Source organism: Maritalea sp. (assembly GCF_047634455.1).
In the GTDB taxonomy this organism is placed as follows: Bacteria; Pseudomonadota; Alphaproteobacteria; order Rhizobiales; family Devosiaceae; genus Maritalea.
Genome location: NZ_JBLIAI010000022.1, coordinates 1 through 41,537, shown reverse-complemented (window position 1 = coordinate 41,537; position 41,537 = coordinate 1). Strand labels below are relative to the sequence as shown.

The 41,537-nt window shown below is 50.1% G+C and carries 41 protein-coding genes and 1 pseudogene; 20 read left to right on the top strand and 22 right to left on the bottom strand.

What is annotated here, in order from left to right; all coding sequences use genetic code 11:
* The 3 genes and pseudogenes from ACJAZW_RS07850 to ACJAZW_RS07840 all read left to right on the top strand — a co-directional run.
* A pseudogene (locus ACJAZW_RS07850) lies at positions 1 to 1,572 on the top strand (vitamin B12-dependent ribonucleotide reductase); the annotation flags it as partial.
* Positions 1,573 to 1,661: 89 nt separating this feature from the next.
* Positions 1,662 to 1,964 (top strand): hypothetical protein, encoded by a 303-nt coding sequence (locus tag ACJAZW_RS07845; RefSeq protein WP_415156783.1) that lies wholly within the window; start codon positions 1,662 to 1,664, stop codon positions 1,962 to 1,964.
* A complete protein-coding gene (locus tag ACJAZW_RS07840; protein ID WP_415156781.1) occupies positions 1,945 to 2,514 on the top strand; it encodes a putative phage abortive infection protein in 570 nt (189 codons plus the stop codon). The genes ACJAZW_RS07845 and ACJAZW_RS07840 overlap by 20 nt, the downstream gene beginning before the upstream one ends.
* Before the next feature lie 251 nt (positions 2,515 to 2,765).
* On the opposite strand, the gene ACJAZW_RS07835 is transcribed toward ACJAZW_RS07840, so the two are convergent.
* From ACJAZW_RS07835 to ACJAZW_RS07820, 4 genes are all read right to left on the bottom strand, one after another.
* Entirely contained in the window at positions 2,766 to 3,050 is a 285-nt protein-coding gene (locus tag ACJAZW_RS07835; RefSeq protein ID WP_415156779.1) for a GIY-YIG nuclease family protein, read from the bottom strand.
* A gap of 709 nt (positions 3,051 to 3,759) precedes the next feature.
* Positions 3,760 to 4,128 carry a DUF4342 domain-containing protein gene (locus ACJAZW_RS07830; protein ID WP_415156777.1) on the bottom strand — a complete coding sequence of 123 codons (369 nt, stop codon included), beginning with the start codon at positions 4,126 to 4,128 and terminating at the stop codon, positions 3,760 to 3,762.
* A gap of 143 nt (positions 4,129 to 4,271) precedes the next feature.
* A complete protein-coding gene (locus ACJAZW_RS07825; RefSeq protein WP_415156775.1) occupies positions 4,272 to 5,021 on the bottom strand; it encodes a glycosyltransferase family 2 protein in 750 nt (249 codons plus the stop codon).
* 137 nt (positions 5,022 to 5,158) lie between these two features.
* On the bottom strand, positions 5,159 to 6,088 hold the full coding sequence (locus ACJAZW_RS07820; protein WP_415156773.1) for a hypothetical protein: 930 nt from the start codon (positions 6,086 to 6,088) through the stop codon (positions 5,159 to 5,161).
* Positions 6,089 to 6,322: 234 nt separating this feature from the next.
* Between ACJAZW_RS07820 and ACJAZW_RS07815 the strand changes: the two genes are divergently transcribed.
* From ACJAZW_RS07815 to ACJAZW_RS07805, 3 genes are all read left to right on the top strand, one after another.
* Positions 6,323 to 6,748 (top strand): DUF1801 domain-containing protein, encoded by a 426-nt coding sequence (locus ACJAZW_RS07815; RefSeq protein WP_415156771.1) that lies wholly within the window; start codon positions 6,323 to 6,325, stop codon positions 6,746 to 6,748.
* Between the two features lie 10 nt (positions 6,749 to 6,758).
* Entirely contained in the window at positions 6,759 to 7,214 is a 456-nt protein-coding gene (locus tag ACJAZW_RS07810; RefSeq protein ID WP_415156769.1) for an SRPBCC family protein, read from the top strand.
* A gap of 354 nt (positions 7,215 to 7,568) precedes the next feature.
* Positions 7,569 to 9,044: an AMP nucleosidase gene (locus tag ACJAZW_RS07805; protein WP_415156767.1), complete on the top strand. Its 1,476-nt coding sequence runs from the start codon at positions 7,569 to 7,571 to the stop codon at positions 9,042 to 9,044.
* A 22-nt stretch (positions 9,045 to 9,066) separates the two neighbouring features.
* On the opposite strand, the gene ACJAZW_RS07800 is transcribed toward ACJAZW_RS07805, so the two are convergent.
* The 3 genes from ACJAZW_RS07800 to aspS form a co-directional block, all read right to left on the bottom strand.
* Positions 9,067 to 11,355, bottom strand: coding sequence for an NADP-dependent malic enzyme (locus ACJAZW_RS07800; protein ID WP_415156765.1), 2,289 nt, complete (start codon positions 11,353 to 11,355; stop codon positions 9,067 to 9,069).
* A 121-nt stretch (positions 11,356 to 11,476) separates the two neighbouring features.
* The gene (locus ACJAZW_RS07795; RefSeq protein ID WP_415156763.1) at positions 11,477 to 13,303 is read right to left on the bottom strand and encodes an EAL domain-containing protein; all 1,827 of its coding nucleotides are present in this window, start codon (positions 13,301 to 13,303) and stop codon (positions 11,477 to 11,479) included.
* Positions 13,304 to 13,427: 124 nt separating this feature from the next.
* Positions 13,428 to 15,200, bottom strand: coding sequence for an aspartate--tRNA ligase (gene aspS / locus ACJAZW_RS07790; RefSeq protein ID WP_415156761.1), 1,773 nt, complete (start codon positions 15,198 to 15,200; stop codon positions 13,428 to 13,430).
* 217 nt (positions 15,201 to 15,417) lie between these two features.
* Between aspS and rnd the strand changes: the two genes are divergently transcribed.
* On the top strand, positions 15,418 to 16,581 hold the full coding sequence (gene rnd / locus ACJAZW_RS07785; protein WP_415156759.1) for a ribonuclease D: 1,164 nt from the start codon (positions 15,418 to 15,420) through the stop codon (positions 16,579 to 16,581).
* A 16-nt stretch (positions 16,582 to 16,597) separates the two neighbouring features.
* Here rnd and ACJAZW_RS07780 read toward each other — a convergent pair whose 3' ends face one another.
* The 4 genes from ACJAZW_RS07780 to ACJAZW_RS07765 form a co-directional block, all read right to left on the bottom strand.
* Positions 16,598 to 18,142 (bottom strand): exopolyphosphatase, encoded by a 1,545-nt coding sequence (locus ACJAZW_RS07780; protein ID WP_415156757.1) that lies wholly within the window; start codon positions 18,140 to 18,142, stop codon positions 16,598 to 16,600.
* Positions 18,139 to 20,307: an RNA degradosome polyphosphate kinase gene (locus ACJAZW_RS07775; RefSeq protein WP_415156755.1), complete on the bottom strand. Its 2,169-nt coding sequence runs from the start codon at positions 20,305 to 20,307 to the stop codon at positions 18,139 to 18,141. The genes ACJAZW_RS07780 and ACJAZW_RS07775 overlap by 4 nt, the downstream gene beginning before the upstream one ends.
* Positions 20,308 to 20,406: 99 nt before the next feature.
* Positions 20,407 to 21,090: a hypothetical protein gene (locus tag ACJAZW_RS07770; protein ID WP_415156753.1), complete on the bottom strand. Its 684-nt coding sequence runs from the start codon at positions 21,088 to 21,090 to the stop codon at positions 20,407 to 20,409.
* Between the two features lie 11 nt (positions 21,091 to 21,101).
* The gene (locus ACJAZW_RS07765) at positions 21,102 to 22,226 is read right to left on the bottom strand and encodes an AI-2E family transporter (RefSeq protein WP_415156751.1); all 1,125 of its coding nucleotides are present in this window, start codon (positions 22,224 to 22,226) and stop codon (positions 21,102 to 21,104) included.
* Here ACJAZW_RS07765 and ACJAZW_RS07760 point away from each other — a divergent pair, their 5' ends adjacent.
* The 5 genes from ACJAZW_RS07760 to ACJAZW_RS07740 all read left to right on the top strand — a co-directional run bounded on the left by ACJAZW_RS07760 (position 22,227) and on the right by ACJAZW_RS07740 (position 25,778).
* A complete protein-coding gene (locus ACJAZW_RS07760) occupies positions 22,227 to 22,355 on the top strand; it encodes a hypothetical protein (RefSeq protein ID WP_415156749.1) in 129 nt (42 codons plus the stop codon).
* Between the two features lie 20 nt (positions 22,356 to 22,375).
* Positions 22,376 to 23,452, top strand: coding sequence for a phosphoribosylformylglycinamidine cyclo-ligase (gene purM, locus ACJAZW_RS07755; protein ID WP_415156747.1), 1,077 nt, complete (start codon positions 22,376 to 22,378; stop codon positions 23,450 to 23,452).
* The gene (gene purN / locus ACJAZW_RS07750) at positions 23,449 to 24,078 is read left to right on the top strand and encodes a phosphoribosylglycinamide formyltransferase (protein WP_415156745.1); all 630 of its coding nucleotides are present in this window, start codon (positions 23,449 to 23,451) and stop codon (positions 24,076 to 24,078) included. Before purM ends, purN begins: the two co-directional genes overlap by 4 nt.
* 9 nt (positions 24,079 to 24,087) lie before the next feature.
* On the top strand, positions 24,088 to 24,783 hold the full coding sequence (locus tag ACJAZW_RS07745) for an SDR family oxidoreductase (RefSeq protein WP_415156743.1): 696 nt from the start codon (positions 24,088 to 24,090) through the stop codon (positions 24,781 to 24,783).
* Between the two features lie 98 nt (positions 24,784 to 24,881).
* Positions 24,882 to 25,778, top strand: a complete 897-nt coding sequence (locus tag ACJAZW_RS07740; RefSeq protein ID WP_415156741.1) for a DMT family transporter — start codon at positions 24,882 to 24,884, stop codon at positions 25,776 to 25,778.
* A gap of 57 nt (positions 25,779 to 25,835) precedes the next feature.
* Here ACJAZW_RS07740 and ACJAZW_RS07735 read toward each other — a convergent pair whose 3' ends face one another.
* On the bottom strand, positions 25,836 to 26,543 hold the full coding sequence (locus ACJAZW_RS07735; RefSeq protein WP_415156739.1) for a helix-turn-helix transcriptional regulator: 708 nt from the start codon (positions 26,541 to 26,543) through the stop codon (positions 25,836 to 25,838).
* 82 nt (positions 26,544 to 26,625) lie between these two features.
* On the opposite strand from ACJAZW_RS07735, the gene ACJAZW_RS07730 reads away from it, so the two are divergent.
* Positions 26,626 to 27,354, top strand: coding sequence for a glutathione S-transferase family protein (locus ACJAZW_RS07730; RefSeq protein WP_415156737.1), 729 nt, complete (start codon positions 26,626 to 26,628; stop codon positions 27,352 to 27,354).
* Between the two features lie 34 nt (positions 27,355 to 27,388).
* On the opposite strand, the gene ACJAZW_RS07725 is transcribed toward ACJAZW_RS07730, so the two are convergent.
* The 9 genes from ACJAZW_RS07725 to gatC are packed head-to-tail and all read right to left on the bottom strand — an operon-like array spanning position 27,389 to position 33,517.
* On the bottom strand, positions 27,389 to 27,892 hold the full coding sequence (locus ACJAZW_RS07725) for a GNAT family N-acetyltransferase (RefSeq protein ID WP_415156735.1): 504 nt from the start codon (positions 27,890 to 27,892) through the stop codon (positions 27,389 to 27,391).
* A complete protein-coding gene (locus ACJAZW_RS07720) occupies positions 27,892 to 28,383 on the bottom strand; it encodes a GNAT family N-acetyltransferase (protein ID WP_415156733.1) in 492 nt (163 codons plus the stop codon). Before ACJAZW_RS07720 ends, ACJAZW_RS07725 begins: the two co-directional genes overlap by 1 nt.
* Positions 28,380 to 28,892 carry a GNAT family N-acetyltransferase gene (locus ACJAZW_RS07715; RefSeq protein ID WP_415156731.1) on the bottom strand — a complete coding sequence of 171 codons (513 nt, stop codon included), beginning with the start codon at positions 28,890 to 28,892 and terminating at the stop codon, positions 28,380 to 28,382. Before ACJAZW_RS07715 ends, ACJAZW_RS07720 begins: the two co-directional genes overlap by 4 nt.
* 12 nt (positions 28,893 to 28,904) lie before the next feature.
* Positions 28,905 to 29,402: a GNAT family N-acetyltransferase gene (locus tag ACJAZW_RS07710; RefSeq protein WP_415156729.1), complete on the bottom strand. Its 498-nt coding sequence runs from the start codon at positions 29,400 to 29,402 to the stop codon at positions 28,905 to 28,907.
* 4 nt (positions 29,403 to 29,406) lie between these two features.
* Complete coding sequence (gene gatB, locus ACJAZW_RS07705; RefSeq protein WP_415156727.1) at positions 29,407 to 30,891, bottom strand: Asp-tRNA(Asn)/Glu-tRNA(Gln) amidotransferase subunit GatB; 1,485 nt, start codon at positions 30,889 to 30,891, stop codon at positions 29,407 to 29,409.
* A gap of 24 nt (positions 30,892 to 30,915) precedes the next feature.
* Entirely contained in the window at positions 30,916 to 31,233 is a 318-nt protein-coding gene (locus tag ACJAZW_RS07700; RefSeq protein WP_415156725.1) for a chorismate mutase, read from the bottom strand.
* Between the two features lie 15 nt (positions 31,234 to 31,248).
* Complete coding sequence (gene gatA / locus ACJAZW_RS07695; RefSeq protein ID WP_415156723.1) at positions 31,249 to 32,733, bottom strand: Asp-tRNA(Asn)/Glu-tRNA(Gln) amidotransferase subunit GatA; 1,485 nt, start codon at positions 32,731 to 32,733, stop codon at positions 31,249 to 31,251.
* Positions 32,730 to 33,224 (bottom strand): GNAT family N-acetyltransferase, encoded by a 495-nt coding sequence (locus ACJAZW_RS07690; protein WP_415156721.1) that lies wholly within the window; start codon positions 33,222 to 33,224, stop codon positions 32,730 to 32,732. The genes gatA and ACJAZW_RS07690 overlap by 4 nt, the downstream gene beginning before the upstream one ends.
* Positions 33,225 to 33,229: 5 nt before the next feature.
* Entirely contained in the window at positions 33,230 to 33,517 is a 288-nt protein-coding gene (gatC, locus tag ACJAZW_RS07685) for an Asp-tRNA(Asn)/Glu-tRNA(Gln) amidotransferase subunit GatC (RefSeq protein WP_415156719.1), read from the bottom strand.
* 229 nt (positions 33,518 to 33,746) lie between these two features.
* Here gatC and ACJAZW_RS07680 point away from each other — a divergent pair, with 229 nt between their 5' ends.
* Positions 33,747 to 34,112 carry a DUF1304 domain-containing protein gene (locus tag ACJAZW_RS07680; protein ID WP_415156717.1) on the top strand — a complete coding sequence of 122 codons (366 nt, stop codon included), beginning with the start codon at positions 33,747 to 33,749 and terminating at the stop codon, positions 34,110 to 34,112.
* Positions 34,113 to 34,122: 10 nt separating this feature from the next.
* Here ACJAZW_RS07680 and ACJAZW_RS07675 read toward each other — a convergent pair whose 3' ends face one another.
* The gene (locus ACJAZW_RS07675) at positions 34,123 to 34,647 is read right to left on the bottom strand and encodes a hypothetical protein (protein ID WP_415156715.1); all 525 of its coding nucleotides are present in this window, start codon (positions 34,645 to 34,647) and stop codon (positions 34,123 to 34,125) included.
* Between the two features lie 79 nt (positions 34,648 to 34,726).
* Here ACJAZW_RS07675 and ruvX point away from each other — a divergent pair, with 79 nt between their 5' ends.
* The 6 genes from ruvX to topA all read left to right on the top strand — a co-directional run.
* Positions 34,727 to 35,182 carry a Holliday junction resolvase RuvX gene (gene ruvX, locus ACJAZW_RS07670; RefSeq protein WP_415156713.1) on the top strand — a complete coding sequence of 152 codons (456 nt, stop codon included), beginning with the start codon at positions 34,727 to 34,729 and terminating at the stop codon, positions 35,180 to 35,182.
* Positions 35,183 to 35,276: 94 nt separating this feature from the next.
* Positions 35,277 to 36,233 (top strand): aspartate carbamoyltransferase catalytic subunit, encoded by a 957-nt coding sequence (locus ACJAZW_RS07665; protein ID WP_415156711.1) that lies wholly within the window; start codon positions 35,277 to 35,279, stop codon positions 36,231 to 36,233.
* On the top strand, positions 36,230 to 37,522 hold the full coding sequence (gene pyrC, locus ACJAZW_RS07660) for a dihydroorotase (protein ID WP_415156709.1): 1,293 nt from the start codon (positions 36,230 to 36,232) through the stop codon (positions 37,520 to 37,522). Before ACJAZW_RS07665 ends, pyrC begins: the two co-directional genes overlap by 4 nt.
* Entirely contained in the window at positions 37,523 to 38,131 is a 609-nt protein-coding gene (gene plsY, locus ACJAZW_RS07655) for a glycerol-3-phosphate 1-O-acyltransferase PlsY (protein ID WP_415156707.1), read from the top strand.
* The gene (gene dprA, locus ACJAZW_RS07650) at positions 38,131 to 39,276 is read left to right on the top strand and encodes a DNA-processing protein DprA (protein ID WP_415156705.1); all 1,146 of its coding nucleotides are present in this window, start codon (positions 38,131 to 38,133) and stop codon (positions 39,274 to 39,276) included. The genes plsY and dprA overlap by 1 nt, the downstream gene beginning before the upstream one ends.
* 135 nt (positions 39,277 to 39,411) lie before the next feature.
* The coding region (topA, locus tag ACJAZW_RS07645) for a type I DNA topoisomerase (RefSeq protein ID WP_415156703.1) at positions 39,412 to 41,537 on the top strand (2,126 nt) is incomplete at its 3' end.

Below are 41,537 nucleotides of genomic sequence, written 5' to 3'. Positions count from 1 at the left end.
TACTTTAAAATCATCAACCGCGCCGTGCCAGAAGCTTTGCGCACCCTTGGTTATGCCGAGGATCAGCTCGCTGAAATCGAAGTCTATGCGGTGGGTCACGGCAATCTAAACCAAGCGCCGGGCGTCAACCCAACAACGCTACGCGCCAAAGGCTTCACCGAAGAAAAAATCGAAGCCATCAATTCCGGTTTGACAAGCGCATTTGATATCAAATTCGCCTTCAACAAATGGAGCCTTGGCGAAGAGTTCTGTCGTGACACGCTTGGTTTGTCTTCCGAACAATTGGACGATTTAAACTTTGATTTGTTGGCAGCAATTGGCTTCACCAAAGCTGAAATTGATGCAGCAAACATCCATGTTTGCGGGGCGATGACGCTGGAAAAAGCGCCTCACCTTAAAGAAGAGCACTATAATGTGTTCGATTGCGCCAACCCTTGTGGTCGGATCGGCAAACGTTTCCTCAGCGTTGAAAGCCACATCCGCATGATGGCCGCCGCGCAACCGTTCATCTCTGGTGCAATTTCTAAAACCATCAACATGCCAAACAATGCAACGGTTGAAGAGTGCAAAGAAAGCTACATGCTGTCTTGGAAACTCGCTTTGAAAGCCAATGCCTTGTATCGCGATGGTTCAAAACTCAGCCAACCATTGAATTCTCAGCTATTGGCCGACGATGATGATGACGCCATTGATGCAGCCGAAGAATTTGCGGCAAAATCCGCAGTGGATCGCACCGCAGCTGTGTCTGAACGCATCGTCGAGCGGATTGTTGAACGGGTTCGTGAGCGCGAAAAAATGCCTGACCGCCGCAAAGGCTACACGCAAAAATCTCGTGTTGGTGGCCACACCATCTTCTTGCGCAGTGGCGAATATGATGATGGTCGTTTAGGCGAAATCTTCATCGATATGCACAAAGAAGGCGCCGCCTTCCGCGCCATGATGAACAATTTCGCGATTGCGATTTCCCTTGGCCTTCAATATGGCGTGCCGCTGGAAGAATATGTGGATGCGTTCACCTTCACCAAATTCGAACCAGCTGGCATGGTGCAAGGCAACGAGGCGATTAAATCTGCCACGTCAATTCTGGACTATGTGTTCCGCGAACTCGCGATTTCCTATCTTGATCGCGACGACTTGGCCCACGTCACCCCAGACCATATGAGCACCACCTCCTTGTCGTCCAACGCGGGGCAAGACCAAACTTCAGGCAATGGCGCAAAACCAGTTGGTGCATCGCAATATGTGTCAAAAGGCCTGACCCGCGGTCGCGTAAAAGACAAGAACTTGATGCTTGTCTCTTCCGAGCCAACCGCATCTGGTGGCAACGCCGTGCAAGCCATGCAAACCAGTGCGGCAACCATGTTGCATACCTCTGGCCAAACAGCCCTAAAAGCCGAACCCACCGTCGCCCCCGGCACTGCCCCCATGGCAGACACCAACATCCAACGCGCCCAAGCACGGATGAAAGGCTACGAAGGCGAAAGCTGCCCTGAATGCGCCAACTTCACTTTGGTGCGCAATGGAACGTGCTTGAAATGTGACACTTGTGGAAGCACGACAGGTTGTAGTTAAGCCGTTGGTGCGGAACAGCATATTGAAGTGATATTCACCCCGGTCGGCGCAAGCTGGCCGGGGTTTTGATTTTTTTGGAGATTTTGAAAGTGAAAAAAGAAACTGGTGGGAACACCACAAACATTTGGATTTGGACAATTTTCGCTACGTTGTTTGTCCTGGTAGCATGGGGGATGACGTGGATCTTCATTGGAAATGTTCAGCCAAGTTTTTCAGAAAACACAGTTGTGTTGATCCCGATTGATGACAACGGTGGGGCATTCGGAGACAAATTTGGGTTCATAACTTCTCTATTTTCTGGCCTTGCTTTTGTTGGATTGGTTGCCGCCATCTTTCTCCAGCAGGAAGAACTTAAAAACACTCAAAAAAATAATGGAAGAGCAAAAAGGTGAGTTCGAGACTCAAAACGAAGCACTCAGACTGCAGATATTCGAGAACACGTTTTTTCAATTGTTGACAACGCTAAACTCGTCAATCAATGACATCGACTTGGTGGTTTCCACCAGGATAACCAAAGGAAAAGACGCCATAAAGGTTTTCTATGATCGGTTTCGCGAAGTATCCCCACAGGTAGACTACGCAAGTGCGTATCAGGCTTCATACGAGCAGCACTCCCACGAATTCGCCCACTACTTCCGACTTCTTTACCGGATTTTTCGGTACATCGACGAAAGCGCACCAAATGGAAAGCAACATTTTTATGCTAAAATAGTTAGGGCGCAAATGTCAGAATATGAAGTGAACTTTCTTTTCTACAATTCGTTGTCTCATCATGGTCAAAAATTTTTAATACTCGTGAACAAGTTTGGGTTGCTCAAATTTACAAATATCTCAAAACTAAGAACAATGAGCGATATGGCAATCCACCAAACCGAAGCTTTCGATGGAGGCGAAGCCCTTAGAATTTGGACAAGCCAAATAAATGAACCGAAGGCACCATAGGGTCCAATTTGGCCGTCATTCCGCCAAAAACGGGCACGTTCACCACAAGCCAAACCCACCACCCCTCACCCTGAGCTTGTCGAAGGGCGAGCTAATAAGAAAGACCCCATGCAAGATTGCACGCGCCATTTACTGAACGCCATCCTTCGACAAGCTCAGGATGAGGAACGGTAAATCAGGCTCACCGCCCAACAAGCTCAGATCGGAAATATTTTAGAATAAACTTGTTTCCCCACAAGGTCGCAACGGGTTTACTTTTTGGCCCTCGACAGTTCAGCAAGCTTTTCAAAATCTCCCGCAATAAGGGCTTCCTTCTTCGCCCGCGTCCACCCTTTTAGTTGCAGTTCCCGCGCAATAGCTTGGGTAACCACCGCAAATTCCTCGGAATGCGCCAGCTTTACGGGTAAACGTGATTTCGTGTAGCCATCAATTTGCCCAGAATTGTGCTCGCTTATCCGCTCTTCGAGCGAACGGCGTGTGATTCCAACGTAATAAGAGTTATCCGCACATTCTAAGATGTACACAATCGCTTGCATTTGGCTGTTCCGCCCTCGTGGTTCGACAAGCTCACCATGAGGGCTCGCTAAAGGCAATACAAAAAGCGCTCTACGCGTATGACTGTCTACGCCACCTACTCTTCCTCACCCTGAGCCTGTCGAAGGGCCAAACAAAAAACTTATCCCCGCCTCGCCCACTTACCCCATAATCATCCCCATCTTCGCTCCAGCGGCCATCGACGGATGGTGGAGTATTTTGAGCAACCTCCATTGGCGCATGCTAGCGCGCACCAATCGGCGGGGGGGCCGGGGTAGCAGGCACAGCCTGCGACGGCGGCATGCAATAACCCTTCCGGGGGTGCCGGGGTAGCAGGCACAGCCTGCGACGGCGGCGCGTAAAAAGAGCCGGGGGTGTGCCGGTGTCGGGAGCGCAAGCGACCAACGGCGGCACGTAAAATTAACCGTAGGGGTAGGATGTTACCTCAAACGGGGCATTCCCGGCCACGGAGCCGGGATCTTCTCACGAGATAGCAACCGCCTGCCCCCCACCCTTAATCCCTCCCCACCAAGGGGAAGAAAACAGAAGCTGTGGATTGTGTGAACAATCACAGATTATGGAAACAATCGGCGGCGCAGATTAACCGGCACGCGCCGCGTGAGGTCAAAAGACACAAAAAAACCCCGGTTAAAAACCGGGGCAATATTTGGGAGGTCATCTTAAGTTGTACTCATGCTAGAGCGGCAAACGTTAAGACTTTGCCTTCTTCTTCTTTTTCTTTTTAGGCGTATCTTGATGATCGCCGTCACCGGCTTCTTTGCTCGGGTCTCTTACGACCTCAATTTTGACTTTTGCCAGCACGCCAGCAAGCCCACCAAGGATCGCCAACCAAGGCGCGGCCAGCATCACGACGCCGCCAACAACCACGCTGCCGGTTAATGGGACTTCGATCACCAAATCATCGTTTGCTGACCGGATACGGAGTTTTCGCACATTGCCTTCAGAAACCAATTTGGTGATTTCTTCAACAAGTTTGCTGCCCGCAACTTCAATTTCTTCGGTAAAGCTTTCCCAGCCGCCTTTGGGCTCGTCAGATTCTTTGCGCTTATCATCAACCATTGTGGTCTCCTTTGCTGCACTATGACCTGAAATGTGGGGATTGGGCCGCAAAGAACAAGGCGCCCCTTCGCATTTTATTTGCAAAGAAGCGCCTTGAAAAACCAGAAAAACTGCCCTAGCAGGCGAAAACGCGTTGAGTTTGCTTATTTTTTATCGCCGGGGCGAACGTCTGTGTAGGTCTTGGTTGCAGGTTTTCCGCGAAACGTGACCCAAAAGAAGTTCAAAACATAAACCCCAGCGGTCTGAAACACCCCTTCTTCGGTCAAGCGACGGCCAGAGGTGCGCATGGGCAAGTTGAACGTCCATTTGACCGGACCAACCTTAGAAAGCCGCACAGCGATGTCTGTGTCTTCCCCGTAGAACGATATCGACGTGTCATAGCCGCCCGCCTTGTTCCAAGCCGAACGGCGGATAACAAAGTTGCCCCCTTGGATCATCGATCCAACCTTGAGCACAAAACGATTGAGCAGATAAACTACAAAGGAGATGTAATAAAAGAACCGCACCAAAATCTGGTTCCACAGCGACAGGTCGTAATAAATATAGGGGCCGCTTAAACCCACCAGTTCGGGCCGCTTCTCAAAGGTCGACATAACGGTTTCAATCCAACCGTCAGGCAACTCGGTGTCGGCATCAATGTTGGCAACCAACTCAGCTGTCGACGCGTTAAAACCGGCGCGACGCGCATAAACCAAGCCCTTGTCGAACTCGTCAACAACGGTGACGCCCTCAAAGCCCTCAGCGATTTCTTTTGTGCGGTCTGTCGAGGCGTTGTTGACCACGATGATCTCGCACTTAACCCCGGATTGCTTGACCCGTTTCGTAACAGATTCAAGACAACGCCCGATAAGACCCTCTTCATTGAAGGCCGGAATAACAAATGCCAGTTGCATGTGAGCTCCTTAAAATGGCATTTCACATCCGATGAAATGCCCCGCCGCTTCGCCCAAAACTTTCTCGCTACCCGATTACAACATATAATGGGCGCAAATAGCGATGCTGCGGGCGGGTTATGCCTAAAAATTGGAGATTATTCAACCCCGAAGTGCTTAAATACCCGCAATGCAAATAGTGTGACCCATCTGCTGGGTTGCCCTGCCCGTTCCATATCAAAGTGGGTTTGCCCGGGATGTTTGGCCTGCACATTCCAGCGACCATCAGCGCGGCGCTTCTTTTTGAGCACTTCAGTAGCGGGTTGCAACCGATCGTCCCACGTCCGATTTGCAGCGCGGAAATAGTCGAGCCCGCGCAAAATACTGTATCGCCAGCGATAGGGGTAAGACAGTTTAAGGAACCCTTTTTCGATCAACAGCCCCGTACGGTCAGAAATAAACAATTGATGCAAAAGCAAAAAATCTTCGGCATCGCGCATCTGGCTACGCACCTCGTCGGCCCGATAGGTATAACCCGCGTTAAGATAAGTCAAAAAACCTTCAAGAACTGAACAGGTTGAATGCAGCGACGAATGATGTGGCTTGGCGCGATTGGATCGGCAGTTAAAACCGCCATCGCCCATATGCTGGGCAAGTAGAAAATCTAAGATGGATTTCAGATCTTTTTCGGGCAGATCAAAATAGCTCGCATAATGGAGAAACATACCATTGACACAGACATCGCTATTGCCCTTGAGCCCAAACGGGCCAATACCGCCATCGGTTGGGGATTTCTCGTTTGCTATGATCATAGAAATTTCTGCACGAATTTCTAGGATGTCGGGTGCAATCTCTAAGTTGCGCAGATCAAGTAAGGTGTAATGGCTCGATGTCCACTTCATCTGATAAAACGCGCGCCCCCAACTACCGTCTGGATTGCGCGCATCCAAGAATTGTTTTCCCCAGCCTTGCGATGCAATGCGATCCCGCAAATCAAACCGATTTTCTCCCAGCAAATCCCGCCGGGTCTGATATTGAACAGCAACATCGCCTGCCATCAGCCAGTCGATTATCTCAGAATTTTCCATGCGTGCACGCTCCAAGCTGCAACCAGCTTACAGAAACGGCCCAACCAGTGCGTTGACCAATATCAACCACCAAAGGTCCTTGCCCAACCGAGCAATGGAAACATTCGCCCGTTCTCGAGGCAATAATTGAGCGCGCGGTGACTGGTTTTGCCATCCGTTATGAGGCGGCCAGCCAAATCACAAACTAGCCAAAACCCGGCAAAATGTGATTTGATCACATAAGGGGAAGAGGCTATGGCGAAAAATCAGAACAAAACCCAAAAGACAGATGCGAGTGTCGACGAATACCTCATGCAAATTGAGGATGCGGAAAAACGCGCAGATTGTTTCAAAATAAAAGATATGATGGAGCGCATTGTGGATGCGCCTGCTAGAATGTGGGGCACTTCGATCATCGGGTTTGGCGATTATCACTACAAATATGAAAGTGGACGCGAAGGCGATTTTATGCGCTCGGGCTTTGCAGCGCGCAAAGCCAATATTGTCTTATACATTATGGCTGGGTTCTCGGAATATAATGCCTTATTGGAAAAAATGGGCAAACACAAGCACGGCAAAGGCTGCCTATATATCAAACGCTTAAGCGATCTTGATGAATCAGCTCTTGAGGAAATCATCACACGATCTGTCGCCTCTATGGCTCAAAAATATCCTGAATAGGAACCGCATCATGCCAACAATTACTGTTTCAAGATTGTTCGAATCTTCACCAGAAATCGCTTTCGACGTGGTTTCAGATTTCCCAAATGCCGCAAACTTCGTTGATGGCATTATCAAAGTTGAAATGCTCACACCCGGCCCGGTAGCGCTGGGCACCAGAGTGAGAGAGACCAGAATTATGATGGGACGAGAGGCAACCGAAGAAATGGAAGTCTCCATTATGGACCGCCCAAACCAATTTGTAGTGGAAGCATTTAGCCATGGCACTGAATATGTGACCAGCTATTTAATGGAACCAAATGAGAACGGCACCAACGTAACATTAGTGTTCAAGGCAACGCCAAAAACATTCATGTCAAAAATATTGGCGGCGCTGTTCTCCAAAATGATCTCAACCGTTGCCGACCTGATGGAAAAGGACCTCATTCAAGCCAGCATTGAAGCCAAGCGGCGCGCCATGGATTAAAAGATAGCGGCCAGTGCGCTTCTGCAATTAAAAAAGGCCAATGCAACTAATGCACTGGCCAATTGAAGGTCAATATTTGGGTCGCCATCGAACATGGTTTGAGGGCTGCAAAGGGGGACATGTCCGACAGCGACCATTGCAGTCGACAAAGGGCATTCAGCCAACCGCATAAATAGGATATAGGGATCACCGAAATGGTTTAAAGGCCCGTCACATTCTTGTGATCAAAAAAACTTCTAGCGCCACATAAAGACAAAACCAAATTCAGCGGATATGCTTTTGCAACAGCCATCAGTGTTCTTGAACACAGGTGATAGCGAGATTGCCAAAAACAAAAATAATAATGGAGCTCAAATGGATATTATTCGCCCAGAACCCTTGCCACAAAAATCGTTCAAAGACCCCTATCTAGCCCGAGACTATGTGGCACAGATTTATGACCGCAATACGCAGTTCATTCGGGACGCTGTGCGTGAACTTTCAGATGGCAAGCAACCAAGGGGTCGAATTCGGGCAAACTATCCAATGGCAAGAGTAAGCTCGAATAGCTTCCAAAAAATCGATTCGCACTTGCCATACGGCTTTTTGCATTCGCCAGGCGTCTACCAAACCACAATTTCTGAACCTGAATTGTTTAAATACTATCTCACCGCGCAATTCGCCCAGCTCCTTAAAAACCATGATTGCGAAATTGAGATTGGTGAATCAGACACGCCCATTCCTGTCCATTTTGCGCTTGATCCCACAACAACGCTGGACGGCGATGCCATCAACGCACTTGGCATTCCATTGCGCGATATTTTTGATGTGCCCGATTTGGCCCATACGGACGATGAAATCGCAAATGGCACATTCATCCCCCCCCAAGGCGGCCCCTACCCGCTGGCCGCCTTTACCGCGCCGCGCGTCGACTATTCGTTGCATAGGCTGTCGCACTATACGGCCACCAAGCCAGAGCATTTCCAAAACTTCGTGCTGTTTACCAACTATAGCTTCTACATTGAGGAGTTCTGTCGGTTAGCACACAAATGGATGCAGGAGGGTCACCCAGACTACCACGCATTTGTTGAGCCTGGGAATGTGATCACGCACAACAAAAATGTTGGTGAGCCGACCACGGGCCAAAAACCACCGCGTGAGCCACAAATGCCTGCTTACCACCTTAAGTCAAAACATGGCTCTGGCATCACCATGGTCAATATTGGCGTCGGCCCGTCCAATGCCAAAACAATTACCGACCACATTGCAGTATTGCGACCCCATGCCTGGATAATGCTTGGACATTGCGCTGGCCTTCGAAATTCACAAGATTTGGGCGACTATGTTCTAGCCCATGCCTATGTGCGAGAAGACCATGTGCTAGACGCCGATCTACCTATTTCGGTACCCATCCCCGCACTCGCAGAGGTTCAAGTAGCGCTAGAGCAAGCGGTTGGTGAAATCACCGAACTAAGTGGTATGGACAAAAAGCGCATCATGCGCACCGGCACGGTTGCGACATTTGACAACCGAAATTGGGAACTGCGCGATCAAACAGAAATCGCCCAACGCCTTTCCCAATCGCGCGCCATTGCCCTTGATATGGAAAGTGCCACCATTGCAGCCAACGGGTTTAGGTTCCGTGTGCCATATGGCACACTATTGTGCGTTTCGGACAAACCATTGCACGGCGAATTAAAACTGCCCGGGATGGCCAGCGATTTTTACCGCACACAGGTCAACAAACATCTAAAAATCGGCATTCGCGCCATGGAAATACTACGGCAACAACCCGCGCATTCCATCCATTCCCGCAAACTAAGATCATTTGCGGAAACGGCGTTTCAGTAATCAAATCAGTAGGTTGCGGACGTTACTTGGCGTCCGCACCCACAGCTTCAGAAACAGCAACAGCTGTCATATTCACAATGCCGCGGCTGGTCACTGATGGTGAAAGAATATGTGCCGGTTTTGCGGTCCCCATCAATATCGGGCCCACAGACAATGCATCATTCAGTTCTTTGATCAGGGTCATCGACAAGTTGGCAGCATCCAAATTCGGGAACAGCAGCAAATTGGCTTCGCCGGACAATTTGCTTTTTGGAATATAACGTTCACGCAGCATTTGGTTGAGCGCCAAATCGCCCTGCATTTCACCCTCAACGATCATTTCCGGCGCAGCAGCCTTCAGTTTTTGGTAGGTTGTGCGCATTTTTTCAGAAGTATCCCCATCGCGTGAGCCAAAGTTTGAATAGCTCAAAAGCGCCGCTTTCGCCTCGATATTAAAGCGCTTCAAGTGGGCCTGCGCTTGCAGGGCAATCTCAACTAACTCGTCGGGGCTAGGGTCCAGCGACACGTACGTATCTGCAAAGAAAAACACACCGCGTCGCATAATCAGCATGGAGAGCGCGGAAACATCCGACGCCCCTTGGTCTAGTCCAATGATCGATTTGACGTCGCGCACGTGTTTAATATAGCGACCCTGCAATCCACAAATTAGCGCATCAGCTTCGCCGCGTTTCACTGCGAGCGCGCCGATTACCGTTGTGTTTGTCCGCACAATTGTACGCGCGGTATCTGGGGTTACGCCATTGCGACCAACCAAAGAGTGGAACAAGTCCACATAATCGCGATAACGTGGGTCGTCTTCTGGGTTGATAACTTCAAAATCTTTGCCGATTTCCAAATTCAATCCGAATTTATTGATCCGGTGTTCGATCACCTGCGGCCGGCCAATCAAAATAGGTTTGGCAATGCGATCTTCAAGGGCAACTTGGGCTGCACGCAGCACACGCTCATCCTCACCATCAGCAAAGACCACACGTTTATTGCTAGATCGCGCCATATCAATGATCGGTTTCATGACCATGCCTGAACGGAATACAAACCGGTTCAAACGGTCGTGATAGGCGTCAAAGTCAGTTATTGGACGTGTCGCCACGCCGCTATCCATAGCCGCTTTTGCGACCGCTGGCGCTATGCGTAAAATAAGGCGCTGATCAAATGGGTTTGGAATAAGATATTCTGGCCCAAACGTTGCGCCCGCTTCCGCAGTTGATGCTTCAAGCGCCGGTTCATGCGCCAGCTTTGCAATGGCGTGAACTGCCGCCATTTTCATTTCTTCGTTGATCGCGGTTGCCCCAACATCCAAAGCGCCACGGAACAAAAATGGGAAACAAAGAACGTTATTCACTTGGTTGGGGTAATCAGAGCGCCCAGTGCACATCATCGCGTCTGGGCGCGCTTCTTTGGCCAATTCTGGCATAATTTCCGGCGTCGGATTGGCGAGCGCCATCACCAAAGGATTAGCTGCCATTTCTTTGAGCAACTCAGGTTTTAGCACGCCAGCAGCGCTAAGCCCGATAAAAATGTCAGCCCCCGGCATGACGTCGGCCAAGGTCGTTTTATTGGTGTCTTGCGCAAACGCAGCCCGCCAGCGATCCATCGAGTTAAGGCGCTGGGTGGTGACCAACCCATCTCGATCCGCAACCCAGATATTTTCGCGCTTCGCCCCAAGGCTGATCAATAAGTTTAAGCAAGCAATAGCGGCCGCACCGGCTCCAGATGTGACAATTTTGACGTCGCCAATTTTCTTTTTGGCAAGCCGCAACCCGTTGATAACCGCTGCTGCAACAATAATGGCGGTGCCGTGCTGATCATCATGAAACACCGGGATTTTCATGCGCTCACGCAACGCTTCTTCAACTTCAAAACACTCAGGTGCTTTGATGTCCTCTAGGTTGATCCCGCCAAATGTAGGCTCTAGTGGCGCAATTATTTCCACCAACTTGGCCGGATCGTCTTCGTCAATTTCAATATCGAAAACGTCAATCCCGGCGAACTTCTTAAACAGGACAGCTTTGCCCTCCATCACCGGTTTTGAGGCCAAAGCGCCAATGGCACCAAGGCCAAGCACCGCAGTACCATTTGAAATCACGGCGACCAAATTGCCGCGCGACGTATAGTCTGAAACAGTGGCTGGATTTTTAGCAATTTCTTCGCAAGGTGCAGCAACGCCAGGTGAATATGCAAGAGCCAAATCGCGTTGGTTGCCCAGCGGCTTTGTTGGCCGAATTTCAAGTTTGCCGGGCTTAGGGTATTTGTGAAAGTGTAGCGCGGCTTCATAAATCGAATTTTGCGTGTCACGTGGTTCTTGCGTCATCAGCTTACCTCATTGAAATTGCTGATCTGGTCTGCCACTAAACCAGCAAAAAGAAAAGCGTCAGATCAGCCATGGTGTGCATTTTATACTTTAGTATGATTTTAGCGCCAAGCAAGCGCGATCAAGCAACCGCTTCGTCGTTGCTTTTGGTCGGCGAGCCGTCTCCGCCGATCATGATTTCTTCCTCCGCCGCAATTTTCGGCGCGACATAGTCAGCATCATCATCCGAACCGGTCGCTTCGTTGGCATCAATTTCTGCTGATCCATCAACCCCAGGCGCTGATCTGCCATAATCAACGCCAATCTCGCTGTGTTCATCATCAACGAAGCCAACCAGGTCATCCACACGCGCACTATCCAGTTCGTCGATCAATTGCACTTCTTCATTGTTCATTCGCTCTGCTAAGGCCAAATAAGCATCTACTGGCAAAGCGGGCGCAAACAAAAATCCCTGCGCTTGCCGGATACCTTTTTTACGCAGATAAAGCGCTTGTTCTTCGGTCTCAACGCCTTCGGCAATGATCTCGGTGCCAAGTTCCGTCGCCATGCTAATTAATGCATCAACCACAGGAACTGGCTGATTGCGATGTTTGATCAACTCAACAAACACCCGGTCAATTTTAACGATGTCGATGCCCAGTTTTTGGATATAAGCAAGATTTGAATGGCCCGTTCCCGCGTCATCCAGAGCCACTTTGGACCCAAGATCACGCAGCGCGTGGATAACCGCATTGACCCCGGCCATATCAGACAAGGGTTGCCGCTCGGTAATTTCAAAGACCAATTGGCTATATCGAATGTTGGTCGCACCAAAGATTGTTTGAACATCTTCAACAATTGACCCGTCTCGGAAATGACGCTCAAACAAGTTGATGGCAACCTTCAAGTGCGGATGGCGATCACACAAATCTTCCAGATCGTCGCGCACTTGTTCCATCAATGAAAGCGTCATTGGAATAGCAAGGCCACTCAATTCAGCATATTCAATAAAGGCCCCCGGTGAAATGACCTCGCCATTAGGCTTCTCCCACCGAATAAGCACTTCACAACCCGCAATATGCCCGGTTTGCAAGTCAATAACCGGTTGATAACGCGGACGCAGCTCACCATCATTAATGGCGCGCTCAAGGTCAAAAGTCGGCGCTTGTGACCGGCGGACATACTGAACACAAAACCAAAGGAATATGCAGCTGGCAAGGCTGGCGACAAGTGTAAAACCAATCTGTAGGTCTGCATATTCGGCAGCAATCAAATCCACCGGAATAGCAGCGGCAACGGAAATGGGTACATTTTGTGCGACTTGCTGTGCAAAAATAAAGTTCTCGTCTGGACGTTCATCGTCGTAAAACCGCCCCGGATCGCCAAACTCATATATTGTGAGGCCACTGGTCAGTGCAAAACGGGTCATGATCGACTTATCAACCGCTGGATGTGTGGGGTCGAACATATGAGAATTAATCGGCACAAATGTCGACACCTCTTTGCCCGGACGAACGCGCAAAGACACTTTCAAAAGCGGGAAATCATTGTCCTCGATGCGCACGACGGTCATCTCTTGCGGACCGCCTGGCATGCTCATTGTCGGGGTGATCGCTGTATAGCTAAATTTGTCACCATAAAGCGCACATTGTAGCGCCCCATCGGTTGAGTTCACGATCAATTGGCGCATCATGTAATTCGCGCGCATTTCAGCTGCCGCCGCGCGGTAAAATGTTGGTGTACACAATGAGGGACTGCGAGCAGTCAAGCTCTGAAGGGATTTTGTCGCCGACCCAACAGCAAATTGAGTTTCATTGATAATGCCGTTTATGGACATTTTTAACTCTTGCATGCCGCGCATACGCACATAGGCATCCATCAAATAATCGACAGAGATAATCGGTGCAAACGCAAGGATCGCACTGAAAAACATCAGGACATGTGAAATCCGTGATTTCAAATCGGCCACGCAACATACAAGTTGACTACACTTAGCTTGTACTGAACTAGGATTAACACCGCATTAACCAAATGACGGCGCCGTGATCACTCACAACGCCGCCACTCTATATTTATCAATGTGTTAGAGAGAACTACGCTTTGGGCAGGTTCAATCTGATGCTCAGTTCGCGCAATTGCATTGCCGACACATCCGAGGGTGCGCCCATCAACAAGTCTTCTGCTTGCTGATTCATCGGGAATGCCGTCACTTCGCGAAGGTTTTCCTCACCGCAAAGCAGCATGACGATTCGATCAATGCCCGGCGCAATACCACCGTGTGGCGGAGCGCCGAATTCCATTGCCCGCAACATGCCGCCAAATTTTTCATACAAAATGGCTTCATCATAGCCAGCCATATCAAAGGCTTTTTTCATGATTTCGGGGCGGTGATTCCGGATTGCGCCAGAGCTCAACTCAAAACCATTACAAACAATGTCGTACTGGTACGCATTGATGGTCAATGGATCTTGGTTTTCCAAAGCCTCCAGACCACCTTGCGGCATAGAGAATGGATTGTGCGAGAAATCGACACGTTTTTCTTCTTCATTCCACTCAAACATTGGAAAATCAACAATCCAACACAGATCAAAACGATCCTTGTCGATAAGATTGAGATCAGTACCCACTTTGGTGCGCGCAGCGCCTGCAAAGCCAACAAACTTGGATGGAACACCGCAGGCAAAGAACACGGCATCGCCAGCATTTAAACCAAGCTGCGTCCGAATTGCTTCGGTGCGTTCTGGACCAATATTCTTGGCAATGGGGCCTGCGCCCTCACCTTCACGGTAAATAATGTAGCCAAGACCCGGTTGCCCCTCGCCTTGTGCCCATTTGTTCATCCGATCACAAATCGCTCGCGAACCACCTGTTGGCGCAGGAATTGCCCAAACTTCAACTTTAGGGTCGTTGGCAATCTGGTTGGCAAACACACCAAAACCAGAACCCGCAAAATGCTCGGTTACAGCCTGCATTTCAATTGGGTTCCGCAAATCTGGCTTGTCGTTACCGTATTTACGCATAGATTCTGCGTATGGAATGCGTGGGAAGGTTTGGGTAACAGGCTTGCCTTTACCGAACTCTTCAAACACACCGCGCAATACAGGCTCAATCGCTTGGAACACATCTTCTTGTTCCACAAAGCTCATTTCAATATCAAGCTGATAGAATTCGCCCGGCGAACGGTCAGCGCGGGCATCTTCATCGCGGAAACATGGCGCGATTTGGAAGTAACGGTCAAAGCCAGAAATCATCAACAATTGTTTGAACTGTTGAGGCGCTTGTGGCAGCGCATAGAATTTGCCCGGATGCATCCGTGATGGCACCAAGAAATCGCGCGCGCCTTCAGGGCTAGAAGCGGTCAAAATCGGTGTTTGATACTCCATAAAGCCTTGGGCGGTCATGGTGTTGCGCAAATGCGAGATGATTTTCGAACGCGTGACAATATTGTTGTGAATACGTTCGCGGCGCAAATCCAAAAAACGGTGTTTTAAGCGAATGTCTTCTGGATATTCTTGATCGCCAAATACCGGCATCGGTAATTCTTTAGCGGCACCAAGCACCTCAATCTCACGAATAAAAAGCTCGACATCACCAGTTGGCAAATCTGAGTTGGCAGTGCCCTCAGCGCGGTTCTTCACGTCGCCATCGATACGAACCACGAACTCGGAACGCAGCGTTTCAGCCAAGCCAAAAGCATTGGAATCAGGATCCACAACGCATTGTGTAATCCCGTAATGGTCGCGAAGGTCGATAAACAACAGCCCGCCGTGATCTCTAACACGATGGACCCAGCCAGAAAGCCGAACAGTTTCACCAACATGAGTTTTGCGCAAGTCAGCACAAGTATGGCTACGATAGCGATGCATTTTCAATACCAATCCCGGTAATCCGTGTGGGAATTTTTGCGCGGAAAAGCGCATGATGCGCGCCGTTTGTCAAGCACGACAACCCTATATCCTTTGCCATGTTAGCACACAACACATATGAAGGGTTGCAAGTTTGTCGAAAAACCGCACACTAGCCCGCAACCAATAAACCAAAAATGACGCCGTTTCAAACGCGCAACCGGATAAAAAGAACAATATGAAAATCATCACGTCCACAAAGGACTTGGCCGAATTTTGTGATGCGGCAAAAAACTTTGATTTTGTAACTGTCGACACCGAGTTCTTAAGAGAAACCACCTACTGGCCAATCTTGTGCCTTGTTCAGATGGCGACGCCTGAAGAAGCCGTTATTGTTGACCCGATGGTTGAGGGCTTCGACCTTGGACCGATGTTTGAACTGTTTCAAAACAAATCCGTCGTCAAAGTGTTCCATGCGGCAAAGCAAGACATTGAAATATTCGTAAAACTCTCTGGTGATGCGCCCCAACCGGTGTTTGACACACAAGTTGCAGCCGCTGTTTGTGGTTTTGGCGACAGCATTTCATATGACAATCTGGTGCGCATGATCACCGGCACCCAATTGGACAAAAGCTCACGCTTCACCAATTGGTCGCATCGTCCCCTTACCGACAAGCAACTCACTTATGCCTTGGGCGATGTCACACATTTGCGCGACTGTTATTTGCACATTGTTGACTTGCTGGAAGAAAAAGACCGCCTTCCCTGGATCGAAGACGAGTTGGCCGCCTTGATGGATCGCAACAATTACCTTGTGCAGCCAGAAGACGCTTGGAAACGGCTCAAAATGAAAGTGAACCGCCCGCGCGACCTTGCGATGATGCAAGAACTTGCCGCATGGCGCGAGCTCAAAGCACAACAACAAGATGTGCCACGGGGCCGCGTGGTCAAAGACGATGCAATTTATGAATTGGCCCAACAACAACCCAATTCGACCAAAGCATTTGATCGACTACGCTCATTCTCCAAAGGGTTTGGCCGCTCCTCATCTGCCGACGAGATCATCAAAATCGTCGCACAGGTTCAATCCATCGACAAAGATGACTTGCCCAAAGTGCCGCGCAAACCGAATGGCCCTTCGCCAAAAGGTGCTATCGGCGACCTGCTGCGTGTGCTGCTGAAGGCGGTTAGTGAGACTGAAGGCGTTGCACCGCGCATCATCGCCTCCAGCGACGATATTGATCAGATCGTTCTAAATGACAATGCCGATGTACAGGCACTAAGCGGTTGGCGGCGCGAGGTTTTTGGCAACAAAGCACTGGCAATAAAAAGCGGCAAACTTGCTTTAGGCGCAACACCTGACGGGATCATCCCAATCGCTGTTGATCTTGAATTAGAATAGCCAAACCATTGAATAGTTAGCTGGAGACGATTTCCGCCTCCAAATCTAAGAACGCAGCCAGCTGTTTAAAGCGCCTGACCATCTTTTCAGCGGCCAATACTTCATATCCTGCTGGCAGCAAGATTTGCAGCCTAATCTCATCACGTTTCCATTGAATGAGCGGTAAGACGTTTGGCATTGCCGCTGACAGCAAATACGCGACGCGAAAAAGCGCACCGAGCAAATCGGCGTGTTTGGCATGCTTTTCGCCACACAAATCAAAGAGCGCATCGAAGTCGATGTTTTTGCGCTTTAATCCCAAATAACGTACGGCCAAGCAGCGGGCCAAATGCGATCGCCCCGTGTGGTCAACACCCACAAACGAGCCATAGGCCACCGCGTCAACGGCTTGCGCTCCACGATAATCTGGATGCCCACGCCACGAAATATCCGACAAATAACACGCCGCGTGGCGCAATTGTTGCAGCAACTCGCTTTCTTCAAAACCAATCACATCCAAAAACTGTGCGGTAAACCCAATAAGGTCTTCGGCATGTATAGGTGACCGCGAACGAAGGATCGAGAGCTCCTCACAGGCTTGTAAGAGCGGATCAACTCTTTGTTCGGATGGTTCGAGTTGGCCAAACAAAAAGCCTTCGCGCACCCCAAGGGCCGAAAACTTTACCGTTTTGAAGCGTCCCACTTCCAAGACAGCTTTCAGCGCCGCCGCCCCATAACTCAACAAATCACGACGGTTACTGGATAGGAGTTGCGCGGCATCGGGCAGCTCGCCCTTTTCTGCCAGATCAATGATTTGATCGCAAAGTTCGATCATCGATGCAGCATCCACACGATAGCCCTGCACCATCGACAACGGATATTTAGATTGAATCTGATGCACCTTGGCTATCGCGCGCCACGTACCACCAATTGCGACAAATTCACCTTTTTTGACATCCGCCAGTAGTGGTGAACTCGCCAGCACTTTGCGGCAAATTTTATATGCTTTGCTCGCGGAAAGCTCGCTATCATCTTGCAACCGGATCGCGCCTAAAGGGTGCGTTTCCCCAGCACTCTCGTTCTGTCCATCCAGCACGGCCAACTCAAGACTGCCGCCACCAAAATCGCCCAACATACCCTGTTGTTGCGGCATGCCAGCAATGGTGCCAAGTGCCGCGAAATGCGCTTCCTCCGCCCCCGAAAGGACTTGCACTTTGGTATTCATCACTTCTTCAACACCGGCAATAAACATCGCGCCATTGCTTGCATCACGCGTTGCAGCGGTTGCAAGAATATGCAGATCACCAACCTTTGTCAGTTCACACACAAGCGCAAACCGCCGCATCGCAACCAAAGCGCGCTCAACGCTTTCTGTACCCAAAGCGCCAGTTTGCCCGATACCTCGACCAAGCCCGCAAGGCACTTTTTCATTGTAGATTGGGGTTAGAGCGCGAATATGCCGCTCATAAATCACCAATCGAACAGAATTTGACCCGATATCGAGCACAGCAATCGGCTGCCCTTCGGCAATGCGGCCCTGGGCGGTCGGCAGTTTCAGCGACTTAACAAATGATCGGATCAATCATCGTCCTCTTCAACAAGCCCGTCGCTTGCAGAAGCACTTCCACGGCCGGACAAGCTTGGGTTGGTCATGAAATAGTCATGTGCGTTGAACACAACCTCCCCCTCTTGTGTCTCGATTCGGCGCGAAGTGCCATCCGGTAACACTTCCCAACTTTGCTGGTTATCATTGATATTGGCGACCATGATGCGTTCAAGCACTTGCTTTTGCACGGTTTTGTTAAACAACGGCACCAACACTTCAACCCGCCCATCAAGATTGCGTTGCATCAAATCCGCCGAAGAAATGTACACCGCCGCTTTGCGTGATGGCATCTCGTGACCTTGTCCAAAACAGAAAATACGTGAGTGTTCCAAAAACCGTCCAACGATACTTTTCACCCGGATATTATCTGAAAAATCAGGAATCCCGGGCCGCAAACAACATATACCACGCACAATTAGCTCAACTTGCACACCAGCTTGGGATGCACGATACAGCGCATCAATGATTTTTGGATCGACCAATGAATTCATTTTGAACCAGATATTTGCCGGCTCTTCGGCCTTGGCATGTTCTATCTCACGGTCAATATGTTGCAGCAATGTGCTGCGCAAGGACAATGGCGACACAGAAATACACTCAAGAGCCGTCGGACGTGCGTAACCCGTGATGTAGTTAAACACGCGCGCCACATCTCGTGTAATGGTTGGGTTCGTGGTAAAATAGCTCAAATCTGTATAAATCTTAGCCGTGATTGGGTGGTAATTCCCAGTACCGATATGGCAGTAAGAAACCAGTTTCCCCTTTTTATCCCGACGCACCACTTGGCTGAGTTTGGCATGCGTTTTCCACTCAATAAAACCAAACACGACTTGCACCCCCGCGCGTTCCATATCGCGCGCCCAACGAATATTAGCTTCCTCATCAAAACGCGCTTTGAGTTCAACCAATGCAGTCACCGATTTACCGGCTTCTGCGGCCTGAATAAGCGCTTTGACAATTGGCGAGTCGTTGGACGTACGATAAAGCGTTTGCTTAATCGCCACGACCTCAGGATCGCTTGCCGCTTGCATCAAAAATTGTGCAACAATATCAAAGCTTTCATAAGGGTGATGCACCACGATGTCTTTTTGTTTGATCGCGGCAAAGCAATCACCCTGATGGTCCCGCACCCGCTCAGGAAAACGCGCATTGAACGGCTTGAATTTCAAATCCGAACGGTCCACTTCGCAAATACCGGACGCATCAGAAAGTGCCAAAAAGCCTTCAACTTCAAACGTATCTTCCTGACCCACATGCAATTCGTCCGCGATGCGCTTGCGCAATTTGCGGGGCATTGAGCGTTCGATTTCTAGGCGGATCACCTGCCCACGACGACGCTGACGCAAAGCAGATTCAAACTCAACCACCAAGTCAGCGGCTTCATCATCAATTTCCATTTCGCTGTCGCGAATGACCCGGAAAGCACCAGAACCAACAACTTTATGGCCGGGGAACATGCCTTCAAAAAACAAATTAATCAGGGTCTCGATCGTAACCATTTCGATCCGCTTACCGCTCGTAAGCTCATCAGGCAAAAACACAAACCGTTCGATATTGTTGGGTACACGCACAAGTGCTGTAAGGGTGTCGTCCTCATCTGGCCGTTGAAGCTCAAACGCCAATGAAAACCCCAAATTCGGAATAAACGGAAACGGATGGGCAGGATCCACCGCCATTGGGGTTAAAACCGGAAAAATCTCGTCTTTGAACAATTGTTCAAGATACTCGAGCTGCGCCGTCGACAATTCTTCGGCTTCATTCAAAATGATATCGCTTGCCTCAAGCGCTTCACGTATTTCTTGCCAGCTATCTTGTTGCTCAAGGTGTAAATGTTGAGCAAGCGCCGCAATCTCGTCCAGCTGCTCCGCGGGCGACATGCCGTCCGCGCTAAGACGCGTCACGCCTGCCCTTAATTGCCCTTTCAGGCCCGCCACGCGAACCATGAAGAACTCATCAAGGTTGCTGGCTGAAATAGAAACAAAACGCAACCGTTCAAGCAGTGGATGCGCAATATTTCCCGCTTCTTCCAGCACACGCATATTAAATTGCAGCCACGACACTTCCCGGTTTACAAATCGCGCAGGGCTATTCCACAATTCATCAATTTCCGGCGCTATATCTTTAGATACAATTTTGTCCATTTTTCGCCTCAAATTGGCGCAAATGATGCGCACAATAACTACTGAATTCAACATTTTAGAACAGATTTATGGCGATTGCGTTACAAGGCGCACGAAAGATCAATCCTTCGCCAATTCTGCTAATGCTTCAGCCGCCACGCGTTTTGTAATTGCTTTTCCGCGCGACAACGCCAACTCATCCATCTTCTCAACCAACGCCACAACCTGTGCAGGAGATCGCTCCATGCGGGGCAAGATGTAGCTTATCAACGATGGTTCAACCTGCACTTGACGATCATCAAATAACTTCACAAAAAGCTGCATCAAATGCGCATCGTCAAGCGCCGCAATTTCCACTGAATGTGCCAGTCGCAATCGCGACCGCACATCATTTGTTTGCAGCACCCACTCATTGGGGTGAAGCGAGGCTGTGAGCACCACCCGATGCTCTGAACGCATGGCCTGGTTCAATAGATTGAACAAACCCGTTTCGCCCATCCATAGCGTGTCGGCATGTTCCACCAACAAATCGCACTCTAAAATCTCAGGCAAATCATCGCCCGCACTAAGCCGCGTTGCGTTGATATGGTTCGCCCAAATGCCCGCGAGATGGGTTTTGCCAGATTTTGGCGGCCCGAACAAAACGCTAACCTGTGCCGGCCATTCATTTGACACCAAAAAATGGTCATATGCGTTCTTGTTGCCTGCTCCAACGACAAAGTCAGCTTCGCCCATTGCGGTCTCAACTGGCAAATCGAGCACCAATTGATGGGCCTTTTTGATCTCATTATTGTCGTTTGTCATGCGTTAGCTTGTTACGCTTTCTTTTTGTCTTCCGCATTCTTTGCAGCAACAATTGCACCAGTTTTGTTTGCCGGCTCATAAAGCGGGCTTTCAAGATATTTTTGCACCGCATAACGCCCAAGAACACCTGCAATTGCAGCCATTGGCACCGCCAACAACACGCCCACCGCGCCAAACAGTAGCGCAAAAGCGAACAATGCGAACATCAACCAAACCGCGTGCACACCAATCGAACGGCCCACCAATTTTGGGTATAAAATATTGCCTTCGATGAATTGACCCACGATGAAAATGCCAAACACAACGCCGACCATAAACCAATCTGGCCAGAACTGAACGATGGCCACACCGATTGAGAGCACGAAACCAACCAAAAACCCAACATATGGAATAAAGCTGAAAAGGCCGGCTGCCAGTCCAATTGCAAGGCCAAAATTGAGATCAGCCAGCGTCAGCGCAGTGGCATAGAACGCGGCCAAAATCATCACGACAGAACTTTGACCCCGCACAAACCCGGCCATCGCCTTGTCGATTTCGCCAAACACATGTTGCACCTCATCACGATGCGCGCGCGGCAGCAATTCGTCGATACGTTTGACCATTTGGTCCCAATCAAGCAGCAGATAGAACGCCACGACTGGCGTCACAATCAACAGGCCAAGCGCGTTGAGCAAGGTCAAACCACTTTGCGCGACCCGAGTTGTCACATCAACCAAAAAGCCAATGCCCTGATTAAGTAGCTGGTTAAGCCAATTTTGGAACTCGGCGGCGCGCTCTTCGCCCAACCGTTCGATGATTGTTGGCGCATATTTGTTGCCATAATCAGTGGCATAGGCTTGCAATTGTGAAATATATCCCGGCAAACGCTCAATTAAACCAACCAACTGTTGAATGAGCGGCGGCACGATGAACAAAAACAAGCCAATGAATAAGGCCACTGCGACCACAAGAATGGTCAAAGTCGCCCAAAATCGTGAAAATTTGATCTTTTCAAGTAGATCAGCAACCGGGTCCAAAAGATAAGCCAAAATCATGCCCGCGATGAACGGCAACAGGATGCCGCGAAACACATACATGAACAAAATGAAGACGACGAGCAGAGCAACCCACGAGATAATCTGTTTTTGCAGTGTCATATGGGTTCCTACCTCTTGCGTGAATACGCTCAAACCTTTATCAGCGCTGATATCGTTTTGAATGCGGTTATTCAACCAGATATGGCTAAACGCATCAACATTTTCGCCGCACAGCGCGAACATGCCTAAAATAGGGATTGGGGCACAAAATGCCAGACAAAGCATCAAAAAAAACCAATGGACTGTCATATCGCGACGCGGGCGTGGATATTGACGCGGGCAATCAGCTCGTTGAACGTATCAAACCAGCCGTAAAATCGACAAAGCGCCCAGGCTCTGACACGGAGATTGGCGGTTTTGGCGGTCTGTTCGATCTAAAGGCCGCTGGCTTTACCGATCCAATTCTCGTGGCTGCCAATGACGGCGTGGGAACCAAACTCAAAATTGCAATTGAAAGCGGTGTTCATGACACGGTGGGCATCGATCTGGTGGCCATGTGCGTGAACGATTTAATCGTGCAAGGCGCAGAACCGCTATTTTTCCTCGACTATTATGCTACCGGCAAACTCGACAACAATGTTGCCGTGGCCGTGATCGAAGGCATTGCAGCTGGCTGTCGTGATGCGAATTGTGCGCTGATTGGTGGTGAAACCGCCGAAATGCCCGGCATGTACAAAAAAGGCGATTATGATCTCGCCGGTTTTTGCGTCGGCGCAGCCGAACGTGGCCAAATGCTCCCAACCAACGATCTTGGTGTTGGCGACACAATCATCGGTTTACGTTCTTCAGGTGTGCATTCGAACGGCTATTCGCTCGTGCGCAAGATCGTGGAACTGTCAGGCCTCGCGTGGGACACACCTGCTCCATTTGAAGATGGTGTAACTTTGGGCCAAGCATTGCTGCGCCCGACCCGCATTTATGTACGTCAAATCTTGGCGGCGTTAAAAAACGGCGCAAAGATCAAAGCCCTTGCCCACATCACCGGCGGCGGCTTTACCGAAAATATCCCGCGCGTGTTGCCCGATACTCTTGCCGCATCCATCAACCGCTCGAACATTTCAGCGCCCCCGGTTTTCCGTTGGCTGGCAGATCATGGCGCCGTAAAAACCGACGAAATGATGCGTACGTTCAACTGTGGCGTTGGCATGGTGATTGTCGTCGGCGCGGAACATAAAGACGCGCTAATTGCAGAACTCAAATTAGCTGGCGAAGATCCGCTGGTTCTGGGTGAACTCATCGAGCGCAACGGCGATGCGGTAGTTTATTCAGGTGAGCTAATTCTATGAGCGCAAAAACCAAGGTCGCCATTCTGATTTCAGGTCGTGGCTCGAACATGCGCACATTGATTCAAGCTGCCAAGCAAACGGACTATCCTGCTGAAATTATAGGCGTATTTTCCAATCGGGCCGATGCTGCCGGGCTGGAATTTGCCAAAGCAGAAGGTATTGCGACCGCCGTCATTTCGCAAAAAGATTTCGACAGCCGTGAATCATTTTGTGAAGCGCTTGATGCACAACTTGAAGATTGGGGAACTGAACTGATTTGCCTTGCGGGTTACATGCGCATCCATTCAGATGCGTTCGCTCAAAAGTGGATTGGCAAAATGCTCAATATCCACCCTTCGCTTCTTCCATCATTCCCGGGACTTCACGTTCATCAACAAGCACTCGATGCAGGGGTCAAAATATCCGGTGCAACTGTGCATGAAGTGATACCTGAGCTCGACGCTGGTCCGCCTGTTTTGCAAGCGGCGGTGCCCGTACTCGACAGCGATACGGCGGAAACTCTAGCGGCGCGCATTCTTAAAGTTGAACATCAGATTTACCCACTAGCTTTAAAACAATATATTGAAAAGCGCGGCAACAACGACACCGCAGCAGCCGAGCAAGCCTCACTTATCTGGCCCCAATAGGAGCAATATATGACCAAAACAGTAGTAATTTCAGGCGCAAATCGTGGCATCGGTTTTGAAATGGTCAAATGTTATGTGGCCGCAGATGATTGGCACATCATTGCTGCATGCCGTACGCCTCAGTCAGCAGATGAACTGAACGCTTTGGCCAAAGCCAACTCAAATATTGAAATTGTCCAACTTGACGTTGCTGACGCGAAATCGGTGGCTGATTTCGCCAATACTGTCGGTGATCGAACCGTAGATTTGTTAATCAACAATGCGGGTGTTATTGGCGGCGACCATCAGTCATTGGGTGACATTGACTATGATGAGTGGATGCAAACGCTCGCAATTAACACACTCGGCCCTATTCGCGTCACTGAAGCGCTGATCGATAATGTGCGTCAAAGCGAGAACGGCAAAATTGTTGCGATTTCCAGCCAATTGGGCGCCATGCAATACCAAACCCAAGGTCGATTTGCCTACAACTCGTCTAAAGCCGGGTTAAACCGAAACATGACATTACTCGCTAGCCAATTACGCGCCGATAAAATTGCTATCGCCATGTATCACCCTGGTTGGGTGCAAACCGATATGGGCGGGCAAGAGGCGGACATCACGCCATCAGAAAGCGCGAAAGCCTTAGTGAAGTGTTTTGACGAGCTGACATTGGCTGGCTCTGGTAAATTCTTCAAATGGAACGGCGAGCCGCACGTTTGGTAGCAGTATCAAATTTGGTGATGCCTCCATCGTCATTTTCGGTTCGACAATATCATTGTCCTTGCATAAGTTGCGTGCTCTGACAACGGAGCGAAACAGCTGTGAAATTATCTGATTGGCTCATCATCATCGGACTTGGCGTAATTTGGGGCGGCTCGTTCCTGTTCAACGCCATCCTCATTCGCGAATTGGGACCGCTTTCTATTTCATTGGGGCGTGTGGGCGTCGCCGCGCTCGGTTGCTGGGCATACCTAATTGCCACCAAAGTTCAATTGCCGTCTGATTGGCGTATTTATGCTGGCCTTACATTGCTCGGTGTCATCAACTTCGCGATACCATTTGCTTTGTTTCCGTTGGCGCAAAACTACGTCAATGTTGGCGTGGCCGGTATTGTGAACGCAACAACTCCAGTGATGGTGGTGATTGTTTCGCATTTCTGGCCCGGTGGTGAAAAAGCCACGCCAGCAAAATCCATCGGTGTCGCTATCGCCTTTATTGGCGTCGCCATGATCGCTTTCCCGGCCCTGCAAAAAGGTGGACAGTCAGAACTCTGGGCCATTGGTTTAATGATGGTCGCCACCTTGATGTATGGTATTGCGCTGAACTACACACGTTCGTTCAAGCAACTAAACCCGACACTCATCGCAACAATAACGCTAACTGGTGCAGCCATTGTGTTGCTGCCGTTCTCTCTAGCGTTAGAGGGTGTGCCAAATATCCAAACTGCAGAATCATGGGGCGCATTGCTCTATATTGGGCTGGTGGCGTCGTCATTTACGTTTCTGGTCGTCTATCGAATTTTGGGCCGTGTTGGGGCAACCAACATGTCAACATCAACATTCATCGCGCCCATCTCCGCAATATTTCTGGGCTACATCGTCTTGAATGAGCAAATTCAGCCCGTCCACATGTTCGGCATGTTGACAATTTTTGTTGGCATTCTCGCGATCGACGGCAGGTTGTTTAAACTGATGCGCCTGCCAAAACCTGCCGCCTAAGCGAGCAAAAATTAGGCGTTTGCTGTTTGCATTGGCAACACCACGATTCAAGTGCGCTTACGAACTAAGACTTTCACGTTTGCGCACTTCAAGCTCCCACCACTCACGTTTCAGTGCATCCCGTGAACGCGGCAGCCTTTGATCAAGCACTTCCAGCTTTGAGATTCTGTCGGCCCGGAATGCCCGAAAATCTTGCCTTAGTTCACACCAACACAACATCAGCCGTTTAAAGTCGAAATAACCAATTGAGATTGGCCAAACCCGCCGATCACTTTCTTCGCCAGCTTCGTTGCGATAAGAAATGTTGAGAATTTTTTCCGATTTAAGGGCGGCGCGAAGCTGATCTGAGCCTACATGCCCTTCAAAACGTTCCTTTGTGCGCGCAGGCGCATATAGCGGAACGTCCAAAAACTCTGCCTTCAACTCCTCCGGCAAAACGGCGGCAATTTTGGCGATCACATCTTTTGCGGCCAATTGCTGGTCCACGTCACCATGCACTTGCACCCACCGCGCACCCAACATCAGCGTTTCTAACTCGGTAGAATTGAAAATCAGTGGCGGTAAATCGAGCCCGCCTTCCAGAATATAGCCGATCCCCGCCTCACCTCTGACTGGAACGTTTATCGATTCGAGCGCCACCATGTCACGATAGATCGTGCGTTTGGTGACCTCCAATTCCTGAGCAATTTTGTCAGCGGAAACGGGCTGGCCATTGGCCCGCCTGAGAATTTGAACAATTTGCAATAATCGATCTGCTCGGCGCATTTTGCTTCCTATGCTGACACAACGCTGTCAGCATGATGTCAGTATTGTCAGTTTCATTCAACCAACAAGGGAACTGCAAACAATGATCACTTTCTTCCAACCACCCACGCCACCTTCAAACGCAAACCTGAGCCCGTTTTGTGCGAAGCTCGATATGATCTTGCAACTGTCCGGATTGGATTATGAGAGCCAAACGGTGATGGACCCGCGCGAGGGACCAAAGCAAAAAATGCCTTTTATCGCAGATGGTAAAAACCGCATTGGCGACACGCAATTCATTGAGGCACACCTCAAGGCAAACCACGGCGTGGATTTGCTCGCGCATCTTTCCACACATGATCAGGCCCTTGGCCGCATGATCATGAGCACGGTGGAAGAGCAACTCTATTTCGTTCTTGTCTATTCGCGCTGGCAGGTCGAAGAAAACTGGCCAATCATGGAAAATATCTTCTTTGGCCACATGCCAGAAGAAGCCCGCAGTCAAATCGCCCCACAGGCCCTGGAAATGATGCGCAGCGCATTGCGTGGACAAGGGATTGGCCGACATGGTGTTGATGAAACATACGCCCTTGGAAAGCGCATCATCGACGATTTGAGTGTGCTGCTGGGTGACCGCGATTTCTTCCTAAGCGACAAACCAACCTCAATCGATGCAAGCGTTTATGGCTGTTTGATCAACTTAATCCAAAACCCTGTTCCGACACCACTAGCGGACCACGTCAAATCTCATAAAAACTTGGCGGCATTTGTTGACCGGGTATCAGCTCAGTTCTTTACTAATGCTGCTCGGGCTCTCCCGCAAGCGGCGTAGTTTGCGCGCTTTGGCGGTGATATAACAGCCACCGTCAAAGCGTTTTGCTGAACTGTAAATCAAACAATTCGGTTGGTACTGCATGAGCGGAGCGGTGCCGACCAATTTGAACATATCCGTTTCGCCGATAAAACCGCACCGCGTTGTTGCTCGAATGAAAAACCTCAAGTGTCGCCACCCGACAATCAAAGGCGGTTTCAGCAGCGTTTAGCAACGCTTGGCCAACGCCTATCCTTTGATAAGAAGGATCGACATATAGCCGGCCGATATAGTTGGTTTCAGGCGGTTGCCGAACAGTCAGAGCGTGCCCGATCAACTTTCCGGTCTGGAACACACCAAGACTGGCTTTTTGTGTGTTGTGCAGCTCGGCGGTGAGTTTTTCAATTGTGTGTAATTCTGAAGTCAACTGATCAATCAAGGATTGTCCCAGGGCAGTTATATAAGACAAATACCAAACTCGGTACAAAAGCCCCTTAAGCTCAGACACATGTTCTGGACGGATTTTCGTCACCGCAAAATGCTGATGGTCTGCGCTCATCAGGACACCAAACTCTTTTCCATTCTGTATTCAAAAAGCACGTCGTCTGTGTAAGCATCACGGGTTTTAGCAACAATTTCAAACCCCTGCCTCTTGTAAAATTCTAACGCACGTTGATTTGGTTCATAAACTTCCAAATACGCCTTTTGAGCATGCGGAAATGATCGCAAAGCACTATTAAGCAGCGCTTTGCCAATACCCTGCCCGTGATAACTATGATTGAGGTACAGCCGTGCCAAATGAACTGTGCGCGGATCAGCTTCATACATGAGCACATGGCCAACAATTTTTTTGTTATTCGCAGCTACCAAACTGCATGTGTGTTCAGACTGGGCTTCTGCTGTAAGCTTATCTAACGTGTGCCAACCCGCCGCCAATTTGCTTACCCGGTCCGAACCTAAAAACGAATCGTACGTGGTGTGCCAAATCGCCAGCAATTCAGACTTCAGCGCGACGGCGTCGTCCGGTGATGTCGGACGAATGCAGATCATTCACTTGCACCCAAGGTCTTGAGAACCTTGAGTTCAAACACATCTTCGTCTTTTGACTGAAACTTCGTGTTTCGTCCAACAATCCGATACCCCTTTGCCAGATAGAAACGCAGCGCCGTCTCATTTTTCTCATAGACATCAAGTTGAACCTGTTTGGTGTCGCTAAAATGGTTCTCCAAGGCTGCCAGCAGCGCTCCACCAATGCCATTGCCATGAAATTTATGCTCTAAATACAACCGAACGACATAAACTGTGCCGTTTGCGCGCAAATCTGCACGCGCATGCCCAACAACTTTGCCATTCACTTCAGCAACAAAACTACAAATCTGCGGATCGGAGAGTTCTGCAAGAAGCAGAACTGGCTGGTGCATTCTATGTGATTGTGCAAGCAGCTCTTTTTTTGTATGGATTTCACGATAGGTCGCCAACCAAACCTTACGCATCAATGGACCAATGTGCGGGCAATCTAGTTCGCTAGTTGGGCGAACGGTAAATCGCTTGGCCAACATCAAAAAATCTCCCTAAAGTGCCATCGTCATCTTTATGCATGAGGGCTCATCTGCCGGGGTCGGTTCCGGCCCTGCTTCATAAAACCCGAACGATTTGTAAAAAGCAATGGCAGCGTGATTATCTTCTAAAACGCCCAATTCAGCATGGGCTACGCCAGGAAAACACTCAAAAGCGGAGGTGAGCAATGTCCGCCCAATGCCACGACGGGCATAGCTTTGAAGAACATAAAGATAAACGACCAGCAAAGAGTTGTTTTTACGCGGCAGAGCATGAATATGGCCTACAATTTTACGATTGAACAATGCAACTAAATTGCACGCATTTTGATCGCTCAACCGCTCTTTGAATTTTTCAGGCGTCAACCAAACTGAGCAAATCTCATTCAACTTTTCGGTCGGAATAATCTCAACATAACTCTCACGCCACGATTCTATCATCATGGCGCTGAGCATAGGTGCATCCCAAAGAAGTGCGGTGCGGACCGAAAACGGTGTTTGATCCGCACCCATGAGCCTAAAGCTCCAACTTTGCCATCAATATTTCATTTACCGCCTGCGGGTTGGCTTTGCCTTGCGATGCTTTCATCACTTGACCAACAAACCAGCCCATAAGTTTAGGATTTTGCTTGGCTTTTTCGACTTGGTCTGGATTGGCCGCGATGATTTCATCGACGATCTTTTCAATCGCGCCCGTATCGGTCACCTGCTTCATACCACGAGATTCAACGATCTCAGCTGGGTTACCGCCCTCAGTCCAAACGATTTCAAATACGTCCTTGGCGATTTTGCCTGAAATCTCTCCATTGGAGATCAAAGCAACGATTCCGCCCAATTGCTCTGCTGAAACAGGGCTATCGGCCACATTCAAACCTTCTTTGTTCAAACGCCCAAATAGCTCATTGATCACCCAGTTGGCGGCCAGTTTGCCGTCGCGGCCTTCAGCTACATCTTCGTAATAGGCAGCGCTTTCGCGGTCTGCAACAAGAACACTGGCGTCATAGGCAGACAAACCAAATTCTTTGATGAAACGCGCGCGCTTTTCGTCGGGAAGCTCGGGCAAGTCTTTGGCAAGTGCCGCAATATATGCATCATCAAACTCAAGTGGCAACAAATCCGGATCTGGGAAATAGCGGTAATCATGCGCTTCTTCTTTTGATCGCATCGAACGCGTTTCGCCCAATTTAGGGTCAAACAAGCGCGTCTGCTGATCGATGGTGCCGCCATCTTCCAAAATGTCGATCTGGCGACGGGCTTCATATTCAATCGCTTGGCCAGCAAAACGCACAGAATTGACGTTCTTGATCTCACAACGTGTGCCGAATGCGCCACCCGGGCGACGCACAGAAACGTTGATGTCTGCCCGCATGGACCCTTGCTCCATGTTGCCGTCGCATGTCCCTAAATAGCGCAAAATTGTGCGCAATTTGTTGATGTAAGCTTTGGCTTCATCCGCGGAGCGTAGGTCGGGCTTTGACACGATTTCCATCAAGGCGACGCCAGAACGGTTGAGGTCCACAAAGCTCATATTTGGATGTTGATCGTGGATTGATTTGCCCGCATCTTGTTCTAAGTGCAAGCGCTCAACGCCAATCTCAACTTCGCCGTCTTCGCCCATATCAAGATAAACCATACCTTCGCCAACAATTGGGTCTTTGAACTGCGAAATTTGATAACCTTGTGGCAAATCAGGATAGAAATAGTTTTTGCGATCAAACAGCGAGCGCTTGTTGATTTGCGCCTTCAGGCCCAACCCCGTGCGCACAGCTTGGCGCACGCACTCTTCATTGATCACCGGCAGCATGCCCGGCATCGCCGCATCAACAAAACTCACATTATTGTTGGGCGGCTGACCAAATTCAGTTGAAGAACCAGAGAACAGTTTTGATTCAGAGGTCACTTGGGCATGAACTTCAAGGCCCAACACCATTTCCCAGTCGCCTGTGGCGCCTTTGATGAATTTTTTTGGGTCCGGCGTGCGTGTATCAACGAGTTCTGTCATGTCGTTTCTCTTATCTCTTGCCAGCTAGCTTTGGCTGCGGCGGGCGGCGATAACGCCTTTTTCAAAATTCACATTCCAATTGATGAGGGTGCGCCAAATCAATTCGGCTTGGTCCTCATCCAACTGTTTTTCCAGCGCGCGATCACGCACCTTTTCAATCACAGCTTCGATCCGCGCCTTGTCATATGCTTCATGCGGATCCGTCTTGATCGCAGCCATTCTGGCCACATAGCCATGACGCTCGGCAAACAAATTGATCAGGTCCTGATCCAAGCGGTCAATTTCAGCCCGCACGTCCTGTTTGGTTTCGCATTGTGCTGGCGTTTTGATCCGTTCCGTCATCATGCTGCCCTAACTTTACCACCATTTATTCGGTGTAAATTCCAACCCGTGCGATTTTTCAATCACCCGCGCTGCCGCAAATAGAGTTTCCTCATCAAACGGCTTGCCAATCAACTGAAGGCCCAAAGGAAGGCCCTGCCCGTCTTTGCCAGCGGGAACCGCGATACCCGGCAATCCTGCCATATTCACCGTTACCGTGAAAATGTCGTTCAAGTACATCTTGATCGGGTCAGCCTGCATGTCCTGATCTGCAACACCAAAAGCGGCCGACGGTGTAGCGGGCGTCAAAATTGCATCGACACCGGCATTAAAGACGTCTTCAAAGTCTTTCTTAATCAAGGTGCGCACTTTTTGCGCTTGCACATAATAGGCATCATAATAGCCAGCAGATAGCACGTAGGTGCCGATCATCACACGGCGTTGAACCTCAGGTCCAAACCCAGCCGCACGGGTAAGTTCATACATATCTGTGATATCTTTGCCCGGCACACGCAAACCATATTTAACGCCGTCATAGCGGGCCAAGTTTGATGAGGCTTCGGCTGGAGCGACAATGTAATAAGCTGGCAGCGCGTATTTTGTGTGCGGCAACGAAATGTCTTTAATGATCGCGCCTTCGGCTTTTAGCCACTCAAGACCTTGCTGCCAAAGCTTTTCGATTTCAGCAGGCATGCCGTCCATGCGATATTCTTTTGGCACCCCGATGGTGAGGCCTTTTACACCGCGCTCAACAGCTGCAGCGAAATCTGGCACAGCCATATCAACAGACGTTGAATCTTTGGCATCAAACCCGCAAATCGAGGTCGTCATGATCGCCGCATCTTCGACAGTGCGGGCAATCGGGCCAGCTTGGTCCAACGAAGAGGCAAAAGCCACCGTGCCCCAGCGCGATGCACGACCATATGTTGGCTTAATGCCAACAGTGCCGGTAAACGCCGCAGGTTGGCGAATTGAACCGCCCGTATCAGTTGCTGTTGCACCAGCGCACAGCCAACTTGCAACCGCGGTTGCAGAGCCACCAGATGATCCGCCTGGCACCAGATCAACGTTCGAGCCTGCAACGCGCCAAGGGTTGATCACCGGGCCATAATATGAAGTCTCGTTGGAGGAGCCCATCGCGAACTCATCCATATTGAGCTTGCCCAACATCACCGCACCATCGTCCCACAAATTCTGTGTGACTGTGCTTTCATATTCAGGCTTAAAACCATCAAGAATGTGACTTGCAGCTTGTGTGTGCACGCCTTTGGTGGCGAACAGGTCTTTAATACCCAGAGGCACCCCTTCAAGTGAACCGCCCTCGCCTTTTTGCAATTTTTGATCGCTTTGCGCAGCCATATCCAGCGCTTGATCAGCGGTTACGGCAATATATGCGTTCAACGCCGTAGCGTTCTCAATCGCATAAAGATAAGAGGCCGTGACTTCTTTTGACGTGAAGTCTTTCGCTTTGAGACCTTTGGCGGTATCCGCAAGGCTCAATCGTGTGAGATCTGTTGTCATTTCAATAGTTCCTCAAACCCGCCCATTACGAGTTCTTTCTCAAAAAAGGCAGAATAGTCGCTCTCAAGGTAATCAAGCACCGGGCCGCATTTGGCAAAACCAGCATTTTCGTAGAGCCGCCAGGCACCCGCATATCCATCGCCGGTACCAGTTTCCAACACTAACTTCTTGTGACCGCTTACCCGCGCTTTGTCCTGAATAGCATTCAAAAGCCGCACGCCAATCCGCTGTCCACGCACTTCGGGCAGTGTAAACATCCGTTTCACTTCACCAAGACCATCACCGTGATCCTTAAGTGCGCCAATGCCAACGGCCTTGCCCTCGTCATCTCGCGCCACAAAAACAGTGGTGGTATCATCCGCCATGTCTTCGACCTTCAGACAAAAATTGTATTCTGCAGGTGCCAACGGTTCAATATGGGCATTGAGCGCCGCGACTAGATTGCGTACGTCATCTTGCAAAGCTGTTTCAACAAAAACGGTAATGGCCATTGGCGCTACTCAATAACCTTTGGCACCATGAAGAAATTGTCTTCGGAAAGTGGTGCGTTGGAAACGATTTTTTCGGGGTGGCTACCGGCTGTGACTTTGTCCTCACGACGCCGCAGAGCCATAGGCGCAACGGACGTCATGGGCTCAACACCCGTTACGTCAACTTCAGACAGTTGCTCGACAAAATCAAGGATTGTGTTGAGCTCGTCTTTGAGCTTATCAACATCACCGTCTTGGATTTTGATGCGGGCAAGGTGCCCAATACGTTTTACTGTATCGGCATCGACCGACATAGCAGACTCCTCATAATTCAGGAAAGGTTATTGGCGCTTTTAGCAATGCCGATAGGGCCTGACAACCAAAAGCATCGGGTTTTTGACCAATTGGCAACGATTTTGTCCATTCGCGTGCCAAAACTGTTTGTGAGGGCATGTAGAGATTGCGTCCCGATGTCTTGGCGAGCTCTTGTGCTCCTCCAACATCGATGCTCAACTCCAATTTAAACGACGTTGGGGAACACAAATGTCAATTTACGCAATGATTCTGATCGGCTTAATCGCCCTGCTGCATGTTTATATTTTATGGCTTGAAATGTTCGCGTGGGAAACCAGGGGGCCGAAAGTCTTTAAATCTGTACCCAAAGATCTGTTCACACCCACAAAAGTACTGGCCGCAAACCAAGGGCTGTACAATGGATTCTTAGTAGCCGGCCTAGTGTGGTCCTTGCTCATTTCTGACCCAATCTGGGCAGAAAATGTCGCGCTATTTTTCTCCTCTTGTGTTTTGGTTGCGGGGTTTTATGGCGCCTATTCGGCCAAAGTTACAACTATTCTCTATTATCAAAGCATTCCAGCTGGCATAGCCATTCTACTGCTGCTTACAACTTAAGCGGTTCAGTTCAGAGCTCGAGAGCCAATCCATTTTCGAGCAATTGGATTGGTATTCCCGGGCACGCGATTGCGAGCATACTCATATTGACGGCTCCGAAATCCGATATAGCCAAAACCAACTGCCGCGCTTGAGCTAGGTTGTTTTCGTCGATCATTCTCAAACATTGCTCATACTCACCAACAATAAGCACAACCGCACCTTCAAACCACGCATCTAAATGGTCAGCGCTCCCCATGCCACAAAACCGAATAACCAGACGTTCATCAGGTAGTGCATCCATTACAATTGATTTATCGCCACAGAAATATTTTTCGGGTTCATCCATGGCATCAATCAGCCGCCCGCGCGACGCCGCAGGTTTTTGAGTAAGTAGCGACTCGAACGGTCCCGTTTGATCATCATCGATGAGCACTGCATCGCCAATAAGCTCTGCGTTAGCCACCTCACCAACAGCCTCATATGCGTAGAACACAAACGAATGTGAACTAAAATTGATGCGAACACATCGATTACCGAACCATGTAATGCGCATCGGCTATCCTATTTGCTTGAACTGAATTAGGTGAGACGCTAGGGAAGTTTGATCGGATTTGCCAGCAAAAGAGCACCCCTTGTCACAAGAAGATAAATTCCCGCTAGATGCACTTCCAACCAAAGGCCGCCTGATGGGTCTGGATTTGGGCACCAAAACAATCGGCGTTGCGATTTCAGACGGCTTGCAAATGACAGCAACACCCAACGAAACCATCAAACGCAAGAAATTTGGATTGGACGCCGACCGGATAATCCAACTGATTGCTGAAAATGCCTGCGTTGGCGTGGTTATTGGACTGCCCCTCAATATGAACGGGACCGAAGGACCACGCGCCCAGTCCACCCGCGCCTTTGTGCGCAATCTCGCACAAAAAATTGAGCTGCCCATCGCCTTTTGGGATGAACGCCTTTCGACAGCGGCGGTAACGCGCACAATGATTGAAGCAGACATTTCGCGCGCCAAACAAGCAAAAGTCGTTGATAAACTGGCGGCCAGCTTTATCCTGCAAGGGGCGCTAAACCGCCGCCGTTAAGATTGATTGGCCAATTCTCGGGGAAAATCGCAATTTCCCTTGAGCCAAACTGGGGCATAAGGTATGTCGGGGAAACCGACTTGGATCGAGGCATATGAGCACAACATCGCCACTCCAGAACGCATTCTCCCAAAAACACCTATTAGCTATCGCCGATCTTAATCCGGTTGAGATCACCGATCTGCTCGACCGCGCAGAAACAATGGTCCAAGTCTCGCGCCAACAGAGAAAAGCCAAACATACATTGGCCGGGCGGACGCAGATTAATCTGTTCTTTGAAAACTCAACACGTACACAAAGTTCGTTTGAGATTGCGGGCAAACGCCTCGGCGCTGACGTTCTCAACATGGCGGTAAGCACATCAAGTGTCGCAAAAGGCGAAACGCTGATCGACACGGCAACAACCCTGAACGCCATGCAGCCTGACGTCATTGTGGTGCGCCACTCAGCCTCGGGCGCAGTCAAGCTGTTGTCGCAAAAGGTTGGCTGTTCCGTCATCAATGCAGGTGACGGCACCCACGAGCACCCGACACAGGCACTACTCGACGCCCTGACCATTCGACGGCACAAGGGGCGATTGAACGGCCTGACCGTTGCGATTTGTGGCGACATCGCCAATTCGCGCGTTGCCCGCTCCAACTTGATGCTGTTGAACGCCATGAATGTGCGCACACGCGTGATCGCGCCAAAAACCATGCTGCCAGCTGGCATCGAACATATCGCTGCCGAAGTCTTCACCAATATGGAAGAAGGCCTCAAGGACGCAGATGTGGTGATGATGCTGCGCATCCAGCACGAACGCGCAGCAGGTCAACAAATTCCATCCGTTCGGGAGTTCTACCGCTTTTATGGCCTTGACGAGCGCAAATTGGCGTTCGCCAAACCCGATGCAATTGTCATGCACCCCGGCCCGATGAATAGAGGTGTTGAGATCGACCCAGCTATCGCCGATTGCGACCGTTCAGTCATCACTGAACAAGTTGAAATGGGTGTGGCCGTCAGAATGGCTGTGCTCGAAGCTTTGCTGGCAAATGATGAGGTGCAATCATGAGCAATGTACTGATCGTCAAAAACGCCCGCATCATCGACCCTGCCACAAATAAAGACATTCGCGGATCAATCCTGATCAAAAACGGCAAGTTCGTTGATATTGTTGAAGGTGACATGGCAGCGCCTGAAGGGGCAACAGTTCACGATGCCCAAGGTCGCATCATTGCGCCGGGTCTTGTCGACCTGCGTGTATTCACTGGCGAACCGGGTCGCGAGTATCGCGAAACGCTCAAGAGTGCATCCGATGCTGCGGCAGCAGGTGGTGTCACCAGCGCCCTCATAATGCCCGATACAAACCCTGTACTCGACGATGCAGCACTGATCGACTTTATCGCTCGGCGCGCTCGCGACAATGCGGACATAAACTTCTACCCCGCCGCCGCCATTTCAAAAGGGCTGAGCGGCGAGGATATTTCAGAATTTGGTCTGCTCAAAGAAGCTGGGGCAAAGGCGCTGACGGATGGACGCAAGTCGATCCAGAACGCAGCTTTGCTCAAAACAGCTTTCACATATGCAACAAATTTTGACATGCCGGTGATCCACCATGTCTCTGACGCGAGCCTAACAGGTTCTGGCGTTATGAACGCGGGGCTTTTGGCAACGGGTTTGGGCCTTAAGGGTATTCCGCATATTGCAGAAAGCATTCCCCTCGACCGTGACGTGCAATTGGCACAAGCAACGGGCGTGCGTTATCACGCAGCACAAATTTCATGTTCCAACTCTTCAGAAATCATCGCGCGCGCGAAAACCAAGACTGACCGAATCTCGGCAGGCATTTCAATCAACAATCTTTGCCTAAACGAGAACGATGTTGGCGATTACCGCACGTTCTTCAAACTTGCCCCCCCATTGCGCAGCGAAGATGAGCGCCAATGCATGGTCGCCGCATTGGCAGACGGCACAATTGATGTGATCCACTCCGCGCACGACCCACAGGATATGGAAGGTAAACGCCGACCATTCGCCGAGGCAGTTGACGGTGCCGTTGGGCTTGAAACGATGCTCAGCGCAGCTTTACGGCTTGTGCATGATGAGCAAGTGGACATCATCACACTATTGCGCGCCATGACGTCAAATCCGGCTGATTTGATCGGCATAGAGGCGGGCCGCATTCAAAAAGGCGCTCCAGCGGACTTCACTGAAATCGACTTGAATTACCCATGGGTTGTCGCCGAAGAACAACTCAAATCACGTTCGCGCAACACAGCATTTGAAGGCGCGCGCTTTAGTGGTAAGGTCACCGCGACCTTTGTAAGTGGTGTTAAAATCTATGAACTGGCAGACGCATAAATGACAATTACATTTCTAATCATTGCCGCTATCGGCGGTTACTTGCTTGGTTCAGTGCCTTTTGGCCTGGTTTTGGTGCGCATGGCTGGTCTTGGTGACATTCGTGAAATAGGCTCAAAAAGCATTGGCGCGACCAACGTCTTGCGCACTGGTCGCAAGGACTTAGCGTTAGCGACATTATTGCTCGACGCTGGCAAGGGCGGCATTGCTGTTCTGCTTGCGCGTTATTACTTGGGCGAAACAGCGGCGCTCATTGCAGGTGTTGCAGCATTCGCGGGACATTGCTGGCCAATTTGGCTGCGCTTCAAAGGTGGCAAAGGTTTCGCGACCTATCTTGGCACCCTGTTCGCTTTCAATATAATTGTCGCTCTCTTAGTTTGTTTAACTTGGGCGATTGTCGCATTTGCCCGCAAATTTTCATCGCTCGCAGCGCTTTCAGCTGGCGCGGCTGCGCCGGTGTTTGCTTGGATCTGGTCGGGCCCATATTTGAGCGCTGCATGCGCCGTTATTTCCATATTTTTATACTATCGACACAAAGAGAATATTTTACGCCTTATGAATGGAACTGAACCAAAAATAGGTAGTGAAAAGTCTCAATCGGCTAGCTGATGCAGCTATTCGACGAGCCTACACCGCCTAAAACAAAACTTACCGACAATCAAAAGCTGGCTTGGCTAAGGCTGATCCGCTCCGAAAATGTTGGCCCGGCCACATTTAAGCGCCTGATCAACCGATACGGCACAGTTGATGCCGCGCTGCATGCATTGCCAGAATTGGCCGCACGTGGCGGCGCAGCAAAACCGATTAAAATCTACCCCGCTGACGACGCAGTCAGCGAGCTGGAAAAGTTGCGCAACATCGGCGGCAAACTGGTCGCGCTTGGCGAACCAGATTACCCACCTTTGCTGGCCCACTCCGCAGGTGCGCCCCCACTATTGTCGGTGTTGGGCGAAGCAGAACGCGATTTACAAAAATGCCTCGCCATTGTTGGCGCGCGAAACGCATCTGCCGCTGGTATGGCGCTTACCCGACAACTTGCGACCGAGCTGGGCCAAAATGGCTATACAATTGTATCAGGTCTTGCGCGGGGTATCGACAGCTCCGCACACACAGCAAGTGTCAAAACCGGCACTGTTGCCGTATTTGCTGGTGGCGTTGATCACATATATCCCGAACAAAACCGCGACCTGGCCCAATCAATCGTCGACAATGGCGGTATATTGCTCAGCGAAATGCCATTTGGCTATAAGCCTATTGCGCGTGACTTCCCGCGTCGCAACCGCATTGTTGCCGGCATGTCGCTTGGGGTTTTAGTTGTCGAGGCAGCCATCCGGTCCGGCTCGCTCATCACGGCGCGTTTGGCAAACGAGCAAAACCGCGATGTGATGGCTATACCCGGCTTTCCGCTTGATCCTCGGGCGGCGGGTGGCAACAAATTGATCCGCGACGGGGCGACATTGGTACGCAACGTTGAGGATATTTTGGAGCAGCTCAACACATTTGACCTCAGCCAAACCACCCTTTTTAGTGAAGACGAAGGCGAGCTGAACGTCGACTGGGATATGGAGGATGCCCCCAACGCTGCCAATGACGTATTGATAGCCCTCAGCCACACACCGATCGCTATTGATGAAGTGATCAGGGCCACCAACTTGCCCGCCCAAGCAGTGCAAATGGTGTTGCTTGATCTTGAAATTGCGGGGCGGATTGAACGCTCTTCCGGGCAGTTGGTGAATTTGAAATTGAGCGAATGAAATAAAACATTCACTTGAATTCGCGCTGTTTCTCCACTAGGTGACCACATTGGCACAACGTTGAATGATTGACATTCAGCGCCGAACAAGACCATGTTGCCGCCGCCCACCAAACTCGAGTTAAGGAAATACGCGATGAAAGTTGTTATTGTCGAAAGCCCCGCTAAAGCTAAGACAATCAATAAATATCTCGGAAAAGATTTCGAGGTTCTCGCATCCTTTGGCCATGTGCGCGACTTGCCCTCCAAAGACGGCTCTGTTGACCCTGAGCGTGACTTTGAGATGAAGTGGGAAGTCGACGCGGCGTCCAAAAAACGCCTCACCGACATCACCCGCGCGGTAAAAGCGGCTGACGAACTCATTCTCGCAACCGATCCGGATCGTGAAGGCGAAGCGATTTCTTGGCACGTTCTTGAAGTGCTCAAAGAAAAGAAAGCGCTAAAGGACAAACCCGTCAAACGTGTGGTGTTTAACGCGATTACCAAATCAGCTGTACTTGAAGCGATGGCAAACCCTCGTGACCTTGATGTGCCCTTGGTCGACGCCTATTTGGCGCGCCGGGCGCTTGATTACCTTGTAGGCTTCACGCTTTCCCCTGTATTATGGCGCAAATTACCGGGTTCACGTTCCGCTGGCCGCGTGCAATCTGTTGCGCTGCGTTTGGTTTGCGAACGCGAAACTGAAATTGAAAAGTTTAAACCGCAAGAATATTGGAGCGTTACCTCAAACTTTGAAAAAGACGGTACAAAGTTTGATGCGCGTCTTTATTCATTAGACGGCACCAAGGTCGACAAACTCGACGTTAAAACTGGCGAAGACGCCGAGGCAATTCGCGCCGCGATTAAAGCGGGCAATATTGTTGTCAACAAAGTTGAGAAGAAGCCGACAAAACGCAATCCATATGCGCCATTTACAACGTCAACCATTCAACAAGATGCGTCGAGCCGCCTAGGTTTCTCGCCTTCTCGGACCATGCAAATCGCACAGCGTCTGTATGAAGATGGTTCAATCACTTATATGCGTACCGATGGTGTGCAAATTGCGCCGGAAGCCATTGACGCAACACGCCGCCAAATCGCGCGTGATTTTGGTGACGATTACTTGCCGGAAAAAGCACGTATCTATCAAACCAAAGCCAAGAACGCGCAAGAGGCTCACGAAGCCATTCGCCCAACAGATTTGTCAAAAACACCAAAACTACTCAAAAACGCTGACCCCGATCAGCAAAAACTATATGAGCTGATCTGGAAGCGCACCATGGCCAGCCAAATGCGCGCCGCAGAAATTGCCCGGACAACCGCTGATCTTCGGGTTGAAGGCGCGCGTCAAATCGACTTGCGTGCTGTTGGTTCGGTCATTACGTTCCCCGGTTTTATGTCTCTTTATGGCGCAAGCACGCTCGACAAAGACGACGAGAACTCAAAAGAATTGCCGTCGTTAGATGAAGGCGACAAACCAAAACTTCTCGAGGCGCTCGCAGAGCAGCACCACACTCAGCCACCTGCCCGCTTTACAGAGGCAAGCTTGATCAAAAAGATGGAAGAGCTCGGCATTGGTCGCCCTTCCACTTATGCAGCGACGCTGGGCGTTTTGCGCGACCGCGATTATATCCGCCTTGAAAAACGCGTACTGATCCCAGAAGATCGCGGCCGGTTGGTCACAGCGTTTCTTGAAAGCTTCTTTGAGCGCTATGTCGAATATGGTTTCACCGCTGGCCTTGAAGAACAACTTGACGGCATTTCCGCAGGCGAAATCAATTATAAAGACGTGCTGACCAATTTCTGGCGCGACTTCTCCGCCCAAGTGCTTGAAATTAAAGACCTTCGAGTGACCGAAGTGCTCAATGCGCTAAACGCATTGCTTGGGTCACACATTTTCCCGGCAAAAGAAGATGGAAGTGATCCACGCAAATGCCCAGATTGTGACACGGGCATGTTGTCACTAAAACTTGGCCGATATGGCGCGTTCATTGGGTGTGAAAACTATCCAGAGTGCAACCACACACGCCAATTGGCAGAAAGCGCGACCGGACAAGCTGCAGAAACGGCTGGCATAGGCGTTATTGGCGAACATCCAGAATTTGGCGTAGACATCGAAATGAAATCGGGCCGGTTTGGCCCTTACCTTGAAATGGTGATTGAGGGCGAAAAGAAACGCGCTAGCTTGCCAAAAGGCTGGACACCAGAATCGATTGATCTTGAGAAAGCGGTCAGACTGATATCATTGCCACGCGACGTGGGTGCACACCCAGAGGACGGTGA

What these genes read in the sequence shown, in the direction of transcription:
- ACJAZW_RS07840 (WP_415156781.1), top strand. Translation starts at nt 1,945, where the DNA reads ATGGAAGAGCAAAAAGGTGAGTTCGAGACTCAAAACGAAGCACTCAGA.
- ACJAZW_RS07835 (WP_415156779.1), bottom strand. Translation starts at nt 3,050, where the DNA reads ATGCAAGCGATTGTGTACATCTTAGAATGTGCGGATAACTCTTATTAC.
- ACJAZW_RS07830 (WP_415156777.1), bottom strand. Translation starts at nt 4,128, where the DNA reads ATGGTTGATGATAAGCGCAAAGAATCTGACGAGCCCAAAGGCGGCTGG.
- ACJAZW_RS07825 (WP_415156775.1), bottom strand. Translation starts at nt 5,021, where the DNA reads ATGCAACTGGCATTTGTTATTCCGGCCTTCAATGAAGAGGGTCTTATC.
- ACJAZW_RS07820 (WP_415156773.1), bottom strand. Translation starts at nt 6,088, where the DNA reads ATGGAAAATTCTGAGATAATCGACTGGCTGATGGCAGGCGATGTTGCT.
- ACJAZW_RS07815 (WP_415156771.1), top strand. Translation starts at nt 6,323, where the DNA reads ATGGCGAAAAATCAGAACAAAACCCAAAAGACAGATGCGAGTGTCGAC.
- ACJAZW_RS07810 (WP_415156769.1), top strand. Translation starts at nt 6,759, where the DNA reads ATGCCAACAATTACTGTTTCAAGATTGTTCGAATCTTCACCAGAAATC.
- ACJAZW_RS07805 (WP_415156767.1), top strand. Translation starts at nt 7,569, where the DNA reads ATGGATATTATTCGCCCAGAACCCTTGCCACAAAAATCGTTCAAAGAC.
- ACJAZW_RS07800 (WP_415156765.1), bottom strand. Translation starts at nt 11,355, where the DNA reads ATGACGCAAGAACCACGTGACACGCAAAATTCGATTTATGAAGCCGCG.
- aspS (WP_415156761.1), bottom strand. Translation starts at nt 15,200, where the DNA reads ATGCATCGCTATCGTAGCCATACTTGTGCTGACTTGCGCAAAACTCAT.
- rnd (WP_415156759.1), top strand. Translation starts at nt 15,418, where the DNA reads ATGAAAATCATCACGTCCACAAAGGACTTGGCCGAATTTTGTGATGCG.
- ACJAZW_RS07775 (WP_415156755.1), bottom strand. Translation starts at nt 20,307, where the DNA reads ATGGACAAAATTGTATCTAAAGATATAGCGCCGGAAATTGATGAATTG.
- ACJAZW_RS07770 (WP_415156753.1), bottom strand. Translation starts at nt 21,090, where the DNA reads ATGACAAACGACAATAATGAGATCAAAAAGGCCCATCAATTGGTGCTC.
- ACJAZW_RS07765 (WP_415156751.1), bottom strand. Translation starts at nt 22,226, where the DNA reads ATGACACTGCAAAAACAGATTATCTCGTGGGTTGCTCTGCTCGTCGTC.
- ACJAZW_RS07760 (WP_415156749.1), top strand. Translation starts at nt 22,227, where the DNA reads ATGGGTTCCTACCTCTTGCGTGAATACGCTCAAACCTTTATCAGCGCT.
- purM (WP_415156747.1), top strand. Translation starts at nt 22,376, where the DNA reads ATGCCAGACAAAGCATCAAAAAAAACCAATGGACTGTCATATCGCGAC.
- purN (WP_415156745.1), top strand. Translation starts at nt 23,449, where the DNA reads ATGAGCGCAAAAACCAAGGTCGCCATTCTGATTTCAGGTCGTGGCTCG.
- ACJAZW_RS07745 (WP_415156743.1), top strand. Translation starts at nt 24,088, where the DNA reads ATGACCAAAACAGTAGTAATTTCAGGCGCAAATCGTGGCATCGGTTTT.
- ACJAZW_RS07735 (WP_415156739.1), bottom strand. Translation starts at nt 26,543, where the DNA reads ATGCGCCGAGCAGATCGATTATTGCAAATTGTTCAAATTCTCAGGCGG.
- ACJAZW_RS07730 (WP_415156737.1), top strand. Translation starts at nt 26,626, where the DNA reads ATGATCACTTTCTTCCAACCACCCACGCCACCTTCAAACGCAAACCTG.
- ACJAZW_RS07725 (WP_415156735.1), bottom strand. Translation starts at nt 27,892, where the DNA reads ATGAGCGCAGACCATCAGCATTTTGCGGTGACGAAAATCCGTCCAGAA.
- ACJAZW_RS07720 (WP_415156733.1), bottom strand. Translation starts at nt 28,383, where the DNA reads ATGATCTGCATTCGTCCGACATCACCGGACGACGCCGTCGCGCTGAAG.
- ACJAZW_RS07715 (WP_415156731.1), bottom strand. Translation starts at nt 28,892, where the DNA reads ATGTTGGCCAAGCGATTTACCGTTCGCCCAACTAGCGAACTAGATTGC.
- ACJAZW_RS07710 (WP_415156729.1), bottom strand. Translation starts at nt 29,402, where the DNA reads ATGGGTGCGGATCAAACACCGTTTTCGGTCCGCACCGCACTTCTTTGG.
- gatB (WP_415156727.1), bottom strand. Translation starts at nt 30,891, where the DNA reads ATGACAGAACTCGTTGATACACGCACGCCGGACCCAAAAAAATTCATC.
- ACJAZW_RS07700 (WP_415156725.1), bottom strand. Translation starts at nt 31,233, where the DNA reads ATGACGGAACGGATCAAAACGCCAGCACAATGCGAAACCAAACAGGAC.
- gatA (WP_415156723.1), bottom strand. Translation starts at nt 32,733, where the DNA reads ATGACAACAGATCTCACACGATTGAGCCTTGCGGATACCGCCAAAGGT.
- ACJAZW_RS07690 (WP_415156721.1), bottom strand. Translation starts at nt 33,224, where the DNA reads ATGGCCATTACCGTTTTTGTTGAAACAGCTTTGCAAGATGACGTACGC.
- gatC (WP_415156719.1), bottom strand. Translation starts at nt 33,517, where the DNA reads ATGTCGGTCGATGCCGATACAGTAAAACGTATTGGGCACCTTGCCCGC.
- ACJAZW_RS07680 (WP_415156717.1), top strand. Translation starts at nt 33,747, where the DNA reads ATGTCAATTTACGCAATGATTCTGATCGGCTTAATCGCCCTGCTGCAT.
- ACJAZW_RS07675 (WP_415156715.1), bottom strand. Translation starts at nt 34,647, where the DNA reads ATGCGCATTACATGGTTCGGTAATCGATGTGTTCGCATCAATTTTAGT.
- ACJAZW_RS07665 (WP_415156711.1), top strand. Translation starts at nt 35,277, where the DNA reads ATGAGCACAACATCGCCACTCCAGAACGCATTCTCCCAAAAACACCTA.
- pyrC (WP_415156709.1), top strand. Translation starts at nt 36,230, where the DNA reads ATGAGCAATGTACTGATCGTCAAAAACGCCCGCATCATCGACCCTGCC.
- plsY (WP_415156707.1), top strand. Translation starts at nt 37,523, where the DNA reads ATGACAATTACATTTCTAATCATTGCCGCTATCGGCGGTTACTTGCTT.
- dprA (WP_415156705.1), top strand. Translation starts at nt 38,131, where the DNA reads ATGCAGCTATTCGACGAGCCTACACCGCCTAAAACAAAACTTACCGAC.